General features: G+C 39.6%; 37 protein-coding genes (2 of these 37 running past the window's edge). 17 read left to right on the forward strand and 20 right to left on the reverse strand.

Annotation, left to right across the window (positions count from 1 at the left end; all coding sequences use genetic code 11):
• Both ABIB50_RS03480 and ABIB50_RS03485 read left to right on the forward strand, forming a co-directional pair.
• Positions 1–1,566: the 3' portion of a serine hydrolase gene (locus ABIB50_RS03480; RefSeq protein ID WP_429377284.1), read on the forward strand. The gene continues 618 nt to the left of window position 1, outside the view; the window shows 1,566 of its 2,184 coding nt (coding positions 619–2,184); its start codon lies beyond the left edge, outside the window; its stop codon occupies positions 1,564–1,566.
• A gap of 113 nt (positions 1,567–1,679) precedes the next feature.
• Complete coding sequence (locus ABIB50_RS03485) at positions 1,680–3,719, forward strand: alpha-galactosidase (protein WP_429377286.1); 2,040 nt, start codon at positions 1,680–1,682, stop codon at positions 3,717–3,719.
• A 12-nt stretch (positions 3,720–3,731) separates the two neighbouring features.
• Here the strand turns inward: ABIB50_RS03485 and ABIB50_RS03490 are convergent, their stop codons facing one another.
• From ABIB50_RS03490 to ABIB50_RS03500, 3 genes are all read right to left on the reverse strand, one after another.
• The gene (locus ABIB50_RS03490; RefSeq protein ID WP_429377287.1) at positions 3,732–6,275 is read right to left on the reverse strand and encodes a hypothetical protein; all 2,544 of its coding nucleotides are present in this window, start codon (positions 6,273–6,275) and stop codon (positions 3,732–3,734) included.
• A 342-nt stretch (positions 6,276–6,617) separates the two neighbouring features.
• Positions 6,618–7,955, reverse strand: coding sequence for a sensor histidine kinase (locus ABIB50_RS03495; protein ID WP_429377289.1), 1,338 nt, complete (start codon positions 7,953–7,955; stop codon positions 6,618–6,620).
• Positions 7,945–9,306, reverse strand: a complete 1,362-nt coding sequence (locus tag ABIB50_RS03500) for a sigma-54-dependent transcriptional regulator (RefSeq protein ID WP_429377291.1) — start codon at positions 9,304–9,306, stop codon at positions 7,945–7,947. Before ABIB50_RS03500 ends, ABIB50_RS03495 begins: the two co-directional genes overlap by 11 nt.
• Positions 9,307–9,565: 259 nt before the next feature.
• Here ABIB50_RS03500 and ABIB50_RS03505 point away from each other — a divergent pair, with 259 nt between their 5' ends.
• The 14 genes from ABIB50_RS03505 to ABIB50_RS03570 all read left to right on the forward strand — a co-directional run bounded on the left by ABIB50_RS03505 (position 9,566) and on the right by ABIB50_RS03570 (position 35,758).
• A complete protein-coding gene (locus tag ABIB50_RS03505; protein ID WP_429377293.1) occupies positions 9,566–10,819 on the forward strand; it encodes an efflux RND transporter periplasmic adaptor subunit in 1,254 nt (417 codons plus the stop codon).
• 49 nt (positions 10,820–10,868) lie between these two features.
• On the forward strand, positions 10,869–11,546 hold the full coding sequence (locus ABIB50_RS03510) for an ABC transporter ATP-binding protein (protein ID WP_429377295.1): 678 nt from the start codon (positions 10,869–10,871) through the stop codon (positions 11,544–11,546).
• A 100-nt stretch (positions 11,547–11,646) separates the two neighbouring features.
• A complete protein-coding gene (locus tag ABIB50_RS03515) occupies positions 11,647–14,034 on the forward strand; it encodes an ABC transporter permease (protein WP_429377296.1) in 2,388 nt (795 codons plus the stop codon).
• 81 nt (positions 14,035–14,115) lie between these two features.
• Positions 14,116–16,485 (forward strand): ABC transporter permease, encoded by a 2,370-nt coding sequence (locus tag ABIB50_RS03520; protein WP_429377297.1) that lies wholly within the window; start codon positions 14,116–14,118, stop codon positions 16,483–16,485.
• 11 nt (positions 16,486–16,496) lie between these two features.
• Positions 16,497–18,920 (forward strand): ABC transporter permease, encoded by a 2,424-nt coding sequence (locus tag ABIB50_RS03525; protein ID WP_429377298.1) that lies wholly within the window; start codon positions 16,497–16,499, stop codon positions 18,918–18,920.
• A gap of 1 nt (position 18,921) precedes the next feature.
• Positions 18,922–21,297 (forward strand): ABC transporter permease, encoded by a 2,376-nt coding sequence (locus ABIB50_RS03530; protein WP_429377299.1) that lies wholly within the window; start codon positions 18,922–18,924, stop codon positions 21,295–21,297.
• Positions 21,298–21,320: 23 nt separating this feature from the next.
• On the forward strand, positions 21,321–23,735 hold the full coding sequence (locus ABIB50_RS03535; RefSeq protein WP_429377300.1) for an ABC transporter permease: 2,415 nt from the start codon (positions 21,321–21,323) through the stop codon (positions 23,733–23,735).
• Between the two features lie 19 nt (positions 23,736–23,754).
• The gene (locus ABIB50_RS03540; RefSeq protein WP_429377301.1) at positions 23,755–24,270 is read left to right on the forward strand and encodes an ABC transporter permease; all 516 of its coding nucleotides are present in this window, start codon (positions 23,755–23,757) and stop codon (positions 24,268–24,270) included.
• The gene (locus ABIB50_RS03545; RefSeq protein WP_429377303.1) at positions 24,270–26,210 is read left to right on the forward strand and encodes an FtsX-like permease family protein; all 1,941 of its coding nucleotides are present in this window, start codon (positions 24,270–24,272) and stop codon (positions 26,208–26,210) included. Before ABIB50_RS03540 ends, ABIB50_RS03545 begins: the two co-directional genes overlap by 1 nt.
• A 24-nt stretch (positions 26,211–26,234) precedes the next feature.
• Positions 26,235–28,640 carry an ABC transporter permease gene (locus tag ABIB50_RS03550; RefSeq protein ID WP_429377304.1) on the forward strand — a complete coding sequence of 802 codons (2,406 nt, stop codon included), beginning with the start codon at positions 26,235–26,237 and terminating at the stop codon, positions 28,638–28,640.
• A 23-nt stretch (positions 28,641–28,663) separates the two neighbouring features.
• On the forward strand, positions 28,664–31,021 hold the full coding sequence (locus ABIB50_RS03555) for an ABC transporter permease (protein ID WP_429377306.1): 2,358 nt from the start codon (positions 28,664–28,666) through the stop codon (positions 31,019–31,021).
• A 23-nt stretch (positions 31,022–31,044) separates the two neighbouring features.
• The gene (locus ABIB50_RS03560; protein ID WP_429377307.1) at positions 31,045–33,420 is read left to right on the forward strand and encodes an ABC transporter permease; all 2,376 of its coding nucleotides are present in this window, start codon (positions 31,045–31,047) and stop codon (positions 33,418–33,420) included.
• A gap of 225 nt (positions 33,421–33,645) precedes the next feature.
• The gene (locus ABIB50_RS03565; protein WP_429377309.1) at positions 33,646–34,323 is read left to right on the forward strand and encodes an ABC transporter ATP-binding protein; all 678 of its coding nucleotides are present in this window, start codon (positions 33,646–33,648) and stop codon (positions 34,321–34,323) included.
• Between the two features lies 1 nt (position 34,324).
• Positions 34,325–35,758, forward strand: coding sequence for a TolC family protein (locus tag ABIB50_RS03570; protein WP_429377310.1), 1,434 nt, complete (start codon positions 34,325–34,327; stop codon positions 35,756–35,758).
• Positions 35,759–35,839: 81 nt separating this feature from the next.
• Here the strand turns inward: ABIB50_RS03570 and ABIB50_RS03575 are convergent, their stop codons facing one another.
• The 9 genes from ABIB50_RS03575 to ABIB50_RS03615 all read right to left on the reverse strand — a co-directional run bounded on the left by ABIB50_RS03575 (position 35,840) and on the right by ABIB50_RS03615 (position 45,884).
• Positions 35,840–37,615: an OmpA family protein gene (locus ABIB50_RS03575; RefSeq protein ID WP_429377312.1), complete on the reverse strand. Its 1,776-nt coding sequence runs from the start codon at positions 37,613–37,615 to the stop codon at positions 35,840–35,842.
• Positions 37,616–37,642: 27 nt separating this feature from the next.
• On the reverse strand, positions 37,643–38,620 hold the full coding sequence (locus ABIB50_RS03580; protein WP_429377314.1) for a PorP/SprF family type IX secretion system membrane protein: 978 nt from the start codon (positions 38,618–38,620) through the stop codon (positions 37,643–37,645).
• A gap of 1 nt (position 38,621) precedes the next feature.
• Positions 38,622–41,150: a gliding motility-associated C-terminal domain-containing protein gene (locus ABIB50_RS03585; protein WP_429377316.1), complete on the reverse strand. Its 2,529-nt coding sequence runs from the start codon at positions 41,148–41,150 to the stop codon at positions 38,622–38,624.
• Between the two features lie 278 nt (positions 41,151–41,428).
• Entirely contained in the window at positions 41,429–42,331 is a 903-nt protein-coding gene (locus ABIB50_RS03590; RefSeq protein ID WP_429377318.1) for a 3-hydroxyacyl-CoA dehydrogenase family protein, read from the reverse strand.
• A gap of 11 nt (positions 42,332–42,342) precedes the next feature.
• Positions 42,343–42,945 carry a dethiobiotin synthase gene (gene bioD, locus ABIB50_RS03595; protein ID WP_429377320.1) on the reverse strand — a complete coding sequence of 201 codons (603 nt, stop codon included), beginning with the start codon at positions 42,943–42,945 and terminating at the stop codon, positions 42,343–42,345.
• Positions 42,938–44,068, reverse strand: coding sequence for an aminotransferase class I/II-fold pyridoxal phosphate-dependent enzyme (locus ABIB50_RS03600; RefSeq protein ID WP_429377322.1), 1,131 nt, complete (start codon positions 44,066–44,068; stop codon positions 42,938–42,940). The genes bioD and ABIB50_RS03600 overlap by 8 nt, the downstream gene beginning before the upstream one ends.
• Before the next feature lie 70 nt (positions 44,069–44,138).
• Positions 44,139–44,513, reverse strand: a complete 375-nt coding sequence (locus ABIB50_RS03605) for a hypothetical protein (protein WP_429377324.1) — start codon at positions 44,511–44,513, stop codon at positions 44,139–44,141.
• A gap of 169 nt (positions 44,514–44,682) precedes the next feature.
• On the reverse strand, positions 44,683–45,039 hold the full coding sequence (locus ABIB50_RS03610) for a hypothetical protein (protein WP_429377326.1): 357 nt from the start codon (positions 45,037–45,039) through the stop codon (positions 44,683–44,685).
• Positions 45,040–45,110: 71 nt separating this feature from the next.
• A complete protein-coding gene (locus ABIB50_RS03615) occupies positions 45,111–45,884 on the reverse strand; it encodes an XRE family transcriptional regulator (RefSeq protein WP_429377328.1) in 774 nt (257 codons plus the stop codon).
• A gap of 86 nt (positions 45,885–45,970) precedes the next feature.
• Between ABIB50_RS03615 and ABIB50_RS03620 the strand changes: the two genes are divergently transcribed.
• A complete protein-coding gene (locus tag ABIB50_RS03620; RefSeq protein ID WP_429377330.1) occupies positions 45,971–46,327 on the forward strand; it encodes a GIY-YIG nuclease family protein in 357 nt (118 codons plus the stop codon).
• Here ABIB50_RS03620 and msrB read toward each other — a convergent pair.
• The 8 genes from msrB to ABIB50_RS03660 form a co-directional block, all read right to left on the reverse strand.
• On the reverse strand, positions 46,317–46,793 hold the full coding sequence (msrB, locus tag ABIB50_RS03625) for a peptide-methionine (R)-S-oxide reductase MsrB (protein WP_429377332.1): 477 nt from the start codon (positions 46,791–46,793) through the stop codon (positions 46,317–46,319). The genes ABIB50_RS03620 and msrB overlap by 11 nt on opposite strands.
• Before the next feature lie 74 nt (positions 46,794–46,867).
• The gene (locus ABIB50_RS03630; protein WP_429377334.1) at positions 46,868–47,467 is read right to left on the reverse strand and encodes a fasciclin domain-containing protein; all 600 of its coding nucleotides are present in this window, start codon (positions 47,465–47,467) and stop codon (positions 46,868–46,870) included.
• A gap of 38 nt (positions 47,468–47,505) precedes the next feature.
• The gene (locus ABIB50_RS03635; protein WP_429377336.1) at positions 47,506–50,652 is read right to left on the reverse strand and encodes a tolB protein precursor; all 3,147 of its coding nucleotides are present in this window, start codon (positions 50,650–50,652) and stop codon (positions 47,506–47,508) included.
• A 49-nt stretch (positions 50,653–50,701) separates the two neighbouring features.
• Positions 50,702–53,011, reverse strand: coding sequence for a penicillin-binding protein 1A (locus ABIB50_RS03640; RefSeq protein ID WP_429377338.1), 2,310 nt, complete (start codon positions 53,009–53,011; stop codon positions 50,702–50,704).
• A gap of 117 nt (positions 53,012–53,128) precedes the next feature.
• On the reverse strand, positions 53,129–53,467 hold the full coding sequence (locus tag ABIB50_RS03645; RefSeq protein WP_429377340.1) for a TfoX/Sxy family protein: 339 nt from the start codon (positions 53,465–53,467) through the stop codon (positions 53,129–53,131).
• A gap of 10 nt (positions 53,468–53,477) precedes the next feature.
• A complete protein-coding gene (locus ABIB50_RS03650; protein WP_429377342.1) occupies positions 53,478–56,024 on the reverse strand; it encodes a GH92 family glycosyl hydrolase in 2,547 nt (848 codons plus the stop codon).
• 509 nt (positions 56,025–56,533) lie between these two features.
• The gene (locus ABIB50_RS03655; protein WP_429377344.1) at positions 56,534–57,313 is read right to left on the reverse strand and encodes an amidohydrolase; all 780 of its coding nucleotides are present in this window, start codon (positions 57,311–57,313) and stop codon (positions 56,534–56,536) included.
• Positions 57,314–57,354: 41 nt separating this feature from the next.
• On the reverse strand, positions 57,355–57,671 hold the 3' end of the coding sequence (locus ABIB50_RS03660) for a methionine aminotransferase (RefSeq protein ID WP_429377346.1). 838 nt of this gene lie beyond the right edge of the window; only the last 317 of its 1,155 coding nucleotides appear in the window; its start codon lies off the right edge, out of view; its stop codon occupies positions 57,355–57,357.

Consider the following 57,671-nt stretch of genomic DNA (forward strand, 5'->3'; position numbering starts at 1 on the left):
GCCATGTTGAATTATGCAGTTACCAGCAGTATTCAAAACTCGCCTTATAAAGATATAGCTACCTATTTAGATCAGCGTGTGTTTAGCAAGATAGGTATAAAAAAGGGCACGTATTCGGTAGGGTATAAAACCTCCTATAAAGTTGATGGCTTAAATTTAATTGCAGGTTGGGGTGGGGCTGCTTTTACCGCTGATGCAGTTGCCCGGATAGGCAGATTGGTATTAAAGAAAGGAAACTGGCAGGGCGAGCAAATAATAGACTCGGCAGTGATGAAACAAGCTTTAACTGTAGATGGTACAATAAACTCGGTTAATTTAAATGCATTAGCTATTCCTGACAGATCAGATAAATCGGGTGATGATCCTGCCCCGATAGCTGCCTTAGGCTGGTTTATTAATAGCACAGGCTCTTTCAAATCGCTACCCCGCGATGCGTTTTGGGGTGCGGGTGCAGGCGAGCAAATATTGCTGGTTATACCAAGCCTGAACATTATTGTGGTGCGGATGGGCGAAACAATGAATAAGAACACTACTGGCGACAGCTATTGGAAGTTTATTGAGAACAACCTTTTTAACCCGGTAGCTGATGCTGTTGAAGCGTCACCATATCCGCAAAGCGATTATATCACGTCGGCAAAGTTTGCCCCGGCTAATGAAGTTATCAGGATGGCTGAGGGTGGCGACCTATGGCCCTCAACCTGGGGAGATGATGGGCTGATGTATACGGCTTATGGTGATGGTAACGGGTTTAAACCATTTACAGAAATAAAGCTAAGCTCGGGTTTGGCGGTAGTGTCAGGGAACCCGCCCAATATAAAAGGGCAAAATATCCGCAGCGCATCAGGCGAACGGGTAGGACAGGGGCCTGCCGGCGTAAAGGCAAGCGGGATGATAATGATTGACGGCAAATTGTATATGTGGGTAAGAAATACTAATAACGCGCGGCTGGCCTACTCGACAGATCATGGAAAAAACTGGACCTGGGCCGACTGGAAAATTGATACCAGTTTTGGCTGCCCCAACTTTGTTAATTACGGTAAAAATAATGCAGGTGCTAAAGATAACTACGTTTACGTATACTCGGTTGATGATGCCAGCGCTTATAAATACGCGGATAAAATAGTTATGGCTCGGGTTAATAAAACCCAACTGATGAACTGGAAGGCTTACGAGTTTTTTGCAGGATATAGTAAAGCAGGTTTGGCAATTTGGTCGGAGGATATCAGTAAGCGTCAACCGATCTATGTAAACCCCGGTAAAACCTATCGCTCAGGCATGACGTATGATGCACCTTTAAAAAGATATTTATGGTGCCAGGTGATTCCACTTTCAGGAGCTAAAGAAGAACAGGGGCCAAGATTTAAAGGAGGTTTAGGGATATTTGAATCACCAAATCCATGGGGCCCATGGAAAACCGTTTATTACACAAGGGAGTGGGATATGGGTCCGGGCGAATCTGGCAGTTTGCCTGTGAACTGGATGAGCAAAGATGGAAAATCACTTTATTACCTCTTCTCGGGTAACGATTCTTTTTCTATAAGAAAATTAGTAGTGCAAACAAGGTAAACTTACGCGGAGCTTAGACTGTTGTGGTATGGGTAATTGTGCTTAATAATAAGCTTATAGCGCTTAGTAACTGTGATCCGCCTTTGTATACTTTTGTTTAAACTTATTAAATTATGTTAAGAGTAAATGTTGTTATTGCTTTCTTTTTAATTTTGACTTGTGAATCTTTTGGAGCAATAAAAAACCAACAATACATAGTTCCGTTCGGCAAAAAAAATCAATTGATAATTGATGTAAATACTGGCCTATATACTGTAAAGTATAGTGGTAAAATTACTGTAGCTAATGCGTCAGCTTCGTTTTTGGTTGGGAATAATAAATATCAAACAGCTGATTTTAAAAAGCGTATAGTAAAAATTGAAAGCATTCAGGATAAAATGGGGGCAGGCAAGTTAGTTTCGCTTATTTCAACAGCAGTTGATTTGCCTGTTACGATACAGCGATTTTATTGTTATGCTAATAAAGATTTCATTATTACCGAACTGGAGATAGATGGACATGCCCTAAGCTCTAATTACATGGCGCCGCTTATCACTAACAAAGCAAACCTTTACGCCGGCAATAAACTCCAAACTTTATTTGTGCCATTTGATAACGATACTTTTATAAGATATCAATCCAAAGAATTAAATGAACAAAATAACACCAGCGCCGAAGTTGGCGTTGTGTATGATAATGAATCAAGAAAAGGGTTGATATTAGGATCGCTTACACATGATAGCTGGAAAACGGGGGTTAAAAGCGCAGGTAATGAAAACTTAATAAACCAGTTGGAAATCTTTGGCGGGTTAAACGAAGTAACCATAACCCGCGATTCGATGGCACATGGTTCATTAAAGGGTGATAAGATCATTTCTCCTAAAGTATTCCTGGGTTATTTTGCCGACTGGCGGAAGGGGATGGAAACTTATGCACGTACTTGCAGCACAATAGAAGGCAGACATATCAAACCATGGGCTAAGGCAACACCGGTTGGCTGGAACAGTTGGGGTGCTATTGGCTCACATCTTACTTATGAAAAAGCTACCGGAGTAGTTGATTTTTTTGATAAACAAATACCCAATTTTCGTAACGCTGATAACACCGCTTATATTGATCTTGACTCGTATTGGGATAATATGGTTAGCGGAGGTTTTAAAGGAGATTTCTCCAAACTTAAGGACTTTGTAGACTACTGTAAAGAACGAAATTTACAGCCAGGTGTTTATTGGGCACCGTTTACCGACTGGGGATTTAAATCAAAAAATACAGAACGTACGGCAGAAGGTGGCAATTACAAATTTGCTGATATGTGGACAAAAACCGATAAAGGCTATCACGATCTTGATGGGGGAAGGGCACTTGATCCAACCCATCCCGGTACCCAGGCCCGTATCGCTTTTGTATTAGGGAAATTGAAAGATTGCGGGTTTAAAATGATTAAGATCGATTTTTTAGGACACGGTGCAGCCGAGTCGAGCAGGTTCTATGATACTGATATTACCACAGGCATGCAGGCCTACAAAGTAGGTATGGAAACAATAAGTAAAGTGCTGGGTAATTCAATGCTTGTTTATGCTGCTATATCGCCATCGTTAGCTACAGCCCCCTATGTAAATATGCGCCGGATTGCCTGCGATGCTTTCCATTCAATCAAAGACACAGAATATTCGTTAAACAGCGTAACCTATGGCTGGTGGCAAACCTACTTGTATGATTATGTCGATGCCGATCATTTAGTCTTTGAAAAAGAAAATGCCGGTGCCAACCGTGCCCGGCTAATATCAGGCTTAATTACCGGATCGGTAATATTGGGTGATGATTACAGCAAAGATGCACCCTGGCAGCAACAGGTTAAAGAGTGGTTGCAAAAACCCGAAATTAAACAGTTAATAAAGAGCGGCAAAGCTTTTATGCCGGTTGATGGTAGTGCAGGAAGTTCTGCAGCCCGGGCTTTTATCCGTAAAGATGCTGATGCGGTTTACCTGGCTGTATTTAACTATAAAACACAACCCGCCAATATAATTCTTAACACACAGCGACTGGGCTTAACTATCAACAAAAAGTATATTTTTAAAGAATTGTTAGGCGGAGATTCAATTACCAGTTCAGGCAATTTTACAATATCATTTAACAGGGAAGGTGCCTTTATTTACCGGATACTTTTAAAGTAAATACAGGTTGAACTATTTGTTTATGGTTTGCAGAAAAAGCTTGGCATTTAACCGGCAATCTCTGATTATTTTGTTGAAATCATAATTAACCTGTTTATAAAACTCGGGGGCTAAATTTTGAAGCGTCATACTTTTTAAAATAATAGACGATATATAAAGCTTCGAAAATTTATAACCATACTTAGTAGTGATATTATTCACATTTTTCATTTCGCCCGGTATCAGGTTTTCCTTCGATGTATTTATAAATGTATTGATCTTTAAACTGTGAAAATAGATACGCATGTAGGGTGTTAGCAGATCATCGCTCTTTTTATAAGCTGCTGAAATTAAAGCGTATATTTCTGCAACCTTATCATGTTCACCCAACTCAAAATATGAGGTTGCTGCAAGCGTATTTATAAAAAAACCGTATTGCGATATGTGTTCTTCAAGTATATCTGTATGGTAATTATTTCTTAAAAAGTTAATAAACCTGAGTGTCTTTTTGGGGTTATTACTTAATAATAAGGTATATAAACCTAAAAGGTAAAGCATATCATTTGCTGCACTTTTTTTCAATGTTGACACATGATCTGCATTGAAGTATAGTTTTGTTAAATCAGCTAAGACCTCTGTTTTTATTATACCATATTTTAAGTGATAATAGATTGCATCCAGGCAGTTTAATGGATTTACACCAAACGACTCATATTCTGCTTTTGGGAAAGATTTAAGGTTGACTAAACTGCTTTCCAATTCATTAAGATCAACCTGGATGGCTGCTATTATAGCTAATGTAGAATGAATAAGTATTTTCTTTTTGTTTGAAAGCTCAAACTTTAATAATACCTGCAGGAATTTCTTATAATCAGAATTAATAAGCTCCAAACCAAAAAAGTAATCAAATAATTTTTCACTAAAAGAGTGTTTAAAATATTGTATTAATGAAGCGTTTCTGTTAGTTGATGAATATTCACTTTCTAAAACCTCACCCAAAAAAGTTATAAGATCTGATTTTTCGTTTGTGTTTAAGTATACTTCTGTTATATATTCAATGCTTTTTAATTGTCCTGATTTTATAGCATGTATAACACACCATTTTAATACATTTACTTTATGCGTGTTATTGATAAGTAGGTTATTTATTACAGTTACCAGATCGGCATCAAACAAATTGCCATTATTATACAGTAATATTTTAGCGATGCTGTGCTCAAGGTAGTCATTATTGCCAAATACGATGTAAGTATTGTATTGATAATTGCTGCTCTCATTAAGCTCTCTTATAAATCCGATGCTTAATAGCTCCAGGTAGGCATGGGTATGTTTTTTAATAGTATTGTTTACTCTTAGTTTGTTTATTTGGTAAACGTTATTTTTTATATCTAACTCTTCAACCAGGTTTTTTATCAATAATATTTTCTCTGCCGAGTAATGACCCAGGTAAACTTTATTCAAAATAAAGGTGGATATCGTGTCATAGAAACAAAGATGATCAGCATTACTTAATGAGAAGTTTTCTTTGTGCTCTTGATAATAAAATTGAAAGTATAAGGGATGATTAAAATTCTCTGCTACATTAATAGTCAATGCATTTTCGGTTCCGGGCCGTATTTTTTGGCAGAGTGATTTAATTTCATCAAGACTAAACAAAGGCACATTGATAGAATGATTGTCTTTAAAACCTGTAAACCAGGTGTTGCTCCCAATCTCCAATTCATGTTTGTTATTTATCCAGGTTGCAGAACGCGTTGTCAGCACCAATTTAAACCATTCATGCGACCTATAAAATGAAAAAATATCTACAAGCTGGTTAAGTATCACCCTGAAATGATCGCTCTTAAACATGTGTTCATCAAAGCCATCGATAATAAGATAAAACTTACTGCTGCCTCTCTGCTTTATATCTAATAATACATTTACGTCATTATCAGTGGTGTAACCTAATAAAGCCAGCATCCAATCGTGGATATCCCTGCCGCTTATCAAAGCACTCATTATTGCATTACTGCTAAATAATAAAATGATGTCATTACTATTATTTAACTCATCAATGGCCATCTTTTTTTCGATCCATTGGCAAAGGGCGACGGTTTTGCCATATCCGGCAGGAGCGGCTATAAATGTACCTGTACACGTCGAATTAATAAACTCGTCAAGATGATAATCTATAAAATCCCTGTCTATTGTTTGATTGTATGGGATACCTGTTTTGTTTTTTAAAGTCTGTAGCGTAAATCTGGTTATTTTATTGGCATTTTGTTGCAGTACTTGCCAGTTTAAGTCATCATTAGATGTTGCTACCAGCTTTTCCTGCTTTTGGCAAAAGTCATCCCAACTTTTATAATTACAATATTTAGCCAGTACATTTAGGGTAAACAGTGATGGGCTGTATTTGCTATAGGCAAAGCCATATATGCGTTTAAATGTTGTTTCACTGATGCGATTACCATTTTTTTTAAATATCCTGTCTGATAACGCTTTACATTCCGATGGGAGCATATGGGTTATCCCCGCATTAATAAGCAGTATCTTTTTTAATTCTTCATACTTTGGTAATGAAACTACATTCATTAAGTCTTCCCTGTTATTTTAAGCCTGCTTTGTCATAACCATAGCGTGAAAATACTATGTTTTTATAGAAAACAAAACAAATCCCGCAGTATTTCAGCAGTCAGGTTGATTAGTAATCTTTTCTATCTATTTATAGTTCTGGCGCTAACCTGTATTTTTCTGTATTTCTGTGGTGCTTAATTCTCTACATACTAATGAGGCAACTTGTTTTTCGGAGGCTTATAATTTTATTGTTCAGTTAGTGAAATAACGAAATATAACCTAAAATTAAAGGGTCTCTAAGCGTATTATACAAAAATTAGAGAACAGCTGCCATTTATAGTTAATAATTTCCGTGCTATTTTAAAATAGCAGGATAAAGGCTGAACCTTCGCCTTCAATAGACTGAACCTGGATATTGCCTTTATGCAGCATCATAATTTGCTTGCATAAACTCAGGCCAATACCACTGCCGGTTTTACGGGTGCTAAAAAATGGAATAAATATCTTCTCCAATAACTCGGGCGGCATACCTACGCCATTATCGGCTATTTTTATTATTGGTTTATTGTTGGCTCCTGTTTCTGCAGTTAAAGTTAGGCAAGGTGTAGCGGTGTCTTTTACCGCATCAATAGCGTTAACCAATAAGTTTATTAATGTTTGCTCAACCAGGTTTACATCCATGTCAATAGTCATCTGCATATCGCGCAGTACTATATCTAATTCGATATTTTTTTTGGCAAGTGTAGGTTGCATCAAGTTGTTCAAGTTTTCAAACAGATCTCTAACCAACACAGATTTCATATCAAGCTTGGTGATCTTGTTTAAATTACGATAACTCTCCGTAAATTTAAGCAGGCCTTCGCTGCGGCGCTTAATGGTATCTATGCCAAGCTCTAAATCCTCCAGATCGGTTTTATCACCATCTTTTCCATAATTCTGCAACCAGTTTTTCAAAGTATCAGCTAATGATGAAATAGGGGCAACCGAATTCATGATCTCATGTGTCATTACATTCAATAGCTTTTGCCAGGCTTTGGATTCTGTTTCATCCAAAGCTTCACTAACATTTTGAAAAGCCAGTAACTTGTATAGCTTATCCTCGCTCCGCATGGCTGTTACGCTAAGTAATATTTTTATAATTTGCTTATTTCGGGTTATAGACACAACCTTGCTCTCGCCTGATTTAAGCAACATTACTTCATTATATAAAGCTTCATCGCGTTTTTTAAGTGAGTGTATAGTTTTGAGATAAGGAATGTCAAATATTTTTTTGAACGACTCATTCAGCCAGCCAATTTGCCCGCTTTCGTGCTCATAGGAAATAATGCCGGTATCTACCAGTTCTAATATTTTTTGCAGGTATTGATACTGGGTTTCCCGTTCGCGATTGATGTTTTTGAAGGTGTCATTTATGTCATTAAACCCCTTGCGTAGTGGCTTTAATTCAATAGGAGCATGGCTAACATCAAAGTGACGCGAGAAATCGCGGTAATGTACCGATTCAACAAATTGTTCTACCTCTTTATGCGCTTTTTTGTTGAATTTTAAAAAGTCCAGCAACTCAAAAGCAACTATGGGGGCACCAATTAGTAAGAACCAATATAATCCCTTAACTATAATTAAGCTAATAGCCAATAGTGTTAAAAACAACAAAAGTACGCGCAGCATTAAGCGCCATTCATATCGTTTAAATACCATATTTGCTTAATCTGCGGTAAAGGGCTGTACGGGTTAATCCCAATTCTTTAGCTGCACGGGTAATGTTACCGTTGTGTTTATCAATCACTTTTAAAATTGTGGTTTTTTCAACCATACTTAACGGCATATCATCAAATGTTTCAGCTTCGGGCGAGGTGTTTTCGATTGATGAAAATATCAGGTCATCAGCAGTTAAAACATCACTATCGGCCATAATAATTGCGCGTTCCATAATGTATTGTAACTCCCGCACGTTGCCCGGATAGCTGTAGTTATTTAGTTTTTGCAAAGCGCTATCACTAAAAGTTATGGTTGGTTTTAAATATTTTGCTGCGTATATAGTTGCAAAATGACGAGCCAAAAGTTCAATATCTCCACTCCGTTTACGTAACGGTGGCATATTTACTTCAACGGTATTGATACGGTAAACCAAATCCTTACGGAAACGATCATCATTAGCCAATTCACTTATGGGTAAGTTGGTTGCACAGATCAGCCTGATATCTATATCCGTCGGCTTATTGCTGCCCAGCCTGGTAACCTGGCGGTTTTGAAGGATGGTGAGCAGTTTTGCCTGTTGCCTTAAAGATATATTACCTATTTCATCCAAAAATAAGGTGCCGCCATGAGCGTCTTCAAAACGTCCTGCACGATCTTCACGCGCATCGGTAAACGCCCCCTTTTTATGTCCGAATAATTCACTTTCAAATAAGGTATCGGTTAATGAGCCCACATCTACCTTTATAAAGGGCCTGTTTGCACGTAATGAACGATCATGAATGGCCTTTGCCACCAAATCTTTGCCCGTACCATTTTCGCCCAATATCAATATGTTGGCATCAGTTGGGGCTATTTTATTAACCTTCAAAAAAACATCGTCCATTAATGATGATGTGCCAACCAAAGGGTTTGATGAGTTGTTCTTTTTTTCTGATAAGTTGTTCTTATTCTGATTGTTATCTTCGCTTTTATCAAGCAGGTCTTTAATTATTTCAAGCAGTTTTAAGTTATGCCATGGTTTAACCAAAAAGTCGGCAGCGCCTTCCTTTAATGATCTAACTGCCAGGTCAATATCGCCGTAAGCGGTAATCATTATCACAGTGACATTAGGCTTCCATTCCTTTATTTTGCGCAGCCAGTATAAACCCTCATTGCCGGTGTTTATAGCGCTGTTAAAATTCATGTCCAGCAAAATAATGTCCACTTGGTTTCTTTGCAACAGGCTGTTTAAATTTTCGGGGTTTTTCTCTGTGATAACTTCTTTTGCTTCTGATTTAAGCAACAGCTTTACCGCGGTAAGTACATCCGGGTCATCATCAACAATTAATACAGTGGCTTTCTTTAACAACATAACGGGTGAAAATACAATTAAATATAACAGGTATTGTGATTGTGCTATTCAAATATGTAACCATTATTTATAATTAGCTGTAAAACAAATTTTTGTATTAGTTAGGCTAAAAATAACTGTATCATAACCGTACACCTGCTGTTTCAAAAACGAACGTGTTTTTTTGTATTTTTTAATTATTGATTTGATTTACAGCTAATTATATTGTGGCACGTTGTTTTGTAAATTAGTGCAAATAACAAGGTCATATTTTAATATTGTGGACAGAAAAATCGAAAAGAAAAAGTGGAATACCAAACGCCTTTTAACAATAGGCGGTATTACAGCGTTGGTTTTATTAATAGCCGGCAGCATTTATTTTACATCGGGCAAAAGTAAGTTAGATGTAGATACTGAACGTATAACTATAAGCGAAATAACTAAAGGCCCCTTTATGGTTACTATACCTGTTAATGGTGTGGTAATGCCAAAAACCACTATATATTTAGATGCGGTTGAAGGCGGATTGGTTGAAGCCCGGTATGTTGAAGACGGCGCCAACCTTAAAAAAGGCGACCCGATACTTAAACTATCAAATACAGACCTGGAGTTAAACCTGGCTAACCAGGAAACTGCAGTATATGCTGCACAAACACAAATGCAGATCTCGCAAAATAATGCATTATCAAGCACCATTGGTAAATTAAACCAAATGGCAGATGTAGAGAATGCCTATAAAGAAGCAGAGCGCGTTTATAAGTTGGATAAACATTTATTTGAGCAAAAGGCTATTGGCTCGCAAGAATACCAGCAGGCTACCAATACTTATAACTACGCTTTAAACAGGCGCAAGTTAACCCAGCAAATATTAAAGCAGGATACCGCGCTCGCCAGGCAACAAGGTATACAGGCAAGAGAGCAATATGCTCAAATGAAAAATGCCTTAAATCTGATGCGTAAAAAGGTTGCCGATTTAACTGTAAGGTCGCCAATTGATGGCCAGTTAACCTCAATGGACTCGGAAGTTGGGCAGAACAAAAATAAAGGGGAACGTTTGGGCCAAATTGACGTCCTATCCGGGTATAAAGTTAGAGTTGATGTGGATGAGCACTATTTATCGCAGGTATATATCGGTTTATCCGGCACATTTACGTTTGCAGAAAAAACTTACACTTTAAAAATTAAAAAGGTATTTGCACAGATCGCCAACGGAAAATTCCAGGTTGATATGGAGTTTGTTGGCCCGGCCCCACAGGGTATACGCCGCGGCCAGACGCTGCAGATATTGTTAGCGTTGAGCGATGAATCGCAACAGGTACTGTTACCTAAAGGTGGTTTTTATCAGCAAACAGGTGGTAACTGGATCTTTAAAGTGAGCGAGGATGGCAAAATGGCTTATAAAGTAGATATCCAGCTCAACAGGCAAAGTACAGACTACTACGAAGTAACACAAGGCTTAAAACCTGGCGATAAAGTAATAACATCAAGCTATGAAACCTATGGCGACATACAGGAACTTATACTAAAGAAATAAACTGACTGATTTAAATTAAACGCGCTCATTAAAAGAGCAGGAGGCACAAATGATAAAAATTACAGACCTACAAAAGTTTTACCGTACAGAAGAGGTAGAAACCATTGCTTTAAATAAGCTATCAATCGACATTAAAGAAGGCGAATTCGTTGCCATAATGGGTCCTTCCGGCTGTGGTAAATCAACACTGCTTAACATACTTGGCTTGTTGGATGACCCGGATGGTGGAAGCTATCTGTTTAACGGCATTGAAGTAGCTGATTTTAACGAGCGTAAACGGGCCGATTTGCGTAAACATAATATAGGTTTCGTTTTCCAGAGCTTTAACCTGATTGACGAGCTAACAGTTTATGAAAACGTAGAGTTACCGCTGATCTATACAGGCGTACCTTCATCAGAACGGGTGGGCAGGGTTGAAGCTGTGTTAGAAAAAATGCAGATCATGCACCGCCGTAATCACTATCCGCAGCAATTATCGGGTGGTCAGCAACAGCGTGTTGCCGTGGCACGTGCCGTAGTTAATAACCCTAAACTAATATTGGCGGATGAGCCAACAGGTAACCTTGACTCAAGCAATGGTAATGAAGTTATGGAGCTGTTAACCGACCTGAACGAACAAGGAACGACCATTATAATGGTTACCCACTCAGAGCATGATGCCCGTTATAGTCACCGTATCATCCGCTTATTGGATGGACACACGGTGATGGAAAACATCATGATATAAGAATGAATATGTCGCCTAAACTATATATCAGTTAGTTAATTATTTCTACGGCCCTTTCTCTTTGAGGAAGGGCCGATAAAAGAAAAATCGAAACCAACCTATGATCAGAAATTACATTAAAATAGCGTGGCGCAACCTTAAAAACAATAAGGTTTACAGTGCATTAAACATTGTTGGGTTAGCTGCGGGTATGGCTGTGGCTTCGATAATTGGTTTATGGGTGGCGCACGAGTATTCGTACGATAAGTTTTTGCCTAATGGCGACCAGCTTTACCAGGCAAAGATAACTTTTACCAGTACCCATGATGGTATGCGTACGCAGGATGCGATGTCGTTACCGATAGGCGATGTGCTGAAAAAGGATTATCCGGAAATCAAATATGTAGCCCGGGCCGACTGGGATCAAAAACACGATTTACTCGTTGGCGATAAAAAAATGTATTTGAATGGCCTAGGCGTTGGTGCCGATTTTTTAAAAATGTTCCAGTTCCCGCTGGTAAAAGGCAACGCTGCCTCGGCCTTGAAAGATCCTTACACTATAGTGCTTACTGAATCGACCGCTAAGGGTTTGTTTGGCAATAGCGACCCGATAGGCAAAATGGTGAAGTTTGATAATAAAGATAACCTGAAAGTTGTGGGTATCTTGAAGGATGTTCCCGAAAATTCGTCGATGAATTTCAATTATGTTTTTCCATTTGAGTACCTGGTAAGCGCGCTCGATTGGATGAAAAGTGCCCCTACAAGCTGGACGAACAACTCGTTCCAGATATTTGTGATGCTACAGCCGAATGCCAGCTATGCCGAACTTGCCCCTAAAATAAAAGACATTGTAAGCAAGCACAGTGAAAAGATGCGCCCCGCAAAACCAGAGCTCAGCCTGCACGCGTTAAAGGACTGGCATCTGCGCTCGGAGTTTAAAAATGGCAAAATATCTGGCGGGTTCATTGATTACGTAAGGATGTTTGGCATTATAGGCATACTGGTTTTATTCATCGCCTGTATTAACTTCATGAACCTTGCAACCGCGCGATCAGAAAAACGTGCCCGCGAGGTTGGTGTACGCAAAGCCATTGGCTCGAAGCGCAGCGATCTGATATTCCAGTTTCTCACCGAATCATTTCTGATTACCTTTATCGCATTTGCGTTATCGATAGTTATCGTACAATTAGTTATACCAGCGTTCAATACCCTGGCCGGTAATAACATCCGGATACCTTATGACAATCCTGTTTTTTGGGCTATAATGCTAAGTTATGTGTTAATTACCGGGTTATTGGCTGGCAGCAGGCCCGCATTTTATCTGTCGTCGTTTAATCCCGTAAAGGTTTTAAAAGGAAGCATCCAATTAGGCAAAGCAGCATCGTTACCTCGTAAAATATTAGTGGTAGTGCAGTTTAGCTGCTCAATAGCATTAATTATCAGCACCGTTATTGTTTATCAGCAAATACAACATGCCAAAAACAGGCCCACAGGCTACAGCGCCGACAGGCTGGTGTCGGCCGACCTGAGTGATGACCTGAATAATCATTACGATGCGCTAAAAAACGATGTGTTGCAATCAGGCCTGGTAGAAGCCTTTTCCAGGGCGTCGGCCCCGGTTACCGATATCTATGCCCATACCTCTATCGATAATTGGGCGGGAAAGAATGCCGGCGAAGAATCGGTTAATACCGTGAGTGTTTTTGTATCCGATAATTATTTTAAAACCGTGGGAATGCAGTTTTTGGCCGGACGTAATTTTGCGCCGAAATTTGAACTGGATACTACCAATGTTATTTTGAATGAAGCAGCTGTTAAACGCATGGGCCTTAAAAACCCTATTGGGCAACAAATAAGCTGGAATAACCATTCCGGTGGCAGGGTTAACGTAATTGGTGTTGTGAAGAATGCTGTGATGGGCTCGCCGTTTACACCGGTAGAACCCGCTATTTTTGCACATTCGCGATGGGGTAGCAAGGCTATATTCAGGTTATCACCAAATGTTAAAACACACGATGCCATAGCTAAAATTGGGCAGATATTTGACCGTTATAACCCGGCGTTTCCATTTAGTTATAAGTTTGCCGATGACGAGTATAATCAGAAATTTTATCTGGAAGTATTGGTGGGTAAGTTGGCAGGCATATTTGCCGGGCTAGCCATATTTATATCATGTCTTGGTTTATTTGGGCTGGCTGCTTACGTTGCCGAACAGCGCACCAAAGAGATTGGCATCCGTAAGGTATTAGGCGCATCCATAACGCAGGTATGGCTAATGCTCTCAACCGATTTTGTTTTATTGGTGTTCATCAGTTGCCTTATCGCATCGCCCATAGCCTGGTACTTTTTACACGGCTGGTTGCAAAAATATGATTACCGTATTGATATCGGGCCTGCCGTATTTCTATTGTCCGCAATTGCGGCGGTGGTAATAACCCTGTTAACGATAAGTTTTCAGGCTATAAAGGCGGCATTAACTAACCCCGTTAAAAGTTTAAGAAGCGAGTAAATAATTAAAATTAATAATCAGCTGAAGTCTGCAACCAATAATTTTTATAAACGTCTATTAAGATTGTAGAATATAAATAATATGATCAAAAACTATATTAAAGTAGCGTGGCGAAACCTGGTTAATAAGAAATTATACAGCGGTATTAATATTGTTGGGCTCACCGTTGGCCTTGCTGTTGGAATTCTAATATTAATTTGGGTTCAGGACGAGTTAAGTTATAACAGGTTCCATACCAAATTTAGCCAGATATATAAAGTAAATGCGGCTATTGGCTCCGGTGCAAGCAGGCAAGTATGGGGCGGTGTACCTGCACCTGTAGCTTTTTATGCCTTAAAGGAAGTTTCGGAAGTAGTGAATGCCACAAGGGTAATTACCTGTTATGATTACTCCACATTCAGGTATAAAGACAAATTACTAAAGGAAGAGTATGGTAAGCTTACTTTTATCGACGATGCTTTTTTTAAAGTATTTGATTATAAACTAATAAAGGGCAATCCGAAAAAACCATTTCCTAATAATCAATCGATTATTCTTACAGAAAGCACGGCGAAGAAATATTTTGGCGATGCCGATCCTATTGGTAAAACTATACAAGGCGACAGCAAGGACCTCTTTACCGTATCTGGCATATTAGCTGATTTCCCTGCTAACTCAAGTATAAATGCCGACATGCTTTTTTCGACAAACATAAAGAAGAAACAGTATGATGGCAAGGGCTATTGGAAATCGATGGATGAAGATTGGGGTAACTACTATGCAGATACCTATTTGCAGGTAAGGCCTGATGCATCTGTTATCGTTATTGGTAACGAGCTTACCCGGATCCATATGGAGCATCAGAAAGGTATTAAACCAACCGATGGCGTTTTTAGCTTGCAACCATTAGCCGATATCCATTTGTTTAGGCCCGATGGGTCGGCAGCCGGTATGGAAACGGTTAAGATCTTTTCAGTTGTCGCAATATTGATATTGCTGATCGCCTGTATTAACTATGTTAACCTATCCACAGCACGCGCCATGTTACGCGCAAAGGAGGTAAGTATTCGTAAGATCATTGGTGCCGAGCGCAAGCAGCTGTTTATACAATTTGTTACAGAAACTGTTTTGTGCTTTACTATAGCAATTGTATTGGCTTTTTGCCTTATCTACGCTATAATGCCACTTTACAATAGCATATCGGGCAAGCAAATGCATTTTGATCTCCTCAGTGCTAATGTATGGCTGGTTATAGGGCTAACCATATTAGCTACACTGGTGGCATCAAGTATCTATCCTGCTATATTATTATCCTCATTTAAACCAATTAGCGCGCTCAAAGGGCAAGTATCGGGCATGGGCAACGCAACATTCAGGAAAATCCTGGTTGTTTGCCAGTTTGCCTTTTCTATAGGGCTTATCATAGGTACATTGGTTATAAACAAGCAACTTAATTTCATCCGGTCGAAAGAATTGGGTTATGAAAAGGAGCATGTATTTGCAATACAAATGCACGGCATGCAAGACCACTACGAAGCTATAAAGGCCGAATTGCTGACTCACAATGAAATAAAAGGTGTAACCTGCGGCAATAACAGCGTAGTTAATAGCGGCAGTACTACCGGTGATACCGATTGGGACGGCAAGCCTGCAGATCAAAGCTTAATGATCCATCCATTTAATATTGACAAGGATTTTATCAGCCTGTTTAAGATAAAATTTGCCGCAGGTAGGGGATTTACAGGTTCAAAATCAGATACATCACATTACATATTAAATGAAACAGCTGTTAAGTTAGCAGGTATAAAAAATCCGGTAGGCAAACGCTTTAAGCTTCATGATTTAAACGGCATCATTATAGGCGTTGTTAAAGACTTTAACTTTGCCTCTTTAAAACAGGCAATTGAGCCGTCTATTTTTGTTTACAGGCCAACTTCATGGCAGATGTATGTAAAAACAACCGGCAAAGATACCCCTTATGCTATCAAAGCTGTACAGAAGTACTGGCAGCAATACAATTCAAATTTCCCTTTCGAATATAATTTCCTGGACGACGAATACAACAATCTGTATAAATCAGAACAACAAATAGGTACGCTGTTTAATATTTTTGCCTGTATAGCTGTATTAATTTCGTGCCTGGGCCTGTTTGGGTTAGCTACCTATACTGCGCAGGTTAGAGTCAAGGAGATCGGTATTCGTAAGGTATTGGGCGCAGATGTTATAAATATCACCACCATGCTTTCAAAAGATTTCCTGATGCTTGTGATAATAGCCATTACAATTGCGTCGCCAATTGCATGGTATTTTATGAACCAATGGTTACAAGGGTATGCCTACCGGGTACCAATGCAGTGGTGGATAATGTTAATCGCCGGCTTCATTGCTATATTAATTGCATTGGCGACCATCGGTTTTCAGGCAATTAAAGCGGCATTAGCCAACCCCGTTAAAAGTTTAAGAAGCGAATAAAATATATAGATATGTTAAAGAACTATTTTAAAATAGCCTGGCGAAATATCGTTCGTCACAAAGCATACTCAACCATTAATATAGCCGGGCTGGCCATAGGTGTTGCTGCCTGCTTATTGATATTTGTTGTAATACAATTTGAGTTGAGTTATGAAAAATTTCAGCCTAAATATGATAAGATCTACCGCGTTGTACTGCAACAAAACCTGGGCGATGGCATAAGCTACAGCGAGGGGATACCATACCCAATGCCGGCCGCTTTAGAGGTGGATTTTCCGGATGCAAAGTTTGCCACCATCCAAACAAGCTATGGCAGCCAAATTACTGTGCCGGCAGGCAATACAGACGTTAGCGCGGCCGACAAAAAGTTTGTTGAAAGCATTGGCGTAATGTTTATACAGCCGCAGTTTTTTAACATATTCAGCTATAAATGGCTATCAGGCGATGGATCGGTATTGTCTAAACCCGATATGGTTGTTATTGACAGGAGCACCGCCACAAAATATTTTGGCAAATGGGAAAACGCAGTAGGCAAAGTAGTTAAGATGGACAACCTGCTGTTGTTAAAAGTTGCCGGTATAATTGAGGATGTGCCCTCAAACAGCGACTTACCTTTAAAGGTTTTAGTATCATATCCAACCTTAAAAACGCATTTAGCCGAGTATAATTTGGAAGATTCGTGGGGTAATAATAGTAGTAATCACCAAATATTTATGTTACCCGCACCTGATGCGACAGTAGCAAATTTAAATGACCGGCTTAAAACATTTGTAAAAAAACATTACAATCAAAAGAATGCTGCTACTAAGGTTCATTTAGTACAACCCCTGGCCGACATACATTTTGATACCCGCTTTGGTAATACCCTTGGCGACCATATAACCAATAAAGCTACCATCCGCACTTTGTCATTTATAGCTATCCTGATAATTATAATGGCATCCATTAACTTTATTAACCTGTCTACAGCACAATCCGTTGGCAGGTCTAAAGAGGTTGGTATCCGTAAGGTATTAGGCAGTAGCCGCACGCAACTCATCAAACAGTCGTTAGGCGAAACCGGCCTAATTGTAATTTTCGCATTGGTGATAGCGATAGTAATTGCTAAGCTTGCTCTACCTTACCTAAAAAATATTGCAAGCGTACCTGATGATATTAGTTTGATAAGTGTAGGTTCTATTGTGTTTTTAATGGCTACAACACTTGCAATTGTGGTAATATCCGGTATCTATCCGGCATTAGTTGTGTCAGGTTTCACGCCTGTGCTAGCATTAAAAAACAAGATCACCGCCGCATCAGTTGGTGGCGTACCATTGCGCAGGGTATTGGTTGTAGCGCAATTTGCGATCTCTCAATTATTGATTATCGGCACAATAGTAGCCGTCAGGCAAATGAACTATGTAAACTCGGCCGATCTTGGATTTAACAAAGAAGCTATATTAATAATTCCCGGCAGTACCGATAGCATCAGCTTGCAAAAATCGGAAAGTTTTAAACAGCAACTGTTGCAAAGTCCCGGTGTTAAGGCGGTGACTTTTACATCCGATCAACCTTCGTCACAAAATAATTGGTCTACCAATTTTTATTATGATAATGCCGGAACTGATAAACCTTACCAAACCAGCTTGAAATTTGGAGATGCCGATTACTTTAAAACTTTCGGTCTGCGCTTTAAAGCAGGGCAGGCATTTGTGCAAGCCGATACAACCAATGGCGTAGTAGTTAATGAAACCTTTGTAAATAAACTTGGGATACAAGATCCACATGCTGTTATTGGTAAAATATTAAAATTAGGCGGCGGTAAATGGCATCCCATTGTAGGGGTTGTAGAAGACTTTAAAACCAATACGCTGCGCGAAAACATCAGGCCGATTGTGATACTGCAGATGAAGAAGCAACAAGGCGAAGTTGCAGTTAAACTAAGCACCAGTAATTTTTCGGCAACCGTAGCATCGGTACAAAAACAATGGGAAAAAACCTATGCAGCGTATGCTTACAATGGCTATTTTCTGGATCAAAATATAGCCGAGTTTTATAAACAGGAAAACCAGCTGGCCCTGGTTTATAAAATATTTGCCATGATAGCAATATTTATTTCATGCCTTGGCTTATACGGTCTGGTATCGTTTATGGTGGTGCAACGCACTAAAGAGGTTGGTGTGCGTAAAGTATTAGGTGCCTCAATAACCAGCATAGTCTATATGTTTTCTAAAGAGTTTATGTTGCTGATAGGTGTATCTTTCGTAATAGCTACGCCGATAGCTTATTATATGATGAGCAGTTGGCTGCAAAACTTCGTTTTCCGTATCCCTTTGTCGGCCGGAGTGTTTGTTTTGGCTATTGTGGCATCATTGGTAGTGGCATGGATAACGGTTGGCTATAAGTCAGTTAAAGCAGCTTTGGCAAATCCGGTAAAAAGTTTAAGAAGCGAATAATATGATAAAGAACTATTTTAAAATAGCCTGGCGTAATTTAAAACGCAACAAAGCCTATGCATTTATTAGTGTTACAGGTTTGGCTTTAGGTATTACCTGTGGCATACTGATATTTACTTTAATAAGTTATCATTTAAGCTTTGATAATTTTCATAAAGATTCGAACCGCATCTATCGGCTTTATACGGAATGGCACGATGAATCTATTGGTAAATCAGGTGCGGTGCCGCAGCCATTGGGTAAAGCTTACAGAGACAATTTTACTTTATCCGAAAAAACGGCACGGGTAATTAATTTTTCACGTACTTTAATTACTATACCCGGCAAGGAGGTTAAAAAATTCAGAGAAGATGAGGGAGTAGCATTTACAGAGCGTGAATATTTTGATATACTAAATTTTCCCTTGATAAAAGGGAATCCTAAAAGCGTACTATTAAAACCTAACGAAGCGCTAATAACTGAAACCATAGCAAAGAAATATTTTGGTGATAACGATGCGATGGGTAAGATGCTTCGCCTGGATAATAAAGTAAGCTTTATTATAACCGGGATATTAAAGGATTTACCCGCAAATACAGACAGGAAACAGGAAATTTATTTATCGTATGGAAGTTTAGACACTTACACCAGTCCCCGCCGCGAAACCAATTGGGGTGGCGTATACAGTGGAAGTGAAGCGTTTACCAAATTAAAGCCAGGCGTAACTGTATCACGAGCTAATAGCGCTTTGGCACAATTAGTAAAAATGAACTTTAAGGGGCGCGATGCTAAAGTATGGTTTTTCAAAGTACAACCGCTGGCTGATGTCCATTTTAATTCAGAACTGGGTGGATATGCCGATAAAAAATATTTATGGGCACTGTTCTTCATTGGGTTGTTTTTGATAATAACAGCTTGTGTGAATTTTGTTAACCTGGCGACAGCGCAGGCCCTTAATCGCGCAAAAGAAGTAGGCGTCCGCAAAGTGTTGGGTAGTTTGCCTGAGCAATTGTTTTGGCAATTTATAGCAGAAACAGCATTAATAACCCTTGTTGCCGTAATTGTTGCCTTAGTTTTATCCGGAATAGGATTGCCATTAATTAACAATCTTTTTCAATCTAAAATGCGGTTTAATTGGGAGCTGCTAAGCATGTTTATTGTTGTAATAACAATTGTGGTTGTATTTTTATCAGGCTCTTATCCCGGATTAGTATTAGCACGCTTTCAGCCTATTGCTGCTTTAAAAAGCAAACTCTCACAAAAAGAAGTAGGTGGCTTTTCGTTACGCAGGGTATTAGTGGTTGTTCAATTTTCTATTTCTCAAGTGCTGATAATAGGTACCATAATAATTGTAGCACAATTACACTATTCGCAAAATACTGATTTAGGTTTCAACAAAGATGCAATTGTATTGCTATCGTTGCCAGATGGTGCCAATGTAAAATACAATACCTTGCGTAACCGTATAAAAGAAGTTCAGGGTGTAGAAAAAATAACACTTTGTTATAACGCACCCGCGTCGCAATCAAACAGCACCACAGGTGCAAATTACGACCATAGGGTGGAGGACGAACATTGGGGAATTAATGTAAAACAGGCCGATGAAAACTACCTCTCTACATTTGGCATTAAACTGGTTGCAGGACGTAACTTTTTCCCCTCTGATAGCACACGCGAATTTGTGGTTAACGAAACCTTTGTTAAAAAACTTGGCCTGAAACCACAGGATGTAATAGGCAAAGTATTAAGTGTAAACGGAAAACATACTACAGCACCGATAGTGGGCGTAGTAAAAGATTTTTATAATTATTCCTTCCATACAGAAATCTCGCCTTTATGTATTATGCCCGACACCGGCAATTATTCCACTATGGCTGTAAAGATTAATATGCGCAACGCCAAATCCTCGCTTGCATCATTTGAGAAGATCTTTAATAATACTTTCCCGGACGAACTTTATTCATACCAATTTTTAGACGAATCTATTGCAAGGTTTTATAAAATGGATAACATCTTATTAAACTTAATAGAAGCCTTTGCGGCTATTGCTGTATTGATTGGGTGTTTGGGTTTATATGGCTTGGTGTCATTCATGGCGGTACGTAAAACCAAAGAGATTGGTGTGCGCAAGGTATTGGGTGCTAATATACTGCAGGTTTTATGGTTGTTTGGTAAAGAGTTTTCAACGTTGTTGGTCATAGCTTTTTTAATAGCCGCTCCATTAGGCTGGTGGGCCATGCATAATTACCTGAAGGATTTTACTTACAAAATACCTATTGGCCCGGGCATTTTCCTGATATCCATAACCTCTACATTTATAATAGCGGCAATAACCGTTAGCTACAGAGCAACGATTGCGGCAATTACAAACCCGGTAAAAAGTTTAAGAAGCGAATAGCAAAAACATTAATTCAGCATTTTATGATCAGGAACTACTTTAAAATTGCGTGGCGAAATCTTTTACAAAACAAAGTTACCTCGTTTATTAGTATAGCAGGGTTAGCAGTTGGTATAGGATGCTTTTTATTATTAACTACATACCTGTTAAATGAGGTGCGGTATGACCGGTTTAACACCAACGCTGATAGAATTGTTAGAGTTATCCAAGGTTCGCGATCAAGTACTGATAATGCCGATAATATTATAGCGGTAACACCAACAGCGCCGGTTCCTGTTTTTAAGCAACAGTTTCAGGAGGTAGCCGACGGTGTTCGTATTTACAATTATACCGGCTACAAACCTGCGACAGTCCAGTATAAGGATAAGCTGTTTAACGAGCGCAAAATGCTGGTGGCTGATAATTCCTTTTTTAAAATATTCAGCTATAAATTTATATTGGGTACTGCTGCCAACTCGCTAAACCTACCCGAGTCGGCTGTAATTACCGCCACAATAGCTAAAAAGTATTTTGGTGATGAAAACCCCATAGGTAAAATATTACAGGTAAATACCACACGAAATTTGGTTATAACCGGTGTTATTGAAGATGTGCCTGCATACTCGCACCTAAAGTTTGATATCATGGGTAACTATGCCATGCTCGACAGATCAAAAGATCTGAAATGGGATTCGGCTAATGATTATTCTTACCTGTTATTAAAATCCGGTGTTAATGCAAAGAGCCTTGAAAAAAGTATAAACGCTTATACATCAGCTTTAAATAAGGATAATGACAGATCGGGTTATAAAAGCTGGTTTGTGTTAGAACCGCTTACACAAGTGCATTTATACACCACTGCAAAGGATAACCTGGAGCCATCAGGCAATGTTAAATACATATATATTCTTGGCGCAATAGCAGTTATCCTGCTTGTATTAGCGTGTATAAACTTCCTGAATCTGGTCACCGCCAAATCAATTGAAAGGGCGCATGAGATAGGTGTACGTAAAGTAATGGGTGCCTTACGCTGGCAGTTGTTTTCACAATTTATTGGCGAGGCGGCATTTATAACCTTTTTATCTTTGATAGCCGGTGTACTGATGGCCTGGGCCAGTTTTTCATGGTTTAGCAACTTCAGCGGGAATGAGCTGAATTTTGCCATCTGGAAAGCGTCCTGGCTATTGGGTGCTTTAGTAGGGTTGTTTGTAATAGTAACTTTATTGGCAGGTACCTACCCTGCTTTATATCTGTCGGCATTTAAGCCCGTTGCTACTTTGAAAGGAAAATCAACAGGCAGTAGTGGTGGCGCTGTTTTACGCAAATCATTGGTTGTTTTTCAGTTCTCGGTATCTGTTTTCTTTATAATCAGTACACTTATCGCCGGCAGGCAATTGCAATATATTCAGCAGTTAGACACCGGTATTAATCGTGACCAGGTAGTAGTCTTGGATATTGGGGGGATGCCCTTTGATAAGGTAAAGGCGTTTAAAGACCAGGTAATGCAGCAGCAGGGCATTAAGAACGTTAGCGCGTCTTATGATTCGCCGGTAAATGTAAGGGGTGGTTATACTATAAACGAAGCCCAGGGAATACCCGGGAAAATGCATATTTCAATTACGGCTATCCCGGTTGAAAGGAATTTTGTGAATACGCTGGGCATAAAACTAATTGCCGGTACCAATTTTACACTTGGCGATGAGCAAAGCATATTAGATACCAATCGCGGCAATCGTAAATACAGCTTTGTAATCAATGAGTCGACTGCAAAGGCAATTGGCTGGACACCTGAACAAGCCATAGGTAAACGTATTAATATGGCGCATCGCATAGGTGAAATAAGAGGAGTGGCCCGCGATTTTAATTTTGCATCACTTCACCACGAAGTAACACCAATTGTATTATTTCCTGAGTATGATTATTTCGGCAAACTGCTCATCAAAACATCGGGTGTAAACATGGCAGGTACCGTAGCGGGGATCAAAAAAACATGGAAATCATTTTACCCGAATGTGCCCTTTGAGAATCACTTTCTTGATCAGGAGTACGAGGAATTATACCTGACAGAACAACGCACCGGCGGGATCTTAACTGTATTTACATTAGTCACAGTTTTTATATCATGCCTTGGATTATTTGGCCTGGCGGTTTTCAGCACCAGGCAAAGGGTGCGCGAAGTTGGTATCCGCAAAATTTTAGGATCAAGTGTGTTAAATATAGTTGGCCTGATCTCAAAAGATTTTTTAAAACTCGTTTTATTGTCCATTATAATAGCTTCACCGTTTGCTTACTATGTAATGCATAAATGGCTGCAAGGCTTTGTTTATCGGGCCAATATACAGTGGTGGATATTTGCGCTTGCGGCAGGGCTTGCCATAGTGATAGCTTTTTTAACGATAAGCTACCAGGCAATAAAAGCCGCACTGGCCAACCCGGTAAAAAGTTTAAAGAATGAGTAGTTAAGTTGAACTTGTAACAATGATAAGGAATTACATAAAGACTGCATTAAGGGGTTTCTGGCGACACAAACTGTTTACATTGATTAATGTAGTTGGCTTATCTATAGGGGTTAGCGCAGCGCTTATTATTTATTTGATTGTACACTTCGATTTAAACTTCGATAAATTCCATAAGGATGGCGACCGAATTTATCGGGTAGTTACCAACTTTACATTTACGGGCCAGCCGGTTTACAATTCGGGTGTTTGCGGGCCTTTGCCGGCTGCTGTAAAAAATGGCGTTACCGGTGTTGAACTGGTGGTAGCCTGTTTCAGGATGCTCCTACCTGATGTTTACATCCCGCAGGAAAAAGCACGGCCAACCCGGTTTAAGGAGCAACCCAATATATTGATCACAACACCAAGTTATTTTGCCCTGGTAAAATACGATTGGGTAGCAGGCTCCGCTAAAACAGCATTAAATAACCCATACCAGGTTGTTTTAACTACCGATCAAGCTAACTTTATTTTCCGGGGCTTTCGTTTGATCAAATAATGGGCAAAACTGTTGTTTACGATACCGTAAAAACAACGGTAACCGGAATTATAAAACCGCTGAAAGAAAACTCAGGCTTTACTTATCACGATTTTATATCTTATTCAACCGCGCTGACAAATGCCGGGCTTAAATCCCGACTAAGATTAAATAACTGGGGAGGAACCAGCGCACAGTATCAGTTGTTTATTAAACTGTTTCCCGACAGTAAACCTACTGTTGTTAAACGGCAGCTAAATAATATCCTTAAAAAGAACCTGGAATATAATAAAGATAAAACCCAGGAGTTTGCACTGCAAAAACTGGCTGATATACACTTGAGCGCTCAATATGGGGGTATTGCCGCTTACGATGCCGTAGCAAGTAAAACTACTTTATATAGTTTACTGATAATTGCCGTATTTCTGTTGTTGTTGGGTTGCATTAACTTCATAAACCTAACAACGGCCCAAGCCACGCAACGGGCCAAAGAAATTGGCATTCGTAAAACCATGGGGAGCAGCCGTGCGCAATTAGTCACCCAGTTTTTAAGTGAAACTTTCTTTGTGACGATTATCGCCGTGGTTATCTCGGTGTTATTAGCGCCGTTCCTGCTCAAATTGTTTGGAGGTTTTATTGATACACGTATAAAGTTTGATCTGATCCATCAGCCGGGTATTATACTTTTCCTGTTGATGCTGGCAGTGGCAGTTAGCCTGTTATCGGGTATTTATCCGGCGGTTATCTTGTCTGGATATAAACCTGTTTCGGTACTGAAAAATCAGGCACAAACAACTAACAAAACCCGTAATGCCTGGATGCGTAAATCGCTTACTGTTACGCAATTTGTTATAGCCCAATTTTTTATCATGGCTACCTTGCTGGTGGGTAAACAAATCTATTACGCTACACATAAAGACCTGGGCTTCAGACAAGATGGCATCATGGTTATCAACTCGCCCTGGAAAACCCATAGAGCCGGTAAAAACCAGGTTTTCCTGAATAAGCTGCGCTCAATGCCACAAGTAGAGTTAGTTGCATTGGGGCATGATGAACCATCGTCCGAAAATACAACCTCTACGGAAGCCACCTATATCGATGGGAAAAAAGAAATAAAGATGGAGCTAAGCCAGAAGTTTGGCGACGAAAATTATATCAAGCTTTATCAAATAAAACTACTGGCAGGCCGAAATATTCAAAAAACAGATTCGGGCCGGGCATTTTTGATTAATTTGACTTACACAAAAATACTCGGCTTTAAAAAACCCGGCGATGCCATAGGCAAAGTGATCGATAATTTTAATGGAGACAAACAGATGCAAATCATTGGCGTAGTATCTGATTTTCACCAGGAGTCATTACATGCGCCTATAGTGCCCTTAGCCATACTTTATCCGGAAGAAGGTTTTAATACCACCTTTCATGTTGCGTTAAGACCCCAAACTGCAGACGGTAAACAATGGTCGGCAGTTCTTAACGGAATGAACCAATCCTGGAAACAAATTTATACTGGTGACGATTTTGAATACCAATTCATAAATGATACCGTAGCCAAATTTTACCAAAAAGAACAACACTCTTCAACACTGCTTAACTGGGCAACGGGCCTGTCGGTATTGATAAGTTGCCTGGGTTTGCTGGGGCTCACAATATATATCACCAATCAGCGCACCAAAGAAATTGGGGTGCGTAAGGTGCTTGGCGCATCGGTAACGCAAATTATGCGCTTATTATCAACCGAATTAGTGACGCTGCTAATACTTGCCTTTGTTATAACCATCCCGGTTGCCTGGTGGGCATTGCATAAATGGATCCAAAGCTTTGCCGATCGCACTGCTATCAGTTGGTGGATATTTGCCTTAGGCGGTGGGGTAATGTTAATAATGGCATTAATTACTTCAAGCATTCAAACAGCCAACGCGGCTCTGGCCAATCCTGTAAAAAGTTTAAAAAACGAATAGATATAAATCATTAACATATATATCATGATAAAGAATTACATAAAAACCGCATGGAGAAATCTCTGGAAAAACAAAGTTTTTTCAGCATTAAATATTTCCGGCCTCGCAGTAGGCATGGCAGCTTGTATTGTTATAATGCTGTTTGTTTTTTTTGAAAAGAGTTTTGATAATTTCCATACCAAAAACATTTACCGGCTAAACGAAGTGCAGAGCTTCCCTGGTATGGTTTCATCACAAAAAGTAGGTTTGTCTATGTTCCCGATGGGACCGACTCTTAAAAATGAATTCCCGCAGGTGAAAAATTTCACCCGTGTTAAATGGCATGATAAATACCAGCTAACTTACCTTGATAAGCGCATGTTTGTTCCGCAGGCCTATGCGGTTGATTCAACATTCCTGCAAATGTTTGATTTTAAGTTGCTGGCTGGCGATCGAAAAACTGCGCTTGAAAAACCGAATAGCATTATTTTAACTCAAGCTACCGCTAAAAAAATGTTTGGCGATGAAAATCCTATTGGTAAAACTATAAACCACTTTGACGGTGATACAGCAACTTTTGCGGTAACAGGCATTATGCAGGATGTACCTAAAAATTCGCAAATGCAGTTTGATGCACTATACTCATTCAGCACTAATTTCAAGCCGTGGATGGCCAATAACTGGGGCGGAAACTGGTTGGATACTTATGTTGAATTTGCTCCGGGTACCGATGTAGCGGCGCTTGAAAGTAAATTACCGGCCTATATGCTTAAATACTCTAATAGACCCGATATTAACAAGTTCTATAAACTGTTTTTCTTAAATCTGAAAGATGTGCATGCTAACGCAACGGACATAGGGCTGGACTATATCAATTATCAAAAATTCGATAAAAAATCCACCAACCTGTTTGCCATAATTGCATTTATTGTACTAGTTATAGCGTGCGTAAATTTCATGAACCTTTCTACCGCACGGTCGGCCGAGCGTGCAAAAGAGGTAGGCGTACGCAAATCCATAGGTGCCGGGCGTTTTGAGCTGGCTATACAGTTCCTTGGCGAAACTATATTGCTGGCTTTGATCGCACTTAGCATCGCCCTGGTTTTGGTTTGGCTAACATTACCTTACGTAAATACTTTAAGCGGGCGAAGTCTTTCGCTTAATTTCTTAAATGACCCGGCATTGGGTGTAATAATTATTTGTTTCACAGTATTAGTGGGTATAGTTTCGGGGATATATCCTGCTATATATTTATCATCCTTTAAACCTGTAAAAGTGCTTAAAGGCAATAGTGATGGTGGCAAAAGCAAAGGCACATTCAGAAATATATTGGTTGTCGGCCAGTTTACCAGTGCAGTGTTTTTAATGATCGCTACCATTTTTGTAGTTAAACAGCTGCATTTTATGCAACAACAAGATCCCGGATTCACCCGCGAGCAGATAGTAACCATACCGTTAAATGGTAATACCGATGCTAAATATGATGTTATTAAACAGCAGCTTTTAGGTAATTCGTTAATTACCGGAGTAACTGCGTCTCAAGATGTATTAGGGAGCCATTTAGATCAAACCGGGGTAAGTTACAGGCCAGCAAACGGGCCTAAAAAAGACCTTGCATTAACACAGTTGGTTGTAGATAATAACTATCTCACCCTGTTCAATATTAAATTATTAGAGGGAAAGAACTTCTCGTCCGAAAAATCTGCAAATGGTAAAGAATATATTATCAATGAGGCACTTGCACATGAATTATTAAAAGAACAGCCTAAAAACACCCCGTTAGCATCTTTAGTAGGTCAGCATTTTGGTAATGATTCGTTAGGTGTAATAACCGGTATATCAAAAAACTTCAATTTTAACTCGTTGCATTATAAAGTAGAAACCATGTTCCTGTTTAACCAAAAGGAGTGGGGCTTTAGGTATCTGACAGTAAAAATAAATGGCAGCAAAACCGCTGATGCACTTGCTTTTATTAAAGGTGTATGGAAAAGCAATTTCCCAGACCGCCCATTTGAATACCAGTTTTTGGACGACCATTTTAATGAGGTTTATAAAGCCGACACGCAGGTGAGTAAGATTGTAGGTATACTGGCCGGCCTGGCTATTGTTATATCCTGCCTTGGTTTATTTGGTTTAGCATCTTACTCGGCCGAGAAGCGAATTAAAGAAATCGGTGTACGCAAAGTCTTAGGTGCATCGGTTCAGAATATAGTTGTCCTGCTATCCGGCCATTTTGTTAAACTGGTTTTAATTGCTAACCTCATTGCCTGGCCTTTAGCTTGGTTTGCTATGCATAAATGGCTTGAGGGCTTTGCTTACCGTATAGACATTAACCTAAATATATTTGTAATAACTGCCATGTTATCCATATTCATAGCACTAATAACTATTAGTTTTCAATCTGTTAAAGCAGCTATTGCTAACCCGGTAAAGAGTTTAAGAAGCGAATAAATAAATCACTAACCTATAATATCATGATAAGAAATTACATTAAAACTGCGTGGAGAAACCTGTTGAAGAATAAGTTTTATTCTGTAATTAATATTGCCGGCCTTACGTTAGGGCTGGCTATAGGTATCCTGATATTGTTATGGGTGCAGGATGAGTTAAGTTTTGATAGTTTTCATAAAAAGAGCGACGATACTTATCGTTTAGAGTTATTTGGCGGCACAGGTACCAGCAGGCAAATATTTACCGTTGGAGTGGCACCAATAGGTCCATTGGCCAAGCAAGAGTTGCCTGATGTAAAGGAATATGCAAGAATGACCGGTAATGGTAATTTTGTCTTGTACAAGTACCAGGATAAATCATTTAGCGACCTATTTGCTGCTTTTGCCGACCCATCGTTATTTTCGGTTTTTGATTTTCCATTGATAAAAGGTAATCCCGACCGGCCATTTGCAGGCGATAACTCGGTTATCATCACACAAAAAACCGCACACAAATTCTTCGGTGGTGAAGACCCGATAAGTAAAGTAATTGTTGCCGACGATAAAACCAACTTTACTGTTAGTGGTGTTATTAATGATTTCCCTAAAAACTCAAGTATTAATGCTGATATGATAATGCCGATGAATTTTCATATCAAAAGCATGTTGGCAAATGGTCTTGACCTGAGTAATAACTTCAGCAATTTTTCATACGATGTTTACCTGCAGCTTAAACCGGGCGCCGATCTTAAAAAACTAACTACTCAGATACGCCAGATCCACCTTAATCACAAACCTGATGATACGGACGCTGAATATCTGTTATTGCCGCTTAAAAAAATGCATCTATACAACGCCGATCTTACAGACAAGGGAATAGAAACCATCAGGATATTTATTGTAATTGCGATATTAATATTGGTTATAGCCTGTATTAATTATGTAAACCTATCGACTGCCCGCTCCATGCTACGCTCAAAAGAGATAAGCATGCGCAAAATAGTTGGTGCGGCTAAGATTCAATTGTTTTTACAGTTTATTATAGAAACAGCTTTGTTGTTTTCGCTTGCTGCGCTTTTGGCTTTCGGGCTAATATTTCTTTTACTGCCGGTGTTTAATAATCTATCAGGGAAAGAGTTGATAATCAATCTTGCTGATTACCATATCTGGGCGACTTTATTGGTTACTATATTTGGAACACTTGCATTATCAAGTATCTATCCGGCTTTATTATTATCGTCGTTTGAGCCATTAAAAGCGTTAAAAGGAAAAATATCAATCGGCATAGGCGATGTGATGTTTCGCAAAATATTAGTTGTTACACAGTTTGCCGTATCTGTTATACTAATAGTCGGTACCATAACAATCACCAGGCAATTAAATTATATTAAAGAAAAAAATCTTGGATATGATAAAGCACACGTGTTTTCTGTGCGGATGCGCGAGATGGGTTCGCATTACGATGCAATAAAAGCCGAATTATTAAAGAACCCGGCCATCTCTGCTGTAACCCGTTCTAACCAAAATATTGTAAAGTTTTATGGCTTTACAGGTAATGTCGACTGGAACGGCAAAGACCCTAAACAGAACCTGTTTATGCACCCTATAGTTGTTGACAAAGATTTTGTGTCTTTCTTTAAAATGAAAATTATACAGGGCAAGATGTTTACCGGCGCTATAGCTGACACCACCCATTTTGTACTAAATGAAACCGCCGTAAAGGAAATGGGCATTGTTAATCCCGTTGGGAAATGGTTTAGGATGGGTAAAACTAAAGGCCAGATAATAGGGATAGTAAAAGACTTTCATTATGCATCTATGAAGGAAAAAATAGCGCCAGCGGCATTTGCCTATGATCCCAATAACTTTGGCACATTATATATTAAAACCACAGCCGGCGATGCTCCTAAAGCTATAGCGGCTATAGCAGCAGAATACAAGCATTACAATGGCGAAATACCATTTGCATACAACTTTTTAGACGAAGTATTTGATAGCTTGTATAAAAGCGAACAACGCGAAGGGTCTTTGTTTAATTATTTCTCGGTGATTGCCATATTTATTTCATGCCTGGGATTGTTAGGGCTGGCCGCGTTTACTGCCCAGGTACGCACGCGCGAAATCGGCGTCCGTAAGGTATTAGGAGCAAGTGTAAGCAGCGTAGTAAGCCTTTTAGCAATGGATTTTGTAAAATTGGTTTTGATAGCTATTGTTATCGCCACCCCTATAGCTTGGTATGCCATGAATAAGTGGCTACAAGCCTTTGCTTATAAAATATCTATTAGTTATACTGTTTTTGTGTTTGCCGGCCTTATAGCCGTTTTAATTGCATTTGTAACTATCAGCTTCCAATCTGTAAAAGCAGCATTAGCAAATCCGGTAAAGAGTTTAAGAAGCGAATAAGTTGATATTTAAGTAAGAAAGTCATGATCAAAAACTATATTAAAATAGCCTGGAGAAACCTTTATAAGAATAAAGCATTTTCCATTATTCATATTTTGGGATTAACCATTGGCATTACGGTGTGCATGATGATATTCCTGTACATAATGAATGAGTTTAGTGTAGATAAGTTTCAAGCAAAAAAAGATCATATCTACCGTGTCATGCGCGGATATGACATTGCCAAACCTAAAGTAGCCTATTTATCCGGCCCATACGCGCCGGCTTTATTAAATGACTTCCCTCAGGATATTAAAGCTGCGGTTCGGGTATCTCCATCAAATAACTTAATATCTTTTGGCGACAAAGCATTTAATGAAACTAAGGTTTATGCTACCGACCCGGGGTTTTTTAGCCTGTTTTCTTTTCCGCTTATAAAGGGAAATGCTGCCGATGTGTTAAGCAAGCCAAACTATATTGTCCTTACCGAAAATACTGCAAAAAAATACTTCGGCAGCGTTGATAATGCTATGGGTAAAGTTGTGTTGGTTGATAAGAACCTGCAATTAAAAGTAACGGGTATTGCAAAAAATGTACCGTCAAATTCACACATGGATTTTGATGTCATTATCCCGCTGGCCAATTATACTAATAGCCCCGGATTTAACACCTGGATCAATAACGGGCTTTTTACCTATGTTTTATTGAATGATAATGTTACCAAAGCACAGGTGGAAAAGCAGTTCCCTAATTTTATGGATAAATACATGGGTAAGGATATGGCCCGTTTTGGCACCAAATTCGACCTGGCGCTTACACCGTTAACAGATATTTATTTCGAGAAATCCTCTGCTTTTGATAATGTAAAGCATGGCGATAAAATGGTGGTTTATATTTTTATTTCCATAGCCGTTTTAATCATGCTGATCGCTTGTATCAATTTTATGAATTTGTCGACCATCCGTGCGGTCGAGCGGTCTAAAGAAGTAGGGATGCGCAAAGTTATGGGTGCGCTCCGGAACCATCTGATCATACAGTTTATTGGTGAATCTGTGCTGTTAGCTGTGATCTCCTGCATACTGGCAATTGGTTTATTGATATTATGTATGCCATATTATAACCAGCTATTAGGTTATAGTTTAACGGTTAGATGGACCTCATTGCCTATTTATATGTTTTTAATTGGGGTAATTGTAGTGGTGGGATTTTTAGCAGGAAGCTATCCTGCATTTTTCCTTTCGGCTTTTTCTCCTATCCAGGCTTTAAAAGGTAGATTAAGGTTAGGTAGCGGCGGCGTTTTTTTCCGTCAGTCGTTAGTGGTTGTGCAGTTCAGTATTTCGGTATTGTTGATCATTGGCACCATAGTGATATCGCGTCAAATGAACTATGTAAAGACCAAACAGCTGGGCTATAACCAGGAACAAATTGTAACTATTAAAATAGATAACAATGATATTTATAACCATAAGGAAACCTTTAAAAAAGAATTGGAAAGCAACCATAATATATTGTCTGTATCATTAGCATCGGGTGAGCCGGGAGGTTTTTTTGATATGCAAGGATTTGATGCCGAGGGCCAGCATGAAGTTTTCAAATCAAGAACCGAATATGCTGATTTTGAATATGTAAAAACGCTTGGCTTGAAAGTCATTGCCGGAAGGAACTTCTCTTCGCAATTTGCTACAGATACCGCGAAAGCTATCTTAATTAACCGCACAGCAGCACAGAAATTAGGGTTTACCCCTGAGCAAGCAATTGGTAAGTGGATAAAAAATTTGGTACGCGACAGTGTAAGGCGCACCATAGTTGGTGTAGTTGAAGATTTTAACTTCCTGTCGCTTAAAGAAAATATGGATGCGTTGGTAATTTCACCAAGTGATGACAGAAGAGTAATAATGGTGAAAATGAAAGCCGGTAACATCGCATCTACATTGGCAACAATAAATAAGGCTTATGCAAATGTTGCACCGATATATCCTTTTGAGTATAATTTTCTCGATCAAAAATTTAACACCACTTATAAAGCCGATCTGCGCCAGCAAACCATTTTAAGCATATTCTCATCGCTGGCCATATTTATTGCCTGTTTGGGACTGTTTGGCCTGGCATCATTTACTGCTGCCAAACGCACCAAAGAAATAGGCGTGCGTAAGGTGTTGGGCTCGTCTGTAAGAAGTATATTGCTGTTACTGGCAAAAGATCTGTTAAAGCCCGTAATAATAGCTACTTTAATTGCAATGCCTGTAGGTTATTACTTTATGCATAAATGGTTACAGGCTTTTGCTTATCGTGTGCCATTTAGTTGGTGGATATTTGCGTTAGCCGCATTTATAGCAATAGCCATTGCATTTGTTACTATCAGTTTCAGATCTGTAAAAGCAGCCATGGCTAACCCGGTAAAAAGTTTAAGAAGCGAGTAATTATTATACTTGCTTCTTAAATTTACTGTATCAAAACCGTACACTTGCTGTTGCGTTAGCGAACAGATTTTTTCATTGTTTTTATCATAAGTAATTAGTTATCAATAACTTGATAGTTTGGTATGCTATTGTTATATATAGGTGTAAATTATGGAAATTGCGTTCAGAACTATTGAGAGCTTAAGAAGCTAATAAAAACATACACATATCTACTAAAAAGGCAATATGCTATCACTTAAAAATATTTCAAAATACTATCAGTCAGGCGGTAATAAAGTTTCCGTGCTTAACAATATTACTCTTGATATTGATGAAGGCGAGTTTGTATCTATCATGGGGCCGTCGGGTTCAGGCAAATCGACATTGTTAAACGTTATAGGGATGTTAGACGAGGCCTCAGAGGGTTATTATTACTTTCTGGATAAGATGGTTCATCAGCTAAAAGAAAAGCAGCGTTCGGCTTTATATAAAGAAAACATTGGGTTTGTATTCCAGGCTTATCATCTAATTGATGAGCTTACAGTTTATGAAAACATAGAGACCCCGTTACTATACCATGATTTTAAATCATCAGAGCGCAAGGCGTTAGTAGCAGATATGCTTGATCGTTTTCAGATTGTGGGTAAAAAGGATTTGTTCCCCGCGCAGCTTTCGGGTGGCCAGCAGCAGTTGGTTGGTATTGCCAGGGCTTTAATTGTAAAACCAAAGCTATTATTGGCCGATGAGCCTACAGGTAACTTAAACTCAAAACAAGGCGAAGAGATAATGGAGTTGTTTCAAAAGTTAAATAAGGAGGACGGAATGACCATTATACAAGTAACCCATTCGGAAAAAAATGCCGAATACGGTACGCGTATTATTAACCTGCTTGACGGTACTGTAGCGTCATCAAAAAAATTATAAAATGTTTAAAGTAATTAAATATACTGTTGCAATTTTAACGCTGTCTGTTAGTGTTGTAAATGCGCAGCAAATGCCCGATAGCGTTTTAACCTTGCAGCAATGTATTGACATTGGCGTAAAAAACAACCTGCTGGTTAAACAAAGCGAATTGCAAATGGAAACCAACCGCATTTATTGGAACCAGGCACGCGAGAATTTGTTACCCACATTAAATGGTAACGTTACACACACCATCAGCGAGGGTAGGAGCCTTAACTCTTTTACCAACGGGTATTTAAATCAGCCCATTACATCAGCAAGTTATGGTTTGTCAAGCAGCCTGATTTTATCAAGCGGGCTTATATTGCAAAATAGCATTAAGCAAACTGCTTTGGCTTACCAGGCCGGTAAAATGGACTTTGAACAGGCCAAAAATAACCTGACACTTAATTTGATCATAGCTTATTTACAGGTATTAAGCAGCGAAGATCAGTTAAAGCAAGCCAATACTCAAGCCGAAGTATCGCTAAAACAAGCTGAGCGAAGCGAAATTTTAAGTAAAGATGGCGCTGTGCCACCATCGCAATTATATGACCTGCGGGGGCAATTGGCAGGCGACCAGGGCAACGTTATCAATGCCCGTAATACGCTTGATATCGCTAAACTAAATTTGCTGCAGTTAATGAATGTGCAGTACCGAAAAGATATCAGGTTTCAACGCCAGATGAGTGACAATACGCCATCAAGCTACGGACAAAGCGCCGATCAGGTTTATGCTGTGGCATTAAGCGATTTTGCATTAGTAAAAGCCGGTACTTTACGCCGCCAAAGTGCAGAAAAAGGAGTAAAGGCTGCTAAAGGGGCCTTATTGCCTACTTTATCATTGTCCGGAGGGTTAAATACAAACTATTCAAGCGCAGCACAGCGTTCGTCATTTGTTGATTCATCAACAGTTGCAACTAGTCAGTTTATAAATACACCAAGTGGTAAGCAGGTTATTTACGACAGGCAGGCTAATTATAACAATCAAAATATTAGTTATAACGACCAGTTTAGAAACAACTATAGCACAACGGTTAGTTTGGGTTTAAACATTCCTATCTTAAATTATTTTCAAAATAGAAACAGGATCTCGCTTGCAAAGATCGATTTACAAAGCGCACAATATACCGAGCAAACAAACCAGGTACAGCTTAGAGTTAGCGTGGATCAGGCGTATGTAAATATGGATGCTGCTTATGATCGTTACCAGCTTTTGGTTAAACAGGTTGACGCTTATAATGAATCTTTTCGTATCGCAGAAACACGGTTTAACTCCGGGGTTTTGACTTCTGTCGAGTTTTTAATTGTGAAGGGTAATTTAGACAGGGCGCGTACAGGCCTTATTAATGCAAAATATGATTACCTCATCCGCACTAAAGTATTAGACTATTACCAGGGAAAATTAGCATTGTAAATTATTAGACCTTCAATCGCTAAAACAGTTACCGATATAAATTCACGGTTATATCACATAACACTTAGGAGCGTTTTTGTGCTACCTGCTTAAAATATGTATTTCGGTTCTCCTGTTTACCTGGTGATCCGCTTCTGAACAATATTCGCCTTTACTGCATTGATTAAGCAGCTGAGTATCACCATAGCCCTTCGCTACTAAACGGTTGCGTGCAACACCATGCCTTACCAGGAAATTAACCGCAGCGGCGGCTCTTTTGTTTGATAAGGTTAAGTTATAGGCCGATGGAGCACGTGCGTCTGTATGCGATCCAACCTCTATACGTATTGAGGGATGCTCCCTTAAAATCTCAGCCAGTTTATTCAGCTCAATCGCTGCATCAGCACGGATATCAGACTTATTAAGATCATAATAGATGTTATTAAGGATAAAGCCTTCGCCCTTTTTTAACGTTAATATAGTAGATGCAGGCAGTGCAGGCGGCGGTGTAGCCGATAAAGCCGGCTTTAGCATTTTGTTAGAAAAAGCTGCGCTTAAAATAGGTGGAGGAGGTGTATAACTAAAGCTATAAATATCGTCATTTCCTTTTCCGCCTTCTCTGTTTGATGAAAAATAGCCACTTAAACTATCGTGTGTTATAAAATAGAAATCATCGCTGGTGCTGTTAACAGGATATTTTAAGTTTACGGGTTTAGCCCAGGTTGATTTTTCGCCTCTTGATTTAAAAATATCCAAACCACCCATTCCCGGTAAGCCGGTTGATGAGTAATATAAGGTGCCATCATCATTTAAATTGGGGAAGGCCTCGTCATCTTTGGTGTTAATAATTTTACCACAGTTTACCGGCTCTCCCCATTCGCCGTCTGCCTGTTTAACGCAATACCAGATATCTGTCTTGCCTTCGCCACCGGGCATATCCGAGGTGAAATATATTACATTACCATTATTAGAAAGTGTGGCATGACCAACTGAATATTCTTTTAAGTTATTATACTTGAAATTTTTAAAATTAGACCATTGGCCATTTACTTTAAATGCGATAACTAATTCAAGGCGGCGGGTATACAATTGTTGTATACCGCTGGCGTCGTTATCAATTGCCAGTTTGCTTTTTGGCAGGGTAGTAGTAATGGTTAAATATGCAGTGTCGCCCGAATTGGTAAACACCATAGGCCCAACATGATAGCCCGCATCAAAAATGGGGCTGTTTTTGGTCTTTAATTCAAGCGGCGTAATGATATCACCCTCGTTGTGATACACCTTAAAAAAACCATCGCCGGTGCGGTTAGAAACCTTCTTTTTGTTTTTTTTATCATCCTCAAACCTGTCAGACGTAAATACAAAAGCCGTTTTACCTGCATAATTCAGGCCCCATTCAGAAAACTTGGTATTATACTTTTGCTCGTTTTTAATGGTAAAAAGGTCCACCGGTGATTTTATCCATTTCTGAGCAGAATCGCAGGCAGCTAACTTAAATGGTAACTGATCTGAATTTTCTAAAGCATAGTAAGTCTTATATTGCTCACGCGCTTCATCAAATTTTTTATTACGTAATAATAATTCGGCGTAGTAGTAATGATCGATAGCGTTTGTTTCTGCAAAAGCAACTGTTTTTGAGTACCATTCTTCTGCTTTTTCATAATCATTCATTAAACGATAGCAATCCGCCACTCTTTCAACAGCGTGGAATTTCGCGTTGTTTTTACTCGCAAGATCAAGATAGATAGCTACGCTTTTGAAATACTCATACCGGTCAAAAAGATTATCGGCCAATTGCATTTTATTAAGTTGCTCCTGGGCGGTAACGTGTGTTAAAAAGGCAATGGTTAATAAAACAAGCGTAGTTATTTTTTTCATATAATTCCCTAAAAATAACTAATTTCCTTAAAAATAACGCGGACTTAATATTCTTCCCTTTGCACGTCCAAAGCCATATGTAAAAGAAATTTCATGCGATGCACTTTGATAGCCGGCTAATTTGCTTGTTCCAACATCATATGAATATCCAAATCTGCATTGCGGCGTTATGTTTACTGCCACAACCCCGGTAATTCCATCAGTACGGTTTAAGTCAGATTGTAAACTGGCTTTTTTCCAAAGCTGTACGCCCGTAGTATATGAGGCACCCACCCATATCAGGTTCCCAAATAAAAAATAAGTAGCGGCACTTACGTTTGTAGGGCCTTTAAAATCTTCTTTAATTAAAAATGCGGGCTTCCAGTTAACGGCATCTGATATAGGTACAATAAAACCAGTGGTTAAATAATATGTTCTAACCTGCTTTATAAATATTGAAACGGGGTCCGGATATGCATCAGGCACCATGTTAAGGCCGGACAGCCCAAGATAAAATACTGGTGAGTAGTAATATATACCCACCCTAAAATCGGGAGCAAGTTTATTCTGCACGCCTGAAGAAATACTTGGATCTGTAACATTCCCTGTATTAAATAAAGAACCGTCAATATTAAAAACTATTGCACCTATAGCTACGCCAAAACAAAGGCGTTGCGAATCATCATTATTTAGCCGGATCCTAAAGGAATAATTACCATAAATTGATGAATTATTTTCGGGGCCAAGCCTGTCGTTATTAACTAATAAACCCAGGCCAATAGTTTTATTGTCAGAATTTGTAACCCCGTCAATTGACAGGGAGCTTGTTTTAGGTGCTCCATCAACGCCTGCCCATTGTAGCCGGCTGCTTAAATTAAGCGTCCAGTCTTCTTTATAACCGGCATAGGCCGGGTTTACAGCCAATCCATTAAAAATATATTGGCTTAATTGTAGTGTTTGTTGTGCATGGCTTTTGCTTAAACCAAAAGCCAATATCAATAGGATATAGTTTTTTAGTCCCTTCATCTCAATGTTTTAAATATATCCACCCTTTAAAAACTTTTATTTCTCCGGTTGTTTCTTTGCGTTTAATCAGGTAATAGTAAGTACCCTCTGCGAGGCCTAATCCGGCCCAATCATTTTTATAATTGTCTGAATGATAAACCTCGTTGCCCCAGCGGTTATATACCGCTATTTTACTCCCCGGGAAATACTCAATACCAGGTATTATCAAAACATCATTTTGTCCATCGCCATTTGGTGTTAACACATTAGGCGCATCTATTGTTGATGAAGTAACGTTAACCGCGACAGTATCTGTGCAACCATTGGCGTTGGTAAAAATAAATTTATAAGGCCCAAGTGCAGTTAAACCTGATATCGTTGTTGAGGCAGTTGCCGGAGCATTAATATTTGCTATTGATGGTGTAATGCCTAATTGCGTCCATGTGCCGTTTGTGTTAGCCTTTATGGTTGCTATCGTATTTTTCTCTGCTACCTGGTCGGCACCAGCATCAGGCGCTGCTAAAAAAGGAGTGTTTGAAACTTTAATATTATTACAACCAACACCTGATGGGGAAGAGTCGCACTCTACACCCGGGTCATTAGGGCTTGCAGAGTCAGGGTTCGTCGCGTCGGGGTCAGTAACATCTGCCGGGCGTAAAATGCCGGCTGCTACATCAAGTGTGGCAGCTGGGGCAGTGCTAACCGTTCCTGTAATATTAAAAGTTCTTGTTGATCCGTTTGGAAGATCAAGTTTAGCAGTATAAAGGTTGGCCGCGGTGTTTTCTGCTGTTACAGCACTCGTCCCGGTAACCGCAACGCTGGTTACTGTTACTTTTGTTAACTCGGCTGGAAAACTAAATGAAAATATGGCGCCGCTAACATCAGTTGGGCCATTGTTTTTAACAGTAGCGGTATAATTAATTTTTTGCCCGGCACAGCCTGAGGCTAAATCCGAAACAAGGCTCGTCATTTCAAGATCTGCTTCTTGTATTAGAAAGTTAACTGTAGTGTTTAAAGGGGCGTTGGTAACGTAAGCCCAGGTATCCATACTCCGGTTATTACCAAAGTCACTGTCAGTATTGGTTAGGGTTGCAGTGCCCCATTTATGCCCATTGATATTGCTATTAATCCCTGTTAAGTTTGTGATAGGCGAGGAGGGTGTGCCGCCCGCTACAGGAATTTGGCTATCATCCCAATAAACTGTATTATCAGGGCTGTTAATCCCCGTGATACGGGTTAATTTTATTCCGTTAACATTGCGTTCTACATCAAAAAATGGAAAATGGACTTCCGCAGCAAATAACGAAAGGTTGATATTTACGGGATAGCTTACCGCGCCGGCGGGTAATTTATTTCCTAAGCCATCCAAACCATCCCAGGGTATAGCATTCGCGCCCGAGGCGGATGTGCCTGACAACTTCCTGTCAATAGGATCAGTAAATACTCCATTCTTATTAACATCAATAATTATGGTGTAGCTTCCATTTGCCGTAGCTGTAAAATTAATAGTACCTCCTAATGGTGATGTTCCTGCTTTACCTGTTGTACCCTCTGTTCCGGTAAAACTGGCGTTGCTTATAGATGGTATAAACGGCGGGTTAACCAGCCAGGTACTGCTGCCACCCGGCGTAATTGCAGTTGCCGGAAGATCGGCAGCCGGGGGATTAAAAAATATTTTATGCGTAATATCTGATTGCGTATCAACTATTCTTGGATCCTGAACATTAGGATTAGAGCTATTTATGCTTTGATAGCTTGCAGCACCCGAAGCGCCTCTAAACCCTTTATTATTTACAAAAAACGAAAAACCATTTCCCGCCTGCCCATTATTATCAAGTTTGTATTGATAACCATCTTTAGTAAGTATATAAAAAATACCATTGAAACCTACGTTAAAGGAACTCAATTGCCCCGAAAATATATTGGTAAACACCCTGCCCGATAAAAAGGCTGTATTAGCCGTATTACGCACAGATACATCAAATGCCGCAATAAATGATCCGGAGGGTTGGGCCCAATTGCCGTTTGCACCAATAGTAGTCGGGTTCCCTTCTGAACTATTATCCTGGCTGGGCGCTATAAAGTCTATTTCCCAAACACCCTCCTGCCCTGCGGTAACGGTACGGGTGTAAGGTGTGAAGCCACCTGCATTAGGAAGCGGCCCCGCTGACTCCTTACTTATGTTTGCAATTAAGCCAACTGTAGTAGAATTGCCGCTTGTATAAGTAGTGCCATCAGGCGCTCTTAAATTCATAGTTCCGGACCCGAATCCTTGCGCACTCGATCCTAAATAAATGGTTTCGCCCACTTTTACATAAACCTTCATAGTACCTAACGTAGGGAAAGGGAAAGAAGAATTACTTACCGTACTTGATAAAAGAAAGGCGCGGGCGCCACCATTTGAATTTAACTCTTTACTGCCCTCAGCTAATACAATCCGGGAAGAAAATAATAGCAATAAAAGGCAACTTAATATCCATTTTCCCGAAAGAAAATTTAAGTGGATATTATAGCGTTTTTTATAATTAAACGCAGGAAATACTTGGCGCATTTTAAAAAGACATCGACTATCGTTAAATGTAAACATAAAAAGCAGATATTAAAACACCATTATTGTTATATCACTTAATTAATTCAAACTCAACAATATTATTTATTCGCAATAGAAAATTTCAACTGTGACTATTACGTATAAATTGTTAAAGTAGTTGCAAAATTGTTCACATGTACATAAAAAAAGGGGATATACTAATTTAGTATATCCCCTTTTTTTATGTCATTTAGCTCTAATTATCCTTTTAATTTATTGAAAATTAGGATTTTAAACGTCTATTTTAGTAGCGTTTTGAACCTGTCAGCCACCACCAATTCCTTGCTTTCCGGCGTGTATTTATAGAACCCATTCCCCGTTTTAACCCCCAGGCTTTTTTCATCCACCATATTGATAAGCAGGGGACAGGGTGCATATTTTTCATTATTACCAAACCCTGTATAAAGTACATTCATTATGGCTAAACAAACATCAAGCCCTATAAAATCTGCCAATTGCAGCGGGCCCATCGGGTGTGACATGCCCAGTTTCATTACCGTATCTATTTCCTCAACGCCCGAAATTCCTTCATATAAGGTGTATATGGCTTCGTTAATCATCGGCATTAAAATGCGGTTTGCCACAAATCCAGGCGCGTCATTTACTTCTACAGGTGTTTTATCCAACTGTTTGGCTAACTCCATCACAACATCTGTTACCTGTTGCGTGGTTTGTTTGCCTTTTATTACTTCAACCAGTTTCATTAACGGTACCGGATTCATAAAGTGCATGCCTATTACATTACCCGGATTTTTGGTTGCAGCTGCTATTTGTGTTATTGATATAGATGATGTGTTTGAAGCCAGTATCGTGGTATTGCTGCACAGCTCGCTTAATTGTTTAAACAGGCTTAGTTTAATCTCCTCATTCTCGGTAGCCGCTTCAACTACCAATTCGGCATTTTCAACGCCTGGTTTTAAGTCAGTATAAGTTTTAATCTTGCTTAAGGTGTTGGTTTTTAACCCATCGGTTATAGTGCCTTTTTTTATTTGTTTATCAAGATTAGTGGTTATCGTTTGCAAAGCACGTTGCAGAGCTGCCGTATTAATATCAATTAACGATACATCAAAACCATGCTGCGCAAATGTATGTGCAATGCCGTTGCCCATTGTGCCTGAACCTATTACTGCGATATTTTTCATGATAACCGTTTTTATAAATATATATGCTGATTAGCTATTGTTGTTTTACTAATATCATTAATCATTGGGATAGCTATGGCTTTGCATTTGGCATAAGCTAGGATCACATCTTCTGAATATTGGTCACTGTCCCCATTAAAAACTATAGTTTTTAATGGGATCTGCCTGCTTCGTAAAGCGTCTAACGATAATAGCGTATGGTTAATACTTCCCAAATAATGCTTTACAACTAATACAACCTCTGCATGTAATTGTTGTATCAGGTCGATCATTAAAAAGCTATTATTTAATGGTACCATTAAACCACCAGCACCCTCAATAATTAATTGGTTATCAGTTTTTGGCAGGATAAGCTGTAAAGGGTCAATTACTATCCCATCAAGATCTGCAGATTTATGTGGCGAGAAGGGTTGGGTTAACCGATAAGCTTCGGGATGAAACACAGACCGGCTATTTGATACCAGGTTCTTTACTTTAATAGTATCACTATTATCCAGATCGCCGGATTGGATGGGTTTCCAATAATCGGCCTTAAGGCTTTCAACTAAAATCGCAGCTACAACGGTTTTGCCTATATCCGTGCCTATGCCGGTTATAAATAATGGTTTACTCATTTAACAGGTTATTAATTTTATTGGCTAATAAGCCAACTTCGTCACTTGTATTGAACGCGTGCAGGCATATTCTTATTCTTTCACTGCCCAAAGGTACGGTGGGGCTTAGTATAGCACGAACATCAAACCCCTGGCCCTGCAGATAAGTGGCTGCTTCAATAGCCTTTTGATTACTATTTAACAGGATGCACTGAATTGCACTATCGCTATTAATTAATTTATACGGAGTTGTTGCGGATAACTTAATGGTTTGCCTGAATAAATTAATGTTACTTCTCAGTGTATTTATTTGCTCATCTGCATGTTGTAATTCGTTGCAAGCCATCCGTATACAGGCAAGCTGGTGAAAAGGTGCGGCGGTAGTATAAATAAAAGACCGTGCAAAATTAATGAGGTATTGTCGCAACGCATTACTGCCCAGTACAATTGCGCCATGGCAGCCCAATGCTTTTCCGAAGGTGATTACACGTGCAAAAAACCTGTCCTGTAATCCGGACTGCGTAACAATCCCTGTTTGATATAAACCCACCGCATGTGCCTCATCTACTATTAAATTTGCACCATATTTTTCAGTCAAATTTAATATCTCTACAAGGGGAGGGGTATCGCCATCCATAGAATAGATACTCTCAATTACTACATAACAAACCCCTTTGGCGTGTTGTAGCTTGCTTTCTAAACTAATCAGGTCGTTATGTTTAAAGGTATAGCGGTTGGCGTGGCTTAAGCGTGCCCCGTCAATTATTGAGGCATGGATCAGCTCATCAGTTATTATGGTATCGCCACGCTGTGGTAATGATGATAATAAACCCACATTAGCATCATAGCCAGAATTAAAGAGCAGTCCTGCCCCTGCTTTAAATAAAGTCGCGATTTCGTACTCTAAGGTTTCGGTATAATCCAGGTTGCCGGATATTAGTCTTGAACCTGTAGATCCGGTTAGATTTGGGTGATCATTGAGTTCCTTATCAATTTTATTTTTTAAGGCTGATGAACGGGCAAAGCCCAGGTAATCGTTCGAGCAAAAATCAATAAGTGTGTTTTCAGGCTTTAGTGTCCTGTAGCTACCGGCTTGCTGTCTTTCTGCGAGCCTGTTCTTTATAAAGTTTGCTGCTGATATCAAGTATAAAAATTTTAGCTAAAATAAAGAAAGCCCCGGTTATCGGGGCTTTCTTTATTAGCTAATTTTTAAATTAGTTACCTGCCATACGTGCTTTCATTGCAGCAGCACGCTCGTCAGCAATTTTTTGGTAAGCTGTAGCTTGGTCAGCAGTTAATACAGTTTTAATTTTTGCATCATTTGTGGCATTTAATTTCATAAAGGTTGCCATCATTGAAGCTCTGTCGCCACCGGCATCTCTTGCAGCAGTCATTAAGCTATCGCGTTTTTTAGCGGCATCGGTATAAATTACAGTCAGTTTAGCAGTTTGATCATCTGTTATACCTGCAATTTTTTCTTTTAACTGCTCCACTTGCTCTTTTGGAGTCCTTCTTTGTCCGCCACCTTGTGCTAAACTTACCGCGCTAACGCCAATAACGAGCGCGCATACTAATAATAATTTTTTCATTTTCTTTCTGAGGTTTGTTGTTTGGTTATATAAATATAAGGTCTTGTTTTTATAAAGATATACGAATATGAATTAATATAAAGCGTGTAACTTAAATGTTGCCGTAGCGCTATTAGTATAAAACCAAAAAAAGCGATCCTAAGATCGCTTTCCTTACGTTTTTGAAAAATTAATTTCTGTTTTGCTGTCTTGCAGCCTGGGCAGCTAACTGCTTTTTATATTTATCTGCCTGTTCTGCGGTTAAAATAGCTGTTATTTTTTCGTTAGTAGCTTTTCTTAACGCCATTTGTGCCGGCCTCATAGCCGCTCTGTCGCCACCTGCATTTGCTGTTCTTAAGCTATCCTGAGATTTTGCCTGTGCTGCAAAAATTACAGTCACTTTTGCAACCTGGTCAGTAGTTAACGATAACGAATCTTTAAGTCTGGCTGTCATTTGCTCAGGATTCATTCTTCTGCCACCACCTTGTGCAAAACTAACTGCACTAACGCCTAATACAAAGGCGACTACTAATAATACCTTTTTCATTTTCTTTCTCTGTTTAATGTTTGGTGTTTTGATAAAGATAGATGATTAAGGTTTAAAGCATATTATGTAACTTAATTGTTGCCTTCTAATTTTGATATAGACCGTTGCATTTGGGCCATCATATTTGTCAGGCTTTCCATAGTAGGTTCAGGTGTCGGTAAAGGCAGATGGGTTGAAATATATGCCTTGGCTTTCCACACTTCTAATATGTCTTCGCCATTAATTTCGTAAGGCTCATATACCGGGTTGTCTGACACCAGCTTTAGTTTCTTGTTATCCTTAAACTTGTTACCAATACGTTTATATACAACACCATCATTTTTTGAAATAACAACATAGGTTTCGGCAGCTTTTATATCGCCCCAGTTTTCAACATACTCACCTATTATAGTAGTACCTGATACCAGTGGGAGCATAGAGTCGCCTTTTATTTCAAAGCCCCGGTAAGTGCCTTGCTTAAACATAGGCAGGTATAACTTAGGTAACTGCGCCACATATTCAGGATCGGCATAACCATTCATATAACCAGCACTTGCTTTTAACGGCACCATCTCAATATTCTCATTATCTTCTTTATCAACCGAGATACTTAATACGCGCAAACCACCTGCATTAGGCTTTGGCCTGGCTAAAAATTTATCGTCAATGGTTTCATTAATAAAATCATCAACGGTGATATCAAAAAATAATGCTATATTTTTTAGCAAATCATATTTAGGTTCGGCTCTTTCTTCTTCGTAAGCGCCCACCAATGATCTTTTTATACCTACCTCATCTGCAAACTGTTGCTGTGTAAGGCCTTTCTTTTTCCTAAGAAATTTAATATTTGAAGAAATTTTTGTCATAAAATTTGCTTTTGCTAAAATAGTTAGTATTTTTATGCTCATAAAATTAGTAATTATTTTTTAACCAGCAAATTTTTATTTTAAACATGAAACGCTTTATCTACATTATTACCGACAGAAACCGCAATAACTTACATGTAGGCCTTTGCTCAGACTTATTAAAGACGTTAAAATTTTATGGCGATATGCCTACTTTGTTTTTCGATAGCTCTAAACAGCTAAATAGATTAGTATACTTTGAAGAGATAAACTCTGAAGAAATGGCAATGGAGCGCTTTAAAACGGTAAGTACTTATACCAGGCCTCAAAAAGAAAAAATGATCAGACCTGTTAACCCTGATTGGGTAGATCTGACCATTGGTTTAAACTTTGAAAGCGGGTTACGCAGCAGGCCGCAATTACGCCCGTCAATTAATAACCGCCGTACGTCTGTTACTTTTTAATGAACTTTAAAGCGCCAGAGTTCATGCAATATCTTTTACCGCCTCTGTTAGCAGGGCCGTCGTCAAAAACATGGCCCAGGTGCAGGCCGGTGCTGGCTTCTATAACTTCGTCGCGGCTCATACCGCTGCTGTTATCAGTTACCACTTTAATTTTTTTAGCGTCCACCGGTTTAACAAAACTTGGCCAGCCGGTTCCGCTTTCATATTTGTCATCTGATGTAAATAGTACCTCGCCGGTAGCTGCACTTACGTAAACGCCTTTTTCGTGATTGTTGAAATACGCGTTATGGAAAGGTGGCTCGGTACCGCTTTCAACCATAATATAATAGGCGTTAGCGTTTAATACCTTTTTCCACTCGGCAGCAGGTTTACTTAACCTTTTTTGGTTAACCTGCCCATTGCTGCTTTGGCAACCAAATGTTGTCATTGCAAATAATATAGCTATCGCTAAAATTGATCTTTTCATTTTTAATAGATTTTTAGATTTATAACACTAAATACGTAATAATATTTTGCGTGGTTTGTCATACAGTTGACAGGTTATATATTCTTGAATTGGGGTATCAACACACCATTAATAAGATGTATTAAGCCATTCTCCTGCTTTACATCAAATTTACTGACAATACTTTGCACGCCATTTTCATCAACCAATATAATATTATGGTTAGTATCAAACTTAGCTACTAATTTACTACCGGTAATTGTAATAAAGCTGGCTGTACCTTTACCAACGCTTATGGCATGTGCAATATCTTTTGCCTTAACTATGCCCGCTAAAGCGTGGTAAGTAACTAAGGCAATGAGGTCGTATTTGCGCTCTTCCATTAAAAGCGTATCCAGTTTACCTTTTGAAAGATTAGCAAATGCCTGGTTGTTTGGCGCAAATACCGTTATAGGGCCCTTGCTTTTAAACGTTTCGTTTAAACCGGTAATTTGGATAAGCCTGTTAAAAGTACTGTATTCTGTATCACCGGAGATGTTGGTGACTATATCGTTTTTGGACAGCATTTTGAAACTGTCAGTATTTTTAAAAGTTGATTTATTTAGCGAATCTGTTTTTTGCGTGGTATTATTTTGTGCCAGTAAAACGTAATTAAATAATAGTAGCCCAATTAAACAAATGGTTTTTCTCATCATTAATATATAACTCAAAATGTAAGGTTATGTTTAGGTAATTACCAGCCCGGCGTAAAACCAAACCCAAATACTGGCTTATTAACATCATTACGATTAATAGGCAGCGCCAGGTAAGGCTCTAAAACAAAGTAACCAAAAACATTTACCCTTAAAGAGATCCCGGTACTTAATGCGGGTACACGTTGGTTAGGGTTATAAACACTATTGCCGAAAGTATCTGTGCCTGTTTTATCAGGTGCCAATTGAAACTTAACCTGGTTTCCGGCGTTCCAGGCTAAACCCGCATCAAAAAAGAAGTTAAGCTCTGAAAATAAGAATTTTGATTTTATTACAGATAGCTTCTCCGGCCCGGTAAAAGGCAACCTTACTTCGAAATTGGCTACAGCATTGCGTGTACCTGATAATTGGTCTATGGTAAAACCGTTGCTTGGTTTGCCGTTACCCTGATAAAAAGTCTGCGCCTCATAACCCCTGATCAGGAACGGGTAGCCTATATATAACGGGTATAAACCGTTAGAGTTGCCAAAACGCCCGTAACCATATGCCCGTGCAGCAAATGTAACCGGGGCTACACGTACATATTTGCGCACATCAATTGTTGGTGCAAAGAATTTATAAGTACCAAAATTATATTCAGCCTCAATTCTGTAACGGAAGCCATTAAGCGGCGAAGCCACACCGAAAAATGAATTATCACCAACAAGCGCGGTGCTTAACTGGTAAACAGTGAACGATTTTAAGTAATTACCGCCATTTAACGGGTCGTTGTTATAATCGTCGTTTGAGATATGGTTTTTTTGATAATCAAGAAAATTACCTGCATTATCATAATAAGTGCTATACCTGTCTACCCTGTAATAAAATTGTGAGGCCCCGGTACCAACTTCAACACGTGTAGTTTTTGAAATAGGATAGGAGGTAAACAATGAAAGCTGATCCTGGAAAATCCGGATAATATCATAACGCTCCTCTATAACCGGAATGGTTGTACTGCCGAAAGTATGGTTTGTAGCCACGAGGTTATAGGTAGCAAACTGGTAAGGTATATGCGAAATCCCGCCGCCAAAGTTCCACCGGCCCTGCTGGTTAATATAAATTACCTGTCCGCCAAAATCGTACACCTCGCCATTTACGGCTAAGCCGGCATATATTTGGTTACGGCCTAAAATATCACTAAAAACACCCTGCACACCACTGGATAGCCCCGTACCATACGAACTTACTGATGCACCTATTCCGTTGCTTGCTAAATAATCTAACTTAAATTGCGGCTTGTATGGGATAGTTTTAATGGAGTCGGTGGGAATTTTTTGATAAGCCAGGTAGTTTCTTAAGTTCGAGTTGATAAGGTCAACCCCAACTGCACGTGCAGGAGGCAGCATAGCCGCATCAAAATTGATATCGTTACCACCAACTGTAGTAGGGGTAAACTCGGAAGCCTTTGCGTTATAAAGCGAATATTTTTGAGAGCGGTAATACGAATAAACAATATCGTTATTGGCCGATACACTCAATGCCGGCGAAAATTCAGTTATACCCGATATCCCGGTAAACAGGTCGGTCATTTGTTCGATCTTACCGTTAGCTGTTGTATAGCGATACATATTACGGAAACCATCACGGTTAGACAGGAAATAAATCTGCGTACCGTCTGACGAGTATTGCGGGTTTAAATTATTAGCGCCGTTGAAGATATTAATATCAGTGGTTTTACCTGTAGTAAGGTCATATTCTGCCAGGTTAAAGGTGATATCCTGTGATGTAACCCGATCATAGGTAGTCCTGTCGCTCGAGAAAATTACTTTTTTGCCATCCCGCGAAAAGCTTGGCTGATAGTCGGAATATTTATCATTGGTAAGTTGGGTGACCTTTTTGGTATTAAAATTATATAAGTAAAGATCAACCTGACCCTCTGATAACCCCTGGAAAACAACTTCATCACCCCTTGGCGACCATGATAAGTTACTAAACTGCTCGGCCTTTTCCATAGAGATATCCTGCACGATCCTGCCGCTTGGTACTGCAACAACCAACATCCGGTTTCGCCCGCGGTTAAATACACTAAATGCAAATTTCTTCCCGTCGGGCGACCAGGCGCCTGCCGATTCAATAAAGTTAAATTCGTCGACATGCGAGTTGGACACTTTACTGGTGAGTTTCTTTATGACGACCCCGGTTTTGGCGTCGGCAAGGAAAAGATCAATAGTAAATAAATTCTTCTCTGATAGAAATGCCAGGTACTTGCCATCGGGACTAACAGCCGGGGCAACATTCATTTTACCTGAGTTTTTATCGCTGATGACTAATTGGCCAACCGGCTTTTGTACGGTATCCTTTAAAAAAGGCTTATAAGTGCTTTCTATCGAGTTTTTCCAAAGGCGCGATAATGTTTTATCATCGTAACCGAAAGTCCGTCTGATGCCATAAGCAAGCCCGTAACGGGCAGTATTTTTAAAGAAGGGTGTGATAATCGTATCCCCATATGTAGAGCCTATAAAGCTCCAGAACGCCTCGCCATAACGATACGGAAAGTATTTGTTGCTTTCAGTTAAATCCTTTACGGTAGGTATATCGTGATTTAAGTAGGCATCACGCATCCACATAGCCGTATACGAGTCCCTTTTACCTAACGACAGGTATTCGGCCATACCCTCTATCATCCATAGCGGCAGGTTGTTTATATTTTCGAAATTGTTTTCTTCATGACCCAATAAAAGGTGGTACTGGAAAGCATGCACCAACTCGTGACCAATTACATGCCGCGTCATTTGGTTATTTTCCATCACCGGCATTACTATACGGTTCTTTAAACCTTCGGTAATACCGCCGGTACCCACGTCTATATCACCATCAATAGCCGTAGTTTGCTGGAACTCGGGGTGATTGGCATATAATATAATAGGGTTAACTTTCCTGAAAGTGTCCCTGAACACCTGTTGGTGTAATGTGTACCATAATTCGCTTTCCTGGGCAAAGCGTTTTATCATACTATCATTTTTTAAATAATAGTAGATCTCAAAGTGCGGTGTTTTATAAACCTTGAAGTCCAGGTTCTTATAGCGAACCTTATTTTGCCCAAAATATTGCGCATTAGCAAACTGACTAAAAAATAGCAGGCCAATAAAACAAGTTGCAACAAATAAATACTTTTTAGCTTTGCTTATGTTTAGGTAATTATTATGCATATATCTTAATAAATAAGTGCTAATTTAATAAATCCGTTTAATCTTTTTATCAGGGATTAATCCCAGGTGGTTGATTATCAGGAGCAGGGAAGCCATTTAAGGTGTCCAGCGGCATGTCCAGGCTATCAGTAGCTAAGGTATCTGTCGAGATCCTTGGCGACGGGCAATCATAGCTTTTTGTGATCTTGCTCCACGGTTTTGGGAACGGGCCATAAGTATAACCTGATTTCGGATCGGCATAAACCCTTTCCATAAAACTACCAAAAATTGGTAATGCTGTGTGCGACCCCTCACCACTTTCAGATGTAGTAAAGTGTACGCTGCGATCATCGGCACCAACCCAGATGCCTGTAACCAAATCCTTGGTAATACCCATATACCAGCCGTCAACATAATCAGACGAGGTACCTGTTTTGCCGCCTATCTGGTTGTTTTTCTTCCATAAGCCGTTGTATTCCCATAATGCTTGCGATGTTCCTCCCGGCTCTTCCATACCGCCCCTAAACATATACAACATTAACCAGGCAACTTCTTCACTTATAACGCGTTCGGATTTTAAAACAAAGTCCTGCAGGGTAACACCATCCTGGTCGGTTATTTTAGTAACTAATAATGGTTCTATCTTTTCGCCTTTATTAAGGAAAGTGCTGTAAGCACGCACCATTTCATAAACCGATACATCATTTGACCCTAACGACACCGAAGGCACCGCTTTTAACGGACTCTCTATACCCACTTTGTGCGCATACTGCACAATCTTATCCCAACCCACTTTTTCGGTGACCTGGGCAGTTATGGAGTTTACAGATTTACCCATTGCCCAACGTAACGACATTTCCTGGTAGCTAAATCTAAAATCTGCATTATTGGGTTCCCAAACCTGGTCTTTACCGCCATCGTTATATTTGATAGATACCGGCTTATCAGTAAACTTATCGCAGGGGGTAAAGCCGTTATCCAGCGCCGTTAAGTAGGCAAATGGCTTAAAGGTTGAACCCGCCTGGCGTTTTGACTGGTTAACGTGATCGTAATTAAAGTATTTATGATTGATACCACCCACCCAAACTTTAATTTTTCCGCTTGATGGTTCAATCGTCATCATGCCCGTATTTAAAATACGGGTGTAATATTTTATGGAGTCGACGCTTGAGAAGGTAGTGTCTTTTTCACCTTTCCACGTAAACACTTTCATGCGTTTGGGTTTTTCGAAATACTGTTTTATCTGTAGGGTATCGCCATTGTATTTTTTAACCAATAGCTTGTAGATAGGTAAATGCTGTTCGGCTTTTAGTAAAAAGTCCTTTATTTCAACACCTTTCGAATCGCGCCACGGGTTTTTGGTACCCCAGATATTGTCAAAACGTTTTTGCAGCATCTTCATCTTTTCGGCTACTGCCTCTTCGGCATATTGTTGTAAGCGCGAATCTATCGTAGTGTAAATCTTCAATCCATCCTCGTAAAGATCATAATCATTATCCTTGCACCACTTTTTTAACCAGCGCTCAACCGCTTCGCGGATATACGAATCGCCATGCGAGTCATTCTCTACATAACTTAAGTTTAACCCGATGGGTAATTTGGTATAAGTATCAAACTCGGCTTTCTTTAAATAGCCATACTTCTCCATTTGGCTCAGTACCGTATTCCTGCGTTCTACTGCACGTTCAGGGTTATTTATAGGGTTGTAAATTGTTGTCCCTTTAAGCATGCCTATTAAAGTAGCAGCTTCGGCAGGGGTAACCGCATCGGGCGTTTTATCAAAGAATTTTAAGGTAGCCGTTTTAATCCCGAACGAATTATAACCAAATGGTACGGTATTTAAGTATAAGGCAAGTATTTCTTCCTTGCTGTAAACATGCTCAATTTTATAAGCCGTTAACCATTCCTTACATTTTGATATCAACGTGCGTAAAATTGGTATATGTCTTAATAACCCCTGCGATTTCCGTTTACGGGTAGAATACAGGTTCTTGGCTAATTGCTGGGTAATGGTACTGCCGCCGCGCTTATCGCCGCTAAAAGTTGATACCATACTGGTAACAAACGAATAATAATCAACCCCGCCATGTTTGTAAAAACGAACGTCCTCGGTAGCTACCAACGCGTGTACAAGGCTGGGGGAGATCTCTTTATATTCAACCGGCGAACGGTTCTCGCGGTAGTATTCGCCAATCAGCTTACCATCGGCAGTATAAACCTGTGAGCCGACAGACATGTTGGGGCTTTTAATATCCTGCATATCCGGCGAGTAGCCAAACAGCCAAAGGAAGTTTAACTCTATAGCACAAAAGAAGATAATTACAGCGTAGATAAATATGGCAAAGTATCGTAGGTATCGGTTTTTTATACGTCTGAACATGCGGTAAAGATGTAAAATTATTGGCTCAAAATCATAGCCGGTTTGTAATTATGTAACAACGCAATTTTAACAGTTAAATTTTAACGCTTATTCACGGAAACGCAAAATATTGCATCTCTACTTTTTGGTTGCTTTGGCAAATTTATTAAAAGCTAACGCTTTGCGTATCCAGCTGTCAAATTGTTGTTTGGTTTTCATAGCATCGGCACCTACAAAAACAAAATCTTTAAGCGCCTTACCGTTGCGGATCATACCGCGGACACCATTCAGTTCCAGCGCTTCTTTATACTCCGGGCCTATGCGGCAAAGCATTTCATCAGCACTGGCGCAAACACACATTTTGCCATTAACCATAAAGCAAATGCCACGAAACATTTTCTTTTCCTCAACATCGGTTAAACCATGTTCAACAAGGGCTTCTCTTATCCGGTCGGCAAGTTTTTCGTCGTAGGCCATAGGTAAGTTCTTAAAATTTAGCTTCGGTTACAAAACTGGCTTTACCATTTTTAACAGCGATAGCTTTAACTATCATTTTTGCTGTAACCGGTATTGGCTTTGTATATATTGTTGATGATGTAGTAGGGGCGCTGCCATCAATTGTGTAATAAATGGTATTTGGCTCGATATCATTACTTTTTATAGCTACCTGCGTTGGCGGTGCAAATGTTTGTAACAGCACAATAACAGGGTTGGGAGTTATCAGGTTATCAGTTATGCTTGATGTTGATTTCTCCAGGTCCTGCATAAACATTTTATTGGGTAAACGGCCGCTGTAAACTTCAAACTCGCCGCCATTGGCTATATCGTTATAATCCAAATAAAGCTTGTTGTACGATTTCTTGTTCAAATTCATCCCCTGCAAATAAATGTTGTTGCGGGTAACGGATGTCCCTTCATTAATGATGGTAAACTTTTTGCCATTTTCAAGGTTGATAACGGCTTTGCCAAACTGCGGTAAACCAACCTGGAACTGTTGCTGACCCGGCGCGATATTATAGATCCCTAATGAACTCAGTACATACCAGGCCGACATTTGCCCGCAATCATCATTACCCGCCAGGCCATCCGGCTTATCGGTATACTGTTCGTCAAGGATCTTGTTAATAAAGAACTGCGTTTTATCCGCATCGTCAGTAAAGTTAAACAGGTAAGCTATGTGGTGGCTTGGCTCGTTGCCATGCGCGTATTGGCCTATCAGCCCGGTTATATCAGACGTTTCTTTGCCGGTTAACTTCGCGCTGGTTGTAAAAAGTTCGTCCAGCCTGGCTGCAAAGGTTGCTTTACCGCCCATGCGGTTCATTAACCCGCTAACATCCTGCGGAACCAGGAAGGTATACTGCCAGGCGTTACCCTCAACATAGTTATCATTTACGTCGGTAGGGTTAAAGGGCTTAAACCAGTCGCCGTTAAGTTGCGCCTGCATAAAACCATTCTCTTTATTATGCACGTTTTTCCAATACTGGGCGCGTTGTGTGTAGGCTGCATAGTCAACCGGCTTGTTCAGCATTTTTGCAAACTGGGCAATGCACCAGTCATCATAAGCATATTCTAATGTTTTTGATACCGATTCTTTGTCGTGATCAGCCAATACCAATCCATGCGTACCGTAGCTAACTAAACCAAACTGGTTACGGTTTACAGATGTCTTCATGGCATCTAAAGCTTTTAAGGCATCAAAATCTTTGATGCCTTTTGCATAGGCATCAACTATTACCGGGATAGCATGATTACCTATCATGCAATAAGTTTCGTTTGATGCCAGCGACCATATTGGCAATAAATGTTGCTGATCATAAATAGCCAAAAAGCTTTTTATAAAGTCAAGCGTGCGTTTTTTATCTATCAGCGTAAGCAGCGGATGCTCGGCCCTGAAGGTATCCCATAAAGAAAAAACCGTATAATAATCAAAGCCTTCGGCAGTATGGATTTTTTGATCCATGCCACGGTACTGGCCATCAACATCGCTATAGATGTTAGGGGATAACATGCTGTGATACAATGCGGTATAAAATTCGGTTCGCTTTATTTTACCATAGTCGATAGCCTTTGGTTTTTTTTCAGAATGGCGCATATTATACATTTGCAGGTCCACACCTCCCTGCTCTTCCGGTTGTTCGGGAGCGCCGCCTTCAACTTCTATTTTTGCCAGGGCATTTATCCAGGTTGTTTTTGCTGCTTTTTGTACTTTTTTAAAATCGAAATCAGGCATTTCGGCATCCAGATTTTTCAAGGCCCCTTCGGCGCTTACTGCTGATATCCCCACTTTTGATATTACCTCGCCGGGATTATTGAACCGGATATACAGTTTGATATTTTTTCCGTCAGCCTTTTTAACGCCTTCCTGTACAACATCGTTAACCGCTATGCCATAGCTCTTAAAAGGTTTTGAGAATTTGGCGTAGAAATAAACGTGCTGATCATTAGCCCAGCTTCTTGATTCGCGATAACCGCGGATCTCATGGTCATTAATAATTTCTATCCATGAATTTAACACCTCGTCGCGGTGTTGCAGGTCTATTATAATGTTTGCTTCCTGCGACGAAGGGTAGCTATACCGATGCATACCCGCACGGGTAGTGGCGGTTAATTCAACTCCGATATCATACTTATCCAACCTGGTTTTATAATAACCCGGCGATGCTATTTCATTTTTCTTTTTAAACGGCGAGCTGTAAGCTGTGTTTTTAAACTGAGGTGTGCCGGTGGTAGGCATGAATAAGATGTCGCAATAATCCGCAATGCCGGTGCCGCTTAAATGGGTGTGCGAGAAGCCATAAATCACGCTATCGGTATAATGATAGCCCGAACAGCCATCCCAGCCTTCTAAACGGGTGTCGGGGCTTAACTGCACCATGCCAAAGGGCATTACCGCACCAGGGTAAGTATGGCCATGGCCGCCGGTACCAATAAATGGGTCGACGTAGGGTGTATAATCTTTTTTCTTTTGAGCCGATAGAGTAAGGCTAAAAAAAGCCAGACTAACTAAAAGTAAAATACGCGGGATCTTTATCACTTTACTAAGCTATAATTTAAGTTATAAAATTAATAAAGTTAACAGATTTATAAACAGGAAATTAGTTTAAAGATGAATTAGTTAATAGGAGGCTCCGCCGGAGCCCTAAATTTGATGTTTAATTGTCTATAAACACGGGGCTCCTCCGGAGCCTGAGCGTTTTTAGTTTAGAAGTGATCCATTAGCTGTAAAAAAGGTAGATTATTTATAAGGGTGAAACTTAATTCCATCTGAATATTACGACATTAGACTCTGCTGTAACCAAAGCACTTTAAGCTCCTCCGGAGCCTGAGCGTTTTTAGTTTAGAAGTAATCCATTAGCTGTAAAAAAGGTGGATTATTTATAAGGGTGAACTTTAATTCCATACTGAATTATAAACATTAGATTCTGCTATAAACAAGGCACTTTCAGCTCCGCAGGAGCAACCTGTTTATAGAAAGGAAAAGCGAATACCCGGCTCCGGTAGGAGCCTCCTGATTAAACGGACTTTAGATCGCAATCGGTTTTACTATGAAATTAGGTTAAAATCATCAGCATCCTTTAAAAAAGGTAAGGTGCGACGGGTTTTTATAACCTCGTCAGCATTAATGGTGAAGGTGTACACATCCTCTTCATCACGTTTATAATAAACAACATTCCCGTTAGGATCAATACAGGTCGAGTCGCCCGAATGGTAAACCTCGTTACCATCATGCCCCACACGGTTAACGCCAATAACATAGCTTTGATTTTCAACAGCTCGTGCGGGTATTAAGGTGCGCCAGTGTAACGCCCTGCGCTCGGGCCAGTTAGCTACTATCAGCAACAGGTCGTAATCCGGGGCAACGTTCCGCATCCACACCGGGAAACGCAGGTCATAGCATATCATCGGGCAAATTTTCCAACCTTTTAACTCCACTATCAGCTTTTCTTTTCCGGCGGTATAGGTTTCGTGTTCTTTACCTAAGGCAAATAAATGCCTTTTATCGTAATAGTTACATTTGCCGGTGGGCAGCATCCATATTAACCGGTTATAAAATTTACCTTTTTCCTTTATGATCAGGCTGCCTGTTACCACACATTCATATTTTTGGGCCATTTGCTGCATCCACAGCATAGTTTTACCGCCCATAGGTTCGGCCAGTTCTTCGGCATTCATGGTAAAGCCCGTATTAAACATTTCGGGCAGGATGATCAGGTCTGTTTTTTCGCGGATGCTGGTTAAGCGCAGCCCTATGTTTTGTAAATTTTTGTCGATCTTCTCCCAAAAAAGGTATCCTTGAAACAAAGTGATCTTTAAATTTTCCATAGCAGTTTTTGGGTTCGGCAGTTAATACGTGATTTCTTGCTTTAAAGTTTAAAATCCAACAATCTATTAACGGCATCATCTAAAGTTTCTTGCCTTTTTGCAAAACAAAACCTTAAAACACGATGATCTGTACCTAAGGTGTAAAACGCAGAGGTTGGGATACATGCCACGCCCGCTTCCCTGGTTAAACGTAATGCAAAATCGGTGTCAGATTCCAATGTTAAGTGTCCGTACTTAACCGACTGAAAATAAGAACCATATGAAGGTAGTAATTCAAATTTAGTTTCACCTAATCCTTTCCTGAAATAATCTCGTTTTTGTTGAAAAAAGGATGGCAGGTTCAGGTAGATATTTTCGT

The organism is Mucilaginibacter sp. UYCu711 (genome assembly GCF_050433825.1).
Taxonomy (GTDB): domain Bacteria; phylum Bacteroidota; class Bacteroidia; order Sphingobacteriales; family Sphingobacteriaceae; genus Mucilaginibacter.

Bases quoted from the DNA above. Each gene is read 5' to 3' on its own strand.
- ABIB50_RS03555 (WP_429377306.1), top strand. From the start codon at position 28,664: ATGATAAGAAATTACATTAAAACTGCGTGGAGAAACCTGTTGAAGAAT.
- ABIB50_RS03645 (WP_429377340.1), bottom strand. From the start codon at position 53,467: ATGGCCTACGACGAAAAACTTGCCGACCGGATAAGAGAAGCCCTTGTT.
- ABIB50_RS03485 (WP_429377286.1), top strand. From the start codon at position 1,680: ATGTTAAGAGTAAATGTTGTTATTGCTTTCTTTTTAATTTTGACTTGT.
- ABIB50_RS03630 (WP_429377334.1), bottom strand. From the start codon at position 47,467: ATGATGAGAAAAACCATTTGTTTAATTGGGCTACTATTATTTAATTAC.
- ABIB50_RS03525 (WP_429377298.1), top strand. From the start codon at position 16,497: ATGTTAAAGAACTATTTTAAAATAGCCTGGCGAAATATCGTTCGTCAC.
- ABIB50_RS03500 (WP_429377291.1), bottom strand. From the start codon at position 9,306: ATGTTGTTAAAGAAAGCCACTGTATTAATTGTTGATGATGACCCGGAT.
- ABIB50_RS03590 (WP_429377318.1), bottom strand. From the start codon at position 42,331: ATGAAAAATATCGCAGTAATAGGTTCAGGCACAATGGGCAACGGCATT.
- ABIB50_RS03570 (WP_429377310.1), top strand. From the start codon at position 34,325: ATGTTTAAAGTAATTAAATATACTGTTGCAATTTTAACGCTGTCTGTT.
- ABIB50_RS03540 (WP_429377301.1), top strand. From the start codon at position 23,755: ATGATAAGGAATTACATAAAGACTGCATTAAGGGGTTTCTGGCGACAC.
- ABIB50_RS03605 (WP_429377324.1), bottom strand. From the start codon at position 44,513: ATGAAAAAATTATTATTAGTATGCGCGCTCGTTATTGGCGTTAGCGCG.
- ABIB50_RS03535 (WP_429377300.1), top strand. From the start codon at position 21,321: ATGATCAGGAACTACTTTAAAATTGCGTGGCGAAATCTTTTACAAAAC.
- ABIB50_RS03585 (WP_429377316.1), bottom strand. From the start codon at position 41,150: ATGCGCCAAGTATTTCCTGCGTTTAATTATAAAAAACGCTATAATATC.
- ABIB50_RS03635 (WP_429377336.1), bottom strand. From the start codon at position 50,652: ATGCATAATAATTACCTAAACATAAGCAAAGCTAAAAAGTATTTATTT.
- ABIB50_RS03520 (WP_429377297.1), top strand. From the start codon at position 14,116: ATGATCAAAAACTATATTAAAGTAGCGTGGCGAAACCTGGTTAATAAG.
- ABIB50_RS03565 (WP_429377309.1), top strand. From the start codon at position 33,646: ATGCTATCACTTAAAAATATTTCAAAATACTATCAGTCAGGCGGTAAT.
- ABIB50_RS03530 (WP_429377299.1), top strand. From the start codon at position 18,922: ATGATAAAGAACTATTTTAAAATAGCCTGGCGTAATTTAAAACGCAAC.
- ABIB50_RS03550 (WP_429377304.1), top strand. From the start codon at position 26,235: ATGATAAAGAATTACATAAAAACCGCATGGAGAAATCTCTGGAAAAAC.
- ABIB50_RS03640 (WP_429377338.1), bottom strand. From the start codon at position 53,011: ATGTTCAGACGTATAAAAAACCGATACCTACGATACTTTGCCATATTT.
- ABIB50_RS03510 (WP_429377295.1), top strand. From the start codon at position 10,869: ATGATAAAAATTACAGACCTACAAAAGTTTTACCGTACAGAAGAGGTA.
- ABIB50_RS03615 (WP_429377328.1), bottom strand. From the start codon at position 45,884: ATGACAAAAATTTCTTCAAATATTAAATTTCTTAGGAAAAAGAAAGGC.
- ABIB50_RS03610 (WP_429377326.1), bottom strand. From the start codon at position 45,039: ATGAAAAAGGTATTATTAGTAGTCGCCTTTGTATTAGGCGTTAGTGCA.
- ABIB50_RS03515 (WP_429377296.1), top strand. From the start codon at position 11,647: ATGATCAGAAATTACATTAAAATAGCGTGGCGCAACCTTAAAAACAAT.
- msrB (WP_429377332.1), bottom strand. From the start codon at position 46,793: ATGAAAAGATCAATTTTAGCGATAGCTATATTATTTGCAATGACAACA.
- ABIB50_RS03490 (WP_429377287.1), bottom strand. From the start codon at position 6,275: ATGAATGTAGTTTCATTACCAAAGTATGAAGAATTAAAAAAGATACTG.
- bioD (WP_429377320.1), bottom strand. From the start codon at position 42,945: ATGAGTAAACCATTATTTATAACCGGCATAGGCACGGATATAGGCAAA.
- ABIB50_RS03495 (WP_429377289.1), bottom strand. From the start codon at position 7,955: ATGGTATTTAAACGATATGAATGGCGCTTAATGCTGCGCGTACTTTTG.
- ABIB50_RS03620 (WP_429377330.1), top strand. From the start codon at position 45,971: ATGAAACGCTTTATCTACATTATTACCGACAGAAACCGCAATAACTTA.
- ABIB50_RS03575 (WP_429377312.1), bottom strand. From the start codon at position 37,615: ATGAAAAAAATAACTACGCTTGTTTTATTAACCATTGCCTTTTTAACA.
- ABIB50_RS03580 (WP_429377314.1), bottom strand. From the start codon at position 38,620: ATGAAGGGACTAAAAAACTATATCCTATTGATATTGGCTTTTGGTTTA.
- ABIB50_RS03655 (WP_429377344.1), bottom strand. From the start codon at position 57,313: ATGGAAAATTTAAAGATCACTTTGTTTCAAGGATACCTTTTTTGGGAG.
- ABIB50_RS03545 (WP_429377303.1), top strand. From the start codon at position 24,270: ATGGGCAAAACTGTTGTTTACGATACCGTAAAAACAACGGTAACCGGA.
- ABIB50_RS03560 (WP_429377307.1), top strand. From the start codon at position 31,045: ATGATCAAAAACTATATTAAAATAGCCTGGAGAAACCTTTATAAGAAT.